At 71.8% G+C, this 54303-nt stretch carries 60 protein-coding genes, 1 tRNA gene and 2 pseudogenes (1 of these 63 only partly in view); 30 read left to right on the forward strand and 33 right to left on the reverse strand.

Features of this window, described 5'->3' with window-relative positions:
- The 5 genes from ACZ4XX_RS29270 to ACZ4XX_RS29290 all read right to left on the reverse strand — a co-directional run.
- On the reverse strand, positions 1-1550 hold a 1550-nt coding region (locus ACZ4XX_RS29270), incomplete at its 3' end, for a hypothetical protein (RefSeq protein WP_468510865.1).
- A gap of 77 nt (positions 1551-1627) precedes the next feature.
- A tRNA-OTHER gene (locus ACZ4XX_RS29275) sits at positions 1628-1708 on the reverse strand.
- A 227-nt stretch (positions 1709-1935) separates the two neighbouring features.
- Positions 1936-2406, reverse strand: a complete 471-nt coding sequence (locus ACZ4XX_RS29280; protein ID WP_468510866.1) for a DUF5958 family protein — start codon at positions 2404-2406, stop codon at positions 1936-1938.
- 48 nt (positions 2407-2454) lie between these two features.
- Positions 2455-2826 (reverse strand): fic family toxin-antitoxin system, toxin component, encoded by a 372-nt coding sequence (locus ACZ4XX_RS29285; protein WP_468510867.1) that lies wholly within the window; start codon positions 2824-2826, stop codon positions 2455-2457.
- 13 nt (positions 2827-2839) lie between these two features.
- Complete coding sequence (locus tag ACZ4XX_RS29290) at positions 2840-3061, reverse strand: hypothetical protein (RefSeq protein ID WP_055602124.1); 222 nt, start codon at positions 3059-3061, stop codon at positions 2840-2842.
- 228 nt (positions 3062-3289) lie between these two features.
- On the opposite strand from ACZ4XX_RS29290, the gene ACZ4XX_RS29295 reads away from it, so the two are divergent.
- Both ACZ4XX_RS29295 and ACZ4XX_RS29300 read left to right on the forward strand, forming a co-directional pair.
- Entirely contained in the window at positions 3290-3628 is a 339-nt protein-coding gene (locus ACZ4XX_RS29295; protein ID WP_468510868.1) for a thioredoxin family protein, read from the forward strand.
- Positions 3629-3967: 339 nt separating this feature from the next.
- Positions 3968-4537 (forward strand): HutD/Ves family protein, encoded by a 570-nt coding sequence (locus ACZ4XX_RS29300; protein ID WP_468510869.1) that lies wholly within the window; start codon positions 3968-3970, stop codon positions 4535-4537.
- Between the two features lie 189 nt (positions 4538-4726).
- On the opposite strand, the gene ACZ4XX_RS29305 is transcribed toward ACZ4XX_RS29300, so the two are convergent.
- A complete protein-coding gene (locus ACZ4XX_RS29305; protein WP_468510870.1) occupies positions 4727-5098 on the reverse strand; it encodes a DUF7677 family protein in 372 nt (123 codons plus the stop codon).
- Between the two features lie 289 nt (positions 5099-5387).
- On the opposite strand from ACZ4XX_RS29305, the gene ACZ4XX_RS29310 reads away from it, so the two are divergent.
- Positions 5388-5768 (forward strand): FKBP-type peptidyl-prolyl cis-trans isomerase, encoded by a 381-nt coding sequence (locus ACZ4XX_RS29310; RefSeq protein WP_468510871.1) that lies wholly within the window; start codon positions 5388-5390, stop codon positions 5766-5768.
- 234 nt (positions 5769-6002) lie between these two features.
- Positions 6003-6338, forward strand: coding sequence for a hypothetical protein (locus ACZ4XX_RS29315; protein WP_468510872.1), 336 nt, complete (start codon positions 6003-6005; stop codon positions 6336-6338).
- 278 nt (positions 6339-6616) lie between these two features.
- Here the strand turns inward: ACZ4XX_RS29315 and ACZ4XX_RS29320 are convergent, their stop codons facing one another.
- Together ACZ4XX_RS29320 and ACZ4XX_RS29325 are read right to left on the reverse strand one after the other, a co-directional pair.
- Positions 6617-6931 (reverse strand): hypothetical protein, encoded by a 315-nt coding sequence (locus ACZ4XX_RS29320; protein WP_468510873.1) that lies wholly within the window; start codon positions 6929-6931, stop codon positions 6617-6619.
- Positions 6932-7134: 203 nt separating this feature from the next.
- Positions 7135-7617, reverse strand: a complete 483-nt coding sequence (locus ACZ4XX_RS29325) for a DedA family protein (RefSeq protein WP_468510874.1) — start codon at positions 7615-7617, stop codon at positions 7135-7137.
- Positions 7618-8374: 757 nt separating this feature from the next.
- On the opposite strand from ACZ4XX_RS29325, the gene ACZ4XX_RS29330 reads away from it, so the two are divergent.
- A complete protein-coding gene (locus ACZ4XX_RS29330; protein ID WP_468510927.1) occupies positions 8375-9034 on the forward strand; it encodes an NAD-dependent epimerase/dehydratase family protein in 660 nt (219 codons plus the stop codon).
- A gap of 94 nt (positions 9035-9128) precedes the next feature.
- Here the strand turns inward: ACZ4XX_RS29330 and ACZ4XX_RS29335 are convergent, their stop codons facing one another.
- Positions 9129-9716 carry an Imm21 family immunity protein gene (locus ACZ4XX_RS29335; RefSeq protein WP_468510875.1) on the reverse strand — a complete coding sequence of 196 codons (588 nt, stop codon included), beginning with the start codon at positions 9714-9716 and terminating at the stop codon, positions 9129-9131.
- A gap of 410 nt (positions 9717-10126) precedes the next feature.
- On the opposite strand from ACZ4XX_RS29335, the gene ACZ4XX_RS29340 reads away from it, so the two are divergent.
- A complete protein-coding gene (locus ACZ4XX_RS29340; RefSeq protein ID WP_468510876.1) occupies positions 10127-10732 on the forward strand; it encodes a hypothetical protein in 606 nt (201 codons plus the stop codon).
- Positions 10733-10851: 119 nt separating this feature from the next.
- Here the strand turns inward: ACZ4XX_RS29340 and ACZ4XX_RS29345 are convergent, their stop codons facing one another.
- Positions 10852-11253, reverse strand: a complete 402-nt coding sequence (locus ACZ4XX_RS29345) for a MerR family transcriptional regulator (RefSeq protein WP_468510877.1) — start codon at positions 11251-11253, stop codon at positions 10852-10854.
- Positions 11254-11319: 66 nt separating this feature from the next.
- Between ACZ4XX_RS29345 and ACZ4XX_RS29350 the strand changes: the two genes are divergently transcribed.
- Positions 11320-12465: an alkene reductase gene (locus tag ACZ4XX_RS29350; protein WP_468510878.1), complete on the forward strand. Its 1146-nt coding sequence runs from the start codon at positions 11320-11322 to the stop codon at positions 12463-12465.
- 45 nt (positions 12466-12510) lie between these two features.
- Here the strand turns inward: ACZ4XX_RS29350 and ACZ4XX_RS29355 are convergent, their stop codons facing one another.
- Entirely contained in the window at positions 12511-12741 is a 231-nt protein-coding gene (locus tag ACZ4XX_RS29355) for a hypothetical protein (protein WP_468510879.1), read from the reverse strand.
- Positions 12742-12923: 182 nt separating this feature from the next.
- Between ACZ4XX_RS29355 and ACZ4XX_RS29360 the strand changes: the two genes are divergently transcribed.
- On the forward strand, positions 12924-13334 hold the full coding sequence (locus tag ACZ4XX_RS29360) for a RidA family protein (protein WP_468510880.1): 411 nt from the start codon (positions 12924-12926) through the stop codon (positions 13332-13334).
- A 91-nt stretch (positions 13335-13425) separates the two neighbouring features.
- Here ACZ4XX_RS29360 and ACZ4XX_RS29365 read toward each other — a convergent pair whose 3' ends face one another.
- Both ACZ4XX_RS29365 and ACZ4XX_RS29370 read right to left on the reverse strand, forming a co-directional pair.
- Positions 13426-13863, reverse strand: a complete 438-nt coding sequence (locus tag ACZ4XX_RS29365) for an SRPBCC family protein (RefSeq protein ID WP_468510881.1) — start codon at positions 13861-13863, stop codon at positions 13426-13428.
- A gap of 125 nt (positions 13864-13988) precedes the next feature.
- The gene (locus ACZ4XX_RS29370; RefSeq protein WP_468510882.1) at positions 13989-15005 is read right to left on the reverse strand and encodes an aldo/keto reductase; all 1017 of its coding nucleotides are present in this window, start codon (positions 15003-15005) and stop codon (positions 13989-13991) included.
- A gap of 138 nt (positions 15006-15143) precedes the next feature.
- Between ACZ4XX_RS29370 and ACZ4XX_RS29375 the strand changes: the two genes are divergently transcribed.
- The 3 genes from ACZ4XX_RS29375 (at position 15144) to ACZ4XX_RS29385 (ending at position 18603) form a co-directional block, all read left to right on the forward strand.
- Positions 15144-16046, forward strand: a complete 903-nt coding sequence (locus ACZ4XX_RS29375) for a LysR substrate-binding domain-containing protein (protein WP_468510883.1) — start codon at positions 15144-15146, stop codon at positions 16044-16046.
- 269 nt (positions 16047-16315) lie between these two features.
- Complete coding sequence (locus ACZ4XX_RS29380; protein WP_468510884.1) at positions 16316-18001, forward strand: serine/threonine-protein kinase; 1686 nt, start codon at positions 16316-16318, stop codon at positions 17999-18001.
- Complete coding sequence (locus ACZ4XX_RS29385; protein ID WP_468510885.1) at positions 17998-18603, forward strand: hypothetical protein; 606 nt, start codon at positions 17998-18000, stop codon at positions 18601-18603. Before ACZ4XX_RS29380 ends, ACZ4XX_RS29385 begins: the two co-directional genes overlap by 4 nt.
- A 90-nt stretch (positions 18604-18693) precedes the next feature.
- On the opposite strand, the gene ACZ4XX_RS29390 is transcribed toward ACZ4XX_RS29385, so the two are convergent.
- Positions 18694-19416 (reverse strand): dienelactone hydrolase family protein, encoded by a 723-nt coding sequence (locus tag ACZ4XX_RS29390; protein ID WP_468510886.1) that lies wholly within the window; start codon positions 19414-19416, stop codon positions 18694-18696.
- Between the two features lie 387 nt (positions 19417-19803).
- On the opposite strand from ACZ4XX_RS29390, the gene ACZ4XX_RS29395 reads away from it, so the two are divergent.
- A complete protein-coding gene (locus tag ACZ4XX_RS29395; RefSeq protein ID WP_468510887.1) occupies positions 19804-20247 on the forward strand; it encodes a DUF6325 family protein in 444 nt (147 codons plus the stop codon).
- Positions 20248-20286: 39 nt separating this feature from the next.
- Positions 20287-20577, forward strand: a complete 291-nt coding sequence (locus ACZ4XX_RS29400) for an SHOCT domain-containing protein (RefSeq protein ID WP_468510888.1) — start codon at positions 20287-20289, stop codon at positions 20575-20577.
- Positions 20578-20644: 67 nt separating this feature from the next.
- Here the strand turns inward: ACZ4XX_RS29400 and ACZ4XX_RS29405 are convergent.
- The 4 genes and pseudogenes from ACZ4XX_RS29405 to ligA form a co-directional block, all read right to left on the reverse strand.
- A pseudogene (locus ACZ4XX_RS29405) lies at positions 20645-20809 on the reverse strand (MerR family transcriptional regulator); the annotation flags it as partial.
- A gap of 10 nt (positions 20810-20819) precedes the next feature.
- Entirely contained in the window at positions 20820-21536 is a 717-nt protein-coding gene (locus ACZ4XX_RS29410; protein ID WP_468510889.1) for an esterase/lipase family protein, read from the reverse strand.
- 226 nt (positions 21537-21762) lie between these two features.
- A complete protein-coding gene (locus tag ACZ4XX_RS29415; protein WP_468510890.1) occupies positions 21763-22371 on the reverse strand; it encodes a TIGR03086 family metal-binding protein in 609 nt (202 codons plus the stop codon).
- A gap of 337 nt (positions 22372-22708) precedes the next feature.
- Positions 22709-24790, reverse strand: coding sequence for an NAD-dependent DNA ligase LigA (gene ligA, locus ACZ4XX_RS29420; protein WP_468510891.1), 2082 nt, complete (start codon positions 24788-24790; stop codon positions 22709-22711).
- A gap of 418 nt (positions 24791-25208) precedes the next feature.
- Here ligA and ACZ4XX_RS29425 point away from each other — a divergent pair, with 418 nt between their 5' ends.
- On the forward strand, positions 25209-25901 hold the full coding sequence (locus tag ACZ4XX_RS29425) for a D-Ala-D-Ala carboxypeptidase family metallohydrolase (protein WP_468510892.1): 693 nt from the start codon (positions 25209-25211) through the stop codon (positions 25899-25901).
- Between the two features lie 340 nt (positions 25902-26241).
- Here ACZ4XX_RS29425 and ACZ4XX_RS29430 read toward each other — a convergent pair whose 3' ends face one another.
- From ACZ4XX_RS29430 to ACZ4XX_RS29455, 6 genes are all read right to left on the reverse strand, one after another.
- Complete coding sequence (locus ACZ4XX_RS29430) at positions 26242-27312, reverse strand: pyridoxal-phosphate dependent enzyme (RefSeq protein WP_468510893.1); 1071 nt, start codon at positions 27310-27312, stop codon at positions 26242-26244.
- The gene (locus tag ACZ4XX_RS29435) at positions 27233-28333 is read right to left on the reverse strand and encodes a GHMP family kinase ATP-binding protein (protein WP_468510894.1); all 1101 of its coding nucleotides are present in this window, start codon (positions 28331-28333) and stop codon (positions 27233-27235) included. Before ACZ4XX_RS29435 ends, ACZ4XX_RS29430 begins: the two co-directional genes overlap by 80 nt.
- Positions 28330-29127, reverse strand: a complete 798-nt coding sequence (locus ACZ4XX_RS29440; RefSeq protein ID WP_468510928.1) for a Rossmann-like domain-containing protein — start codon at positions 29125-29127, stop codon at positions 28330-28332. Before ACZ4XX_RS29440 ends, ACZ4XX_RS29435 begins: the two co-directional genes overlap by 4 nt.
- Positions 29128-29284: 157 nt before the next feature.
- On the reverse strand, positions 29285-30082 hold the full coding sequence (locus ACZ4XX_RS29445; protein ID WP_468510895.1) for an ABC transporter ATP-binding protein: 798 nt from the start codon (positions 30080-30082) through the stop codon (positions 29285-29287).
- On the reverse strand, positions 30079-31284 hold the full coding sequence (locus ACZ4XX_RS29450) for a FecCD family ABC transporter permease (protein WP_468510896.1): 1206 nt from the start codon (positions 31282-31284) through the stop codon (positions 30079-30081). Before ACZ4XX_RS29450 ends, ACZ4XX_RS29445 begins: the two co-directional genes overlap by 4 nt.
- A 103-nt stretch (positions 31285-31387) precedes the next feature.
- Entirely contained in the window at positions 31388-32425 is a 1038-nt protein-coding gene (locus ACZ4XX_RS29455) for an ABC transporter substrate-binding protein (RefSeq protein ID WP_468510897.1), read from the reverse strand.
- A gap of 153 nt (positions 32426-32578) precedes the next feature.
- Between ACZ4XX_RS29455 and ACZ4XX_RS29460 the strand changes: the two genes are divergently transcribed.
- The gene (locus ACZ4XX_RS29460) at positions 32579-33931 is read left to right on the forward strand and encodes an MFS transporter (protein ID WP_468510898.1); all 1353 of its coding nucleotides are present in this window, start codon (positions 32579-32581) and stop codon (positions 33929-33931) included.
- 182 nt (positions 33932-34113) lie between these two features.
- Here ACZ4XX_RS29460 and ACZ4XX_RS29465 read toward each other — a convergent pair whose 3' ends face one another.
- Entirely contained in the window at positions 34114-34560 is a 447-nt protein-coding gene (locus tag ACZ4XX_RS29465) for an anthrone oxygenase family protein (protein WP_468510899.1), read from the reverse strand.
- A 91-nt stretch (positions 34561-34651) separates the two neighbouring features.
- Between ACZ4XX_RS29465 and ACZ4XX_RS29470 the strand changes: the two genes are divergently transcribed.
- Positions 34652-35230: a TetR/AcrR family transcriptional regulator gene (locus tag ACZ4XX_RS29470; RefSeq protein ID WP_468510900.1), complete on the forward strand. Its 579-nt coding sequence runs from the start codon at positions 34652-34654 to the stop codon at positions 35228-35230.
- A gap of 333 nt (positions 35231-35563) precedes the next feature.
- Positions 35564-35962 carry a VOC family protein gene (locus ACZ4XX_RS29475; protein ID WP_468510901.1) on the forward strand — a complete coding sequence of 133 codons (399 nt, stop codon included), beginning with the start codon at positions 35564-35566 and terminating at the stop codon, positions 35960-35962.
- A gap of 146 nt (positions 35963-36108) precedes the next feature.
- On the opposite strand, the gene ACZ4XX_RS29480 is transcribed toward ACZ4XX_RS29475, so the two are convergent.
- The 6 genes from ACZ4XX_RS29480 to ACZ4XX_RS29505 form a co-directional block, all read right to left on the reverse strand.
- Positions 36109-37470: a carotenoid oxygenase family protein gene (locus tag ACZ4XX_RS29480; protein WP_468510902.1), complete on the reverse strand. Its 1362-nt coding sequence runs from the start codon at positions 37468-37470 to the stop codon at positions 36109-36111.
- A gap of 212 nt (positions 37471-37682) precedes the next feature.
- On the reverse strand, positions 37683-38123 hold the full coding sequence (locus tag ACZ4XX_RS29485) for an SRPBCC family protein (protein ID WP_468510903.1): 441 nt from the start codon (positions 38121-38123) through the stop codon (positions 37683-37685).
- A gap of 130 nt (positions 38124-38253) precedes the next feature.
- Complete coding sequence (locus ACZ4XX_RS29490; protein ID WP_468510904.1) at positions 38254-39711, reverse strand: MFS transporter; 1458 nt, start codon at positions 39709-39711, stop codon at positions 38254-38256.
- 158 nt (positions 39712-39869) lie between these two features.
- Entirely contained in the window at positions 39870-40448 is a 579-nt protein-coding gene (locus tag ACZ4XX_RS29495) for a TetR/AcrR family transcriptional regulator (protein WP_468510905.1), read from the reverse strand.
- Positions 40449-40563: 115 nt separating this feature from the next.
- Positions 40564-41802, reverse strand: a complete 1239-nt coding sequence (locus tag ACZ4XX_RS29500) for an ATP-binding protein (RefSeq protein ID WP_468510929.1) — start codon at positions 41800-41802, stop codon at positions 40564-40566.
- Between the two features lie 116 nt (positions 41803-41918).
- Positions 41919-42578: a response regulator transcription factor gene (locus ACZ4XX_RS29505; protein WP_389040225.1), complete on the reverse strand. Its 660-nt coding sequence runs from the start codon at positions 42576-42578 to the stop codon at positions 41919-41921.
- A gap of 89 nt (positions 42579-42667) precedes the next feature.
- On the opposite strand from ACZ4XX_RS29505, the gene ACZ4XX_RS29510 reads away from it, so the two are divergent.
- The 9 genes and pseudogenes from ACZ4XX_RS29510 to ACZ4XX_RS29550 all read left to right on the forward strand — a co-directional run bounded on the left by ACZ4XX_RS29510 (position 42668) and on the right by ACZ4XX_RS29550 (position 48656).
- Entirely contained in the window at positions 42668-43183 is a 516-nt protein-coding gene (locus ACZ4XX_RS29510) for a hypothetical protein (protein WP_468510906.1), read from the forward strand.
- On the forward strand, positions 43180-44274 hold the full coding sequence (locus tag ACZ4XX_RS29515) for a peptidoglycan-binding protein (protein WP_468510907.1): 1095 nt from the start codon (positions 43180-43182) through the stop codon (positions 44272-44274). Before ACZ4XX_RS29510 ends, ACZ4XX_RS29515 begins: the two co-directional genes overlap by 4 nt.
- Positions 44271-45158: an ABC transporter ATP-binding protein gene (locus ACZ4XX_RS29520; protein ID WP_468510908.1), complete on the forward strand. Its 888-nt coding sequence runs from the start codon at positions 44271-44273 to the stop codon at positions 45156-45158. The genes ACZ4XX_RS29515 and ACZ4XX_RS29520 overlap by 4 nt, the downstream gene beginning before the upstream one ends.
- Positions 45158-46360, forward strand: a complete 1203-nt coding sequence (locus tag ACZ4XX_RS29525) for an ABC transporter permease (RefSeq protein ID WP_468510909.1) — start codon at positions 45158-45160, stop codon at positions 46358-46360. Before ACZ4XX_RS29520 ends, ACZ4XX_RS29525 begins: the two co-directional genes overlap by 1 nt.
- 85 nt (positions 46361-46445) lie before the next feature.
- Positions 46446-46694: pseudogene (locus ACZ4XX_RS29530) on the forward strand (class I SAM-dependent methyltransferase); the annotation flags it as partial.
- Positions 46695-46702: 8 nt separating this feature from the next.
- On the forward strand, positions 46703-47632 hold the full coding sequence (locus ACZ4XX_RS29535; protein WP_468510910.1) for an ADP-ribosylglycohydrolase family protein: 930 nt from the start codon (positions 46703-46705) through the stop codon (positions 47630-47632).
- Positions 47619-48020 carry a hypothetical protein gene (locus ACZ4XX_RS29540; protein ID WP_468510911.1) on the forward strand — a complete coding sequence of 134 codons (402 nt, stop codon included), beginning with the start codon at positions 47619-47621 and terminating at the stop codon, positions 48018-48020. The genes ACZ4XX_RS29535 and ACZ4XX_RS29540 overlap by 14 nt, the downstream gene beginning before the upstream one ends.
- Positions 48021-48150: 130 nt before the next feature.
- Positions 48151-48411, forward strand: coding sequence for a hypothetical protein (locus tag ACZ4XX_RS29545; RefSeq protein ID WP_468510912.1), 261 nt, complete (start codon positions 48151-48153; stop codon positions 48409-48411).
- Positions 48412-48458: 47 nt separating this feature from the next.
- A complete protein-coding gene (locus ACZ4XX_RS29550) occupies positions 48459-48656 on the forward strand; it encodes a hypothetical protein (RefSeq protein ID WP_266972740.1) in 198 nt (65 codons plus the stop codon).
- Between the two features lie 7 nt (positions 48657-48663).
- Here ACZ4XX_RS29550 and ACZ4XX_RS29555 read toward each other — a convergent pair whose 3' ends face one another.
- Entirely contained in the window at positions 48664-49428 is a 765-nt protein-coding gene (locus tag ACZ4XX_RS29555) for a GntR family transcriptional regulator (protein ID WP_468510913.1), read from the reverse strand.
- Positions 49429-49463: 35 nt separating this feature from the next.
- Positions 49464-50231, reverse strand: a complete 768-nt coding sequence (locus tag ACZ4XX_RS29560) for a GntR family transcriptional regulator (protein ID WP_468510914.1) — start codon at positions 50229-50231, stop codon at positions 49464-49466.
- Between the two features lie 180 nt (positions 50232-50411).
- On the opposite strand from ACZ4XX_RS29560, the gene ACZ4XX_RS29565 reads away from it, so the two are divergent.
- The 4 genes in view from ACZ4XX_RS29565 to ACZ4XX_RS29580 are tightly spaced (at most 9 nt apart) and all read left to right on the forward strand, a layout consistent with a single transcriptional unit that may run on beyond the window.
- Positions 50412-51671, forward strand: a complete 1260-nt coding sequence (locus ACZ4XX_RS29565; RefSeq protein ID WP_468510915.1) for an extracellular solute-binding protein — start codon at positions 50412-50414, stop codon at positions 51669-51671.
- Positions 51668-52591: a carbohydrate ABC transporter permease gene (locus tag ACZ4XX_RS29570; protein ID WP_468510916.1), complete on the forward strand. Its 924-nt coding sequence runs from the start codon at positions 51668-51670 to the stop codon at positions 52589-52591. Before ACZ4XX_RS29565 ends, ACZ4XX_RS29570 begins: the two co-directional genes overlap by 4 nt.
- Positions 52588-53421, forward strand: a complete 834-nt coding sequence (locus ACZ4XX_RS29575; RefSeq protein ID WP_468510917.1) for a carbohydrate ABC transporter permease — start codon at positions 52588-52590, stop codon at positions 53419-53421. The genes ACZ4XX_RS29570 and ACZ4XX_RS29575 overlap by 4 nt, the downstream gene beginning before the upstream one ends.
- A gap of 9 nt (positions 53422-53430) precedes the next feature.
- A protein-coding gene (locus ACZ4XX_RS29580; RefSeq protein WP_468510918.1) for a beta-N-acetylhexosaminidase crosses the window boundary here: on the forward strand, positions 53431-54303 show its 5' portion. 627 nt of this gene lie beyond the right edge of the window; only the first 873 of its 1500 coding nucleotides appear in the window; the start codon lies at positions 53431-53433; its stop codon lies beyond the right edge, outside the window.

A 54303-nucleotide genomic window follows, 5' to 3' on the forward strand; every position in this document is an offset into this window, starting at 1 on the left:
TGGGGTGTTGCCTTTGTTGGTCTGTTCTCGTTGCGTTTTTTTTTTTTGGTCTGTTTCGTCCTCTCCCGGGGGGGGGGGGGGGGGGGGGACCCCCCCCCCCCCCCCCCCCCCACGGTCGCCCGGCCTGGAGGATCCGGCCGGCCGGCAGTTTCCACTGTCGCAGCGCGGGCGAGCAGTCGTTCCATCGTCTCCACCGGCAGTGCGGGATGCGCTGCTGCGGCGTGGACGACCCTGGGGTCGGAGTTGGCCAGCAGGCCTTCGATGACGTCCGGCGGCGAGGCCGGGTGCACCGCGATCCGGCGGAGCGTCCTGCTCGCGGATCCGGTGTCGATGGCCATCCGGCGGAGCAGCTGGGCGGGGCAGCCGGGGTTCTGAGCGAGGGCGCTGTACACGGGTGGTCCGTGGCGGTCGGCCATGTCGGTGAGTTGTCGGTCGGTGAGCCCTGGGTTCGGTGCGATCGTGCGGGCGACGCCGATGTCCCGGTCTGCGGCGAGGCGGTCGGCGAGCGTCGCGGGAAGGTCCGGGCGGGCGGCGGCGAGGGCGCGCATCTGGGCCACGCGGCTCGTGGCCAGTGCCTGGAGTTCGGCTTCGGTCGCGGTCAGAATCCGCGGCAGCGGCCCGGCAGGGAGCCGTCGGCGGCCCGCGAGCGCGGTGAGGTGGGAGAGCGGTACCGACGCGTTCTCCGCGGCAGCCCGGCGGACGCCGGGATCGGGGTCCTCTGCAAGCTGGAGGATCAGCTGTTCACCGATGCCGGGGTTGCGGGCGAGGGTCGCCCGTACGAGGGGCGCTGGATGGGTGGCCAGGCGGGCGTGGAAGGCGGCCGGAAGGTCGGTCCGCTCCGCGATCTCAGCCGGTGTCCAGTGCTCCTCGGCATCGAGGAATTCCTCGAGCCCGGCGGTCGGCACGGCCGGGCTGGCGGCGGCGGCCAGCCGTATCCTGCGGATGCCCGGGGAATGGTCGGAGCAGCGTTCGGCGCGACGGTGGCATGCTCCACAGCGCGTGGGTGCCGGGCTGACGCCGTCGGCCAGGAGCGCGGCGAGCAGTGCGGGCGGGGTGTGGTCGTTGAGCGCGAGGCGCTCCCGTACCACGACGTGGGGATGGTGGGCGAGTTCCACTGCGAGGTCGTACGGCAGTTCGGACGACTCGGCCGCTGCCTCGGCGACGTACGGGTCGGGGTCCCGGGCAAGGGCGGCGAGGACGTCGCGTGGCAGGCCGGTGGCGGAGGAGGCCAGCCTGCCCCGGACTTCGGGGTCGTGGTGCACGGCCAGTTCTCGCACCACCTCGGCCGGTGCGATCCCGGCCTGGGCTGCGGCCAGCAGGAAGGAGGAGTCGTGCCGCGGCACCTCGGTCCAGGGGATCTTGCTGCGCGCGATCAGGGACTCGACATCGACGTCGTCGTGGGCCAGCAGGATGCGCACCTGGCGCTCGGACACGTCATCGCGATACGTCAGAGCGAGACGGACGTCTTCGTCGCCGGTCGTCGCCAGCAGTTCGAACAGTCGCTCCGGGAGGGCCGGGTTGGCCGCGATCCCCTCCATGACGTCCTGCACCGGATCTCCCCCGCACGCATCTGAATCCTCCGTCGCCCTCGTAGCCCGGGTGCGACGCCGAGCCCGACCGGGGAAGCAGTCCTCGCCGGGATTCGAACCCGGGTTTCCGGCTCCGGCGAACCGGCGACCGGTGTCCTCGGCCGCTGGACGACGAAGACCGCGTCGGCAGCGTACGAGCTGGAGCAGGTGCACCGCACCGCGATTTCGATGTCAGCACCCGGTGGGCGGACATCCCGCGGAACCGCCCGGCCGGCGCGGCCTCGGCTCCTGCTGCCTGCAGGAGCATTCGACGACGGCGTGCACGGCTTCGGATCGAGCAGCTGAGCCGTGGGACGCAGTCTGCGCGAGCCGGTTCACGTCTGCTCCGGGAGCCGTGTGCGGGCGATCAGCCCGCGTCGGACAGGCTGTGCCACCAGTGACCGCATCCGTCGGAACAGAACCGCTCACGGCGCCGTGCGTCGGCGATCGCGAGTACGGAGATCAGGAGGCGGAACGCCTTGTGGCGTTCGTCGAGGGGCCTGAGGCCGGCGATCTTCCCGAGCTGTTCATCGATCCGGCCTCGGGTGATGAGCACCGCAGGCGTGTGTGTCGGGCGCAGGCCGGCACGGTCGACGCTCTCGGGTCCGTCTTCGGCGACTGCGCGGGCCTGGATGCAGTGATGCACCAGGAATCGCAGAGTCTGGGCCTGCTCCTCCGGGGCGAGGTCACCGAACCATGCGATGCCTTGGGACATCGGGCGCAGCTCCTGCGCGAGTTCGTTGAGGATGACGTCGCGTTCGTTCACGACCGGCTCCCGCGGGACCGGCGGCGCTTCGCGAGCTGCCGGCTGCGCGTCGAGAACGATGTCCACGGCCACGCGCGTTCCCGGAGTCGCCCTGCCCAGGGTCTGGAAGAAGCCATTGGGTCAGCGAACCCATTCCTTGAGGATGTCGGCAACCTGCCGGACGTCGACCCGGCCCTCGGCCACCCGCTCGACGAGGTCGATCGCCTCTTCGGCCGTCACGTCGACCGGGTACCCGCAGGCGTGGAGGTAGGCAGCCGCGACGACCACGCCGTACAGCTCGTTGGAGTGCTCCAGGGTGGGGACGCGGACGAGCTGTTCCAACAGTGCGGCCGCCCGGTGGTGCGGGCGCTCGTAGACCGGGACGTCCATGACGCGGAAGGCGTGACGGGCGCGGGCGGCTTCGAGGGCGCCCCAGTCGGAGATCTCCGGGTCGCCGGGGATCTCCTGCTGGGCGATGTCGAGCAGCCAGGAGAGATCGACGGTGAGAATCATGCGCAGGCCGGGCTCAGGCCGCGTCGGCGCCGGCGGGGCGACCGAAGTGCTTCGCGAAGGCCTGGCCGTGCTGGGTGACGAAGGACCGGGCGCCTTCGACGAACCGCGCGCGGGTCAGATCGGCGTCCAGGACCCGGCCCGCGTAGTCCTCGGCGGGCACGTGCTTCTCGGCTGCGACACGCTCCAGCGCCTCGTACGCCTCGTCGCTGATCTCGATCCTGATTTCCCGCGCCATGGGTACCACGGTAGCGGCCGCAGGCCCGCAGCGGCAGGGGAAGCCTCGCAACCGTCCGAGAACCCGGAGGCAGTGGCCCCGGCCGAGCCTCCGTCGGGCCCGGAGCCCGGAGCTCCGGGCTCCGGGCTCCAGGCTCCGGGCTCCGGGCTCCGGGCTCCGGGCTCCGGGCTCCGGGCTCCGCGGGGGATGATGGGGGCGGAAAGACGGAACACGAGATCAGGAGCTTCGATGGCGAAGCGGGTTCACCAGCCCCGTGAGGACGCGGAGTTCGACTTCATCCTCAAGATGAGCGCAGGCCCGGTCCTCGCGTACTTCACCGGGACATGGCCCAAGGCCATCGAGCCCTGCCGGGCGATGGACCTCGTCGTCGGGGGCATCGCCGACGACTACGCGGGCCGCCTCACGGCCGTCCGGGCCGACATCACACGCTGTCCGCTGGCGACCGAGCGGTACGGGATCACCGGAGCCGCCTCCTACGTCCTGCTGAAGGACTGTGAACCGGTGGCGCACGGTATGGGGCCTTCGACCACCGCCGAGCTGCGGGAGCTCCTCGACAGCCACCTCTGACACCCGGCACCCGACACCCGGCCCGACACGGTTGACCCGGCTCGCCGACCTCGGCCGCGAAGCAGCGCTTGTCTCCCAGAAGCCCACTCAGGTCAGGAGCATCGCAGTTCCCCTCATCGCTCACCGCCCCTTTACCACGCCTTGGAGCCCCGCCTCGGAGCCCCAGCTCGCGCGCCGGGCAGGCGAGCTGGGGCCGCGTACACTGCGTTGGCGTGCCCCGACGCCGACGGCTGACCCACGTGGACACGTCGTCACTCTCCGCCGAAGGCCCCGCCGCTGGGCCGTGTCGCCGCTCAGGGGTTTCCGTACTCGTACCGCACGCAGCCCAGGAGCCCGCCCATGCACCACTTCGATGTCGAGACGCTGACGCCGGGCCGGTGGCGCAACGGCGGCGGCGCGACCAGGGAGATCGCCTCCCGACCCGTGGGCGCCGAGGATTTCGGATGGCGCGCGAGCGTCGCCGACATCGACCGGGACGGGCCGTTCTCGGCGTTCGCCGGGGTCGACCGGACACTCACCCTCCTTGCGGGCGACGGTGTCCTGCTGACGTCTCCCGGTGTGTTCGAGCGGCTTCCTGCACGGCCGGGCGAGCCGGTTGTGTTCTCCGGTGACCTCGCGCTCTCCGCCGAACTCACCGGAGACGGCTGCCGGGTGCTGAACATCATGGTGCGGCGCGCGCACTGGACGGCTCGGGTGGAGCGGGTTGCCGGGGAGGTCGTGCCACCGTCCGGGCGCGCCGGGGTGTTCTACGTCCTGCGCGGCCGGTGGCAGACGGGCGAGAACGGGCATGCCCTGGCGCCCGGCCAGGGCGTGTGGTGGGACGAAGACGACAGCGCGCCGGCGAAGGGGATCGCACCGCTTTCGCCCGACGCCGTGGCTTTGTGGGCGGATCTCACCCCGATGGGGTGACAGGATGCCGGCCCGTCAGTCGTTCGGCGCCGTCGTCGATGACCTCCACGCCGGAGGTCCGCGCTTGCACCCTGCCAGACGTACCGGGTCCGCACGGTGGGCGGCCGACGGCGCCTCCGACCGGATGATGCTCGTGGGCCAGGCGGACGCGGGCCCGAGGTCCGACGACATCTACATCTGCCGGCCTGTTCAGGGGCCGTGGAGTTCGGTCTCCCAAGCCTGGAACGGAGGATCGGCCTGGTAGCTCTGGTCACAGTGGGCGCGGATCCACTGCGCGGCACGGTACTGAGCGTCCCCTTCGTTCAGTACCGTGCCGTTCGCGTCGACCTGAAGCACATTGCAGTAGATCGCGAAGACCTGCTCCAGCGGTGAGCCGAACTGAAAGAGAGCCGGACGGTAGTCGATGCCGTCGAGCAGATCGACGTCGACGGTGCCATTCGCCAAGTAGAAGGCGAAGAACCGAAGTGAAGCGCGCACGTCGACAGGTAGATGTCCCATCGACACATCATGCACGGTGTTCACGCTGGACCTGACGTGATTCTTGCCCGGGTGGCCGTTCACGGCAGGCGTCTACTCCGGCGACGACCGCGGCCGAGGCCGAGGCCCAGGTGCGCTGGTTTCCGAGGGTGAGTCCGCACCGGCTCAGGCCGAGTTCGAACTGGCCCCGGCCCCGGCGCTTGACCGTGACAGGCCTTCAGGAATGGGCTGATCGGCTCAGCGCGGTGCGCGGTGGGAATCGCCGTACTCCAGGGATTCGGCATCCTCGGTAACGTGGCCATCCACCGCATGGAGCGACCATGCACCCGGCCGGTCCGCACCCGGGCCTCCGGCGGAGAGTAGCGAGGCCGCAATGAGTGAACTGACGAAGCCCGAGATCGACCGTCCCGCAGGTGAGCCTCCCGCCGAGCTGACCATCCGGGACCTCATCATCGGGGACGGGGCCGAGGCGAAGCCCGGCAACGTCGTCCAGGTTCACTACGTCGGAGTCACCTTCGAGTCCGGAAAAGAGTTCGACGCCTCCTGGGACCATGGCCGGCCCTTCAAGTTCGCCGTGGGCGGCGGCAAAGTCATCAAGGGCTGGGATCGAGGGATCAGGGGAATGAAGGCCGGCGGACGACGCGAGATCGTCATTCCTCCGCGCCTCGCCTACGGCAAGCAGTCGCCCTCACCGCTCATCCCGGCCGGCTCCACGCTCGTCTTCGTCGTCGACCTCCTCACCGTCACAGCTTGAGACAAGCATCTCCTGCCGCCCATCCCCTCCCCGGACCCGATGCCGGACAGCAGCCGCTCGGCGCCGCCAGGCATGGGAGCGGTCAAGCTGCCGGTGGAGGCGGAGCTGAACGGTGAAGCTGGATTCCACGAGTGCGGGCGCCGCCCTGCTGCTGCCGTCCAGCAGTCGACCACGGTCAACGCATCACGGACAAAAGGCCGGGAGCGAACGTGCCGCATGTGGCACGCTTGCCGGATGGCAGAGAGCGACGCGGAACGCGCGGTGGAAGGCTGGATCTGGAACGAGAACGTCCAGCCGTTCCTGACTCTCCTGGCGCGTTTCGCCGGGTACGACTTCGACGACACTGATTGGCAGGCGGTCGAACTCGGCCTTGAGACCACCGATGATGAACGCCCGGATCGCTGGTACAGCTATCCGCTCCTCGGTTCAGACCAGCGACTCGACGTGCGCCTTGCGCAGGCCACGGGTGGCGATGAGGTCTCTGTGCGCGTGGCGGGAACTCTCGACCCTGAGCTCCTGCTGAGGGCGGACACTCTGATCGCGGCCTTCGCCACCAGGGTCGTGGCGTGAGGCGAGCACGCGCCACAGCCGTCACGGCCGGGTGGGAATCCGGGTCCGGAGGAGACGGTCCGGCACCGTCCGCAGTCTGAGCAGCCGCGTCCCGCCCACCGCATGCGGCGGCTCAACCACACGACCGGACGCCGCCCGCTCGGTCGATCACAATCGACCGCAGCCAGCCTCTCGCCTCACTTGGTCGCCGATTGAACGGTACGAGGGTGTGGGGCGCCCGAGGGCATGACCGGGCCCCGTCGACCGTCAGGTCGGCGGAGGCCCGGTGAACGTGAAGCTCAGCAGGTGGTCAACTGATCGGCCCTCACGTCGAACTCGACGCAGCCTTCACGTGACTCGACTCCCCATGGAGTGACGGAGATCCTGACCGCGTTCGTGGTGCCCGAACTGCCGACGCCGTCGAGGACGTCGCAGAGGATTCGTACCTCGACGGGATAGCTGGAGTCGGGGTGCAGATCCTCGCCGCCGAAGCGCGACCACTTGTCGATGAAGGTCCACTGCCTGTGGTGGGCGTCTGTGAAACGGACCTCGACGACGCCGGGCTGGGGTTCGTCATCGACCCATCGGACAGCTTCACACCGCAGAAAGACCATGGGCACACTCTGCCACCTGGGCCCCGCAGCCGGCACCGGGTTCAGGCCGCCGGCAGCGGGGGCCCGAACGGGAACCCCCTCGGCTCCGGTGGGGTCCCGTTCCGGGGCGCGCCCTCGTCCCTCGTCCTACAGATCCCGTCCGAGAAGAGCCGAGCCCGCGTGTGCATCGTTCCCGTCGAGGCATTTGCCCTCATGGACAGGGGTCACGACTCCTCGGCCTCGGAGTCGGCGGAGACCGGGACCGCTCTTCTTCTGCGGTACACCACGACCCCGCACACCGCGAGGAGGAGCGCTGCCACGGCGGACACCCCGAGAGCCGTCTGCTCGGCGAAGAGCCTTCCCAGCACTTCGAGCGCCCCGAGCCCCGCGGTCGCGTAGATCACCGCCCAGGCCGCTCCGCCCACGAACAGGGCGGGGAGGTAGCGAGACAACGGCATGCGCATGCTGCCCGCAAGAAAGTTGGCTGCGGTCTGGAAGCCGACGGTCAGGAACGAGACGGCAACCACCGGCGCGCCCCACCGCTGGATCGCCCGCTCTGCGCGCACGAACTTCGCCGAAGAGATCCGCCCCGCGAACCTGCTGCGCCGGGCACCGGCGCCGGCGAGCCACCCGACGGCGAACGTCCCTCCGGCGCGAAGCAGGACGATGACATAGAGGGCACCGGCCGTGAGCGCGATCTTATCCACGGCGCCTCGTCCCGGGCGCCGGGACGAGCCCCGCGCCCCACGTCACTCGCGCGGGGCGTCCCGCTTCGCCGGACGCACGAAGTGCACGAGCTCGCTCGCTGTCTCTCACCTGCGTCCTGCCTCTGCCCGTTCCGTCTTCTGGGTCCCGCCTGAGGCGCCGGAACCCGAGCCCGCGCGCCCGGATCTGCATGTCAGGCAAGGTCACCCTAACCTAAGGCCCAGGTGGCGGATACGGTGCCACCGGGCCACCCGAGGAACGACAGGCGCTGTCGCGGTCACCGACTCCGGCCAGACCCTCCACAGCGTAGGCCGCTGCGGGCGCGTCAAGGGCCTCGCCCTGGACTATCGCCGCCGCCCTCGCCGGTTCCCCAGGGGTGTGCCTGCGCTTGCTCGACCTGCATGGCCATGGGTGCCACCGCGTGAACGCTCCAGCTCGGCGAGGTAGACGTGGCGTAGGCGTGTCGCAGAGCGGCCTCGGCGAAGCCCGCCGACAGAGCAGGAGCAGACGCCAGGCACACGTCGCCGCAGCTCCCCCGTCGCCGCCGACAAGCTCCTGTACGCGCTCCGGCAACCGTGCCATGATCCACCCGCGGAGGTGCCGCCGTGTGCCGCGAAACCTTCGGCGATCCGGCGTGGCCGCTCGGCCGACCGACCGCGATGCCGTCTACTCGTCGTGGCCCTGCGCGGCTGCCGTGGCGCCCGCGGTCGCTGCCGCACGTCTCCGTACCAGTCATCCAAGAGAGGCCACGCGTTGAAGGTGATCCTGTTCGGGGCGTCCGGCATGGTCGGCCAAGGTGTGCTGCGCGCCTGCCTGGAGGACCCCGCAGTGACCGAGGTCCTCGCCGTCGGCCGCCGGCCGCTGGGTCGCACCGCACCCAAGCTCCGCGAGGTGCTCCACTCCGACTTCACCGACCTCACCCCGGTCGCGGACGACCTGGCCGGGGCCGACGCGTGTTTCTACTGCCTGGGCGTCTCCGCGGCCGGGCGCGACGCCGCCGAGTACGAGACCGTCACCTACACCTACACGCTGGCAGCCGCCCAGGTGGTCGCCGCCGGCAACCCCGGTCTGACGTTCGTCTACGTCTCCGGAGAAGGCACCGACAGCACCGAACAGGGCCGCTCGGCCTGGGCCCGCGTGAAGGGCCGCACCGAGAACGCCCTCCTGGCGATGGACATGCACGCCTACGCCTTCCGGCCGGGATGGATCCAGCCCGTCCACGGCGAGACATCGAGCACGCGCTGGTACCGGGTGATGTACCGCCTCACCTCATGGCTCTACCCGGTGGTCCGCCGCGTGGCCCCGCGCTACGTGACCAGCACCGAGCAGGTGGGCCGCGCGATGCTCGCCGCCACCCGCCTCCACGGCGCCGAGCCCCACGTCCTCCGGACCCCCGAGATCAACCGGCTCGCTGCCTGAACCATCCGGGCGAGGGCGTACGCCGTGCGATGCTCGGCATCGCCCATCCGCATGCGCGCCACGACTGACCGCACGCGACCGGAACACGGTCCGTTCAGGATTCGGTGGGCAGGAGCTGGACCAGGCCGACCCCGTTCTCCTCGCCCACATCGGTCTGCGTGGCGCGGACCCTCCAGCGGCCGGCGGGCAGCGGGACCGATGCCACGGCGGGCATCCCGCCGTTGGGATACTCGATGCCCACGTCAGAACCGGCTTCGGCAGAGTCCATGAGCACCGCCGGACCGTCCGAGACCCAGGTGCCGCACTCCTCCCACTGTGTGGCCGGGTCTGCGAGGACAGCGTCTGCCGCGGCGCGCAGTCCCGCCTCGGTTTCAGCGGCGAGCCACCGCAGGAACGCTCGGTGCTGGGGCAGATAACAGCTGGTCGCCGGCTCGTCCCCCAGTACGAGTGCCTGCGCACCGTTCTCGTCGATGGGGATCGCACCGGCCAGATCGTCCACCGCGCAGGCCCGGTCGTAGTCGTCCGGAGCGGTGGCGTCTCCCGCCGTAAGACCGCTGCTCTCGGTGCACCCGCCCCAGGAGGCCAGGGCGGAGACGGGAACGACGATCAGAGGGCCGCCCATCGACTCCACCCATACAGGGGAGGGGGAGGCATCGTCTGCGGCGGATGAAGAGGTGATCATGCAGTCAGTGTGCCCCGCCCGCTGACAACGCCCACGCGCTCATCGGAACCCGGCGCGGAGAGAGACTGCTCGACCGTTCCCCGGTGCCGAGCGGCGTCGCGGGGGGCCTCGGACGTCACCGCGGGGTTGCCCCGTACGACGGTACGCACGGCCTCGGGGTCACGTCCGTCGGCCACCGCGATCTGTCCGGTCCAGTACCCGCGGAGGTCGGGCGGCGCCGGGGCGGTCGTCCCTTCTCGCGGTCCTCCGTGTGGGCCTGCCTCCCCGAGGACGCGTCGGCGCGCCTCGTGTGTCGCACGTTTGCCCGTGAGGCGCAGTGGAAGAGTTGAATCCGACGACCGGCCGGCCGCGTCGCGGCGGTCCGGGCGGCCGGACCTCCTCGACGCCACGACTCGAACGGGAGTCATCTGTTGCGCTTCTACGCCCAGACACCCACACGTCGGAACCTCCAGGTGCTCGCGGACCTGATCGCCGTGGCCCTGATCGCCGTCGCGGTGTGGGCGGCCCTCGTCGTCCGCGAGACGATCATGCTGCTGGCTGAACCGGGTCGCCGGGTGGAGAGTTCCGGTGACCGCCTCTCCGAGGAGCTCGGCAAGGCGGGAGAAGCGGCGTCGGACGTGCCCTTCATCGGTGGCGTCCTCCAGAAGCCCCTCCAGGCCGCGGCCGACGCCGGCTCCGGATTCTCCGACGCGGGAGTGTCGCTCCAGGAGACCGTCAGCCAGGTCGCCAACGTGGTCACGACGGCCCTCATCGTCCTTCCGGTGTTCTTCGTCCTGCTGCTGTGGCTCCCGCCGCGCCTCCTCTGGATCCGGCGCAGCAGCACCCTGCGCCGTCTCGCCGAGGCTCCCGGAGGCGCCGATCTGCTCGCCCTGCGCGCCCTCACCGGTCCGCCGGGCGCACTCGCCAGACTGACGGCACCGCCGGGCGGCTGGGCCGACGCCTGGCGTCATGGGGACCGGGGGGCGATCGCCGACCTCAGCGCGGTCACGCTCAAGCACGTGGGGCTACGACCGTGAGCAGCAGCCGCGGGACTTCGGGGCGGGTGCCCCTGCCGGTGACGGTGGCGGTGGCGGTGGCGGTGGCGGTGGCGGTGGCGGTGACCGTCACGAGATCGACCGTGGTGACGGTGAGCGCTTCACACGGCGGCGGTCGATGCCTCAGCGGGGAGGGCCGGCAGGACAGACGAGGACGCGGTCGAGATGACCTCGTCGAGGACGTCGCGTGAGCGGATCAGGTCCGCGATCGTGCGGTCGATGCGTGCGCGTTCCGCGAGGAGCTCCTCGACCAGCCTCGGTGTCGCGATCTCGCTCGGCGCGCCGTCCGCGTCCCGCATGCAGGGCAGCAGCCGCGCGATCTTCTTACTGCTGAGCCCCGCGGCGTACAGCGCCTGGATGCGGATGACCCGGTCGACCGCCCATTCGCCGAAGTCGCGCTGCCCTCCGGACGTTCGCTCGGACGACAGGAGACCCTGCGCCTCGTAGTACCGCAGCGACCTGTCGCTCACCCCGCTGCGCCGAGCGAGCTCACCGATCCGCATTCCCCACCCCTGTCGGCCGTTCTCCGCCTTGCACGTGACACCGGTGTCAACTTTTACCGTACGGGCATGACGAACGCACCGGTGGCATCCCGCCTCTTCGACTCCGCCCTCCTCGGCCCGCTGGAGCTTCCCAACCGCCTGGTCATGGCGCCGATGACCCGTAACCGCGCCACGGCCGACGGCGTCCCGCTGCCCCTCATGGCCACCTACTACGCCCAGCGTGCCTCGGCCGGCCTGATCATCGCCGAGGCCTCCACGCCGAACGCCGTCGGCCAGACCTACCCGAACATCACCGCGATCCACGACGACGCCCACGTGGCCGGATGGCGGCAGGTCACCGACGCGGTGCACGCCGCCGGTGGGCGGATGTTCCTTCAGCTGCAGCACGGCGGCCGGGTCGGGCATCCCGACACCAGCGGACTCACGCCCGTCGCTCCCTCGGCGATCCCTCTGCCCGAGGCGATCCACACGGCGAGCGGGCTCCGTACCGCCGTCACCCCGCGGGAGATGACCGACGAGGAGATCCGCGCCACCTTCGTCGACTTCGCCGCTGCGGCCCGTAAGGCCGTCGACGCCGGCTTCGCCGGTGTCGAGGTGCACGCCGCCAACGGCTACCTGCTGCACCAGTTCCTCGCCAAGGGCACCAACCACCGCACCGACGCGTACGGCGGCTCGGTCGCCCACCGCATCCGCTTCACCGTCGAAGTGGTCCGGGCGGTCGCCGACGCGATCGGCCCCGACCGGGTGGGCGTGCGCCTCGCACCGGGCCTGTCCGTCAACGGCATCGAGGAAGGCGACACCGAGGACATCTACCCCGCTCTCGTCGCCGCCCTCAACGACGTCGGTCCCGCATATCTGCACATCGTGTTCGCCGACCCGGACCAGCCGCTCTTCCACGACATCCGCAAGGCCTGGCGGGGCACCCTGGTCGCCAACCCCGTACTCGGCTGGGGCCGCCCCCTCCCCGCCGACGGCGGCCGGCACGCCGCCGAACGCCTCCTCGCCGCCGGAGCCGATCTCATCTCCCTTGGCCGCCCCTTCCTCGCCAACCCCGACCTCGTCGAACGACTGCGGACCGGCGCCCCCGTCAACCCCGTCCGCGAGGAAGGCCTGATGTACACGGGCGGCGAGAACGGCTACACCGACTACCCCACCCTTCCGCGCATCACGGCGACCGTCGCCTCGCCGCGTGCGCACGCGGATCGCCGGTAGGTCGCGCTCCCCGTTCCTCTCGGCAAGGAACTCACCGATTCCGGGTCAGGCGACGACCTCCCGGCGCCCGGATGCCTTCCGGGTCTTCACTCCCCCGACCACGAGTGCCAGCCCCACCCCGACGATGCCGAGGTAGGCGACGGACGGAAGGTCGACGACCTTGTGCAGCCAGCCCCACTCCGTACCGAAGAGGGTCCGCGAAGCGAAGCTGACAAGCCCCTGGGCTCCTGCGACGTAGCCGATGCTTTCGACGGTGTATCCGATGGTTGTTCGCACGGATCAACCCTCTCGCGGCCGTGCCGCAAGATCGTCCTCCGCAGGGCCGAGAACGCCGTAGGCCAAAGGATGCAGCACGGGGCTGAGTCGGTTGCGTGGGCTGCGGAAAAGGAGAGGCGGCGGCGACGGGTCGTTGGCAGGATGTCCGCGCTCTGCACCCACTGGGAAAGGAACCGCCGACCGTGGCTCGTGCCATCACTCTGATCCGCTCCGCCGCACTCTCCGACGTCGCCGAGTACGCGTACGCCGCCACCGCACCCGCCGAGTCCCGCCTGATCTTCCTGGCCGGGGCGTGTCCGCTGAACGACGACGGCTCGACGGCGGCGGTCGGGGACTACGCGGGCCAGGCGTCGAAGGCCGTTGAGAACATGCGGGTCGCTCTCGCCGCCGCCGGCGCGTCGCTCCAGGACGTCATCAGCACACGGGTCCTCGTCGCATCGTCCCGGCAGGCGGATCTGGTAGCCGCCTGGCAGGTCGTCCGGAACGCGTTCGGTGACCACGACGTACCGAGCACCTTGATGGGTGTCACCGTGCTCGGTTACGACGACCAGCTCGTCGAGATCGAGGCCGTCGCCGCCGTACTGGATCAGTAGGACCCGTTGTTCTGCCATCAGTAGGACCCGTTGTCCCGCGATCAGTGGGACCCGTTGTCCTGCCGTCGCTGCGGTCATGGGCCGCCGGCCGTCACGAGGTGTGCCGGGCGCCTCGTGAGGTGACCGTCCCGTGCAGCGCGGCCAGGCCGTCCCGGTAGATGCCGTGGAAGAGGGCGACGGCCTCGTCGTCGCCGACGCCGTCCGGTGTGAAGGTGCCGGTCCACTCCACGCGGGCCGTCGCCTGGTCCGGTCCGGCGTGGACGCTGAGCGTGGAGAGGTATCCGGTGACGGGGAACGGGGCCTGGAGGATGGAGTAGCTGTAGCTGCGGGCCTTGTCGTCGAAGGCCTCGAGTCGTTCGACGATCACGCCTCCGTCCTCGTTGCTGAGGGTGCGGACGCGGCCTCCCTCCTCCAGACGGCTGGTGGGGATGTAGGGCAGCCATTCCGGGAGCGAGTCGAAGCCGCCGATGAGCTGCCAGACGCTGTCCGGGGACGCGGGGATGTCGATGGTCGCGGTCGTGGTGGCCACGGGGTCTCCTTGGGTTCGGTGGGGGGCGAAGATCAGAAGATCTCGGCGGATGCCCGGGGGTATCCGGGGGACCTGGGATACCGGGGGATATCCGGGACAGGCCTGTCGGGCGGTGGGGAGGAAGGTCAGGCGGTGGGTGCCGGCGCGGGGGCGTCACCCGCGATGAGACCTTCGGCGCGGAGTTCGGTCCAGAACGCGGAGGGGATGGTCTCCTTCAGCGCGGCGACGTCCTCCGCGATGCGGCTGGGCTTCGTGGCGCCCGGGATCGCGGCGACCGTCGCCGGGTGCGCGAGGGAGAACTGCAGGGCGGCGGCCTTGATGCCGACGCCGTGGCGACCGGCGACGGCCTTGATCTGCTCGACCTTGTCGATGACGGCCGCGGGTGCCTTCTGGTACTCGAAGTGGGTGCCCCCGGCGAGGATCCCCGAGCTGTAGGGGCCGCCGACGACGATGTCGACTCCCTGTTCCGCGGCGGCGGGGAGCAGGCGCTGCAGGGCGCGGTCGTGGTCGAGGAGCGTGTAGCGGCCGGCGAGGAGGAACGCGTCGGGCTTCGGCTCGTCGAGGTCGAGGGTGAGTTCCAGAGGCTCTACGCGGTTGACTCCGAGGCCCCAGGCCTTGATGACGCCCTCGTCGCGGAGCTGCTGGAGGACGCGGAAGGCGCCGGTGCGGGCGGTCTCGTACGCGGCCAGCCACGCGTCCCCGTAGAAGTCCTGCGCGACGTCGTGCACCCACACGATGTCGAGGCGGTCGGTCCTGAGTCGCTTCAGGCTGTCCTCGATGGAGCGCAGCGTGGCCTCGGCGCTGTAGTCGTTGACCATCTTGTGAGGGCGTCCGTGCTCGAAGAGGCCGCCCTTCTCGCCCAGGTCGCGGGCGGCCGGGTCCTCGACCTCGTCGAGGACGAGTCGGCCGACCTTGGTGCTGAGGACGAACTCGTCGCGGGGGTGCTGGGCGAGGACCTCGCCCAGGCGGATCTCCGAGAGGCCCGCGCCGTAGAAGGGGGCGGTGTCGAAGTAGCGGATGCCCTGGGTCCAAGCGGCTTCGACGGTGGCCGCGGCCTCGTCGTCGGGGATGGCGCGGAACATGTTGCCGAGGGGGGCGGTGCCGAAGCCGAGGGCGCCGGGGAGGAGGGCTGCGATGGTCATGAAAGATCCTTTTGACTTGGAATGCGAAAGATCGTCGGTGATCGACTGATCCGTCGGCCTTGTGCTTCCGAGGTTAGGATCCGTACATGAGACTGTCCAAGACTTACTCGGGCTCACTTCAGTCCTTCGAGGTCACACGTGCTTGACCTGCGACAACTCCGCTATTTCGTGGCCGTCGCCGAGACGGAACACGTCGGACGGGCAGCCGAACGGCTCCACATCTCCCAGTCGCCGCTCAGCCGGCAGATCGCCCAGCTCGAGAAGAACCTGGGCCTCGCCCTCTTCGAGCGCAGCCAGCAGCGCATCCGGCTGACCTCGGACGGCCACGTCTTCCTGACCGAGGCCCGCGCCCTGCTGCGGCACGCGGACCGGCTGGAGAACCTCGGCCGACGGCTCGGCCGGGGCGAGGAGGGCGGGCTGTGCATCGGATACGTCGCCGACGCCATGCACACGGGCGTGCTGCCGACGGCCCTGCGCACCCTGCGCGAGGAGCGCCCGGGCATCCACGTGGCCCTGTACGACCAGGAGTCCGCCGACCAGTTCGAGGGGCTGCGCCAGCGGAGCCTGGACATCGCGCTCGTCCGTACGCCCCCGCCCGAGGACGATCCCGACCTGGACGCCGCACCGCTGCTGCGGGACCCGCTGTTGCTCACGCTGCCCGAGGACCATCCCCTCGCGGATCGGGAGGAGGTGACGCCCAGGGATCTGGAGGGTCAGCCGTGGATCGCGGTGGGCGACTCCCACGCCCCGGGATGGCGTGACGCGTTCGTCGCCTCGTGCACCGCGTCCGGCTTCACGCCGGACATCCGCCTCGACGCCGCCGACGCCCTCACCGCGCTCGGCCTGGTCGCCTCCGGCCTCGGCCTCGCGCTCGTCCAGCAGAGCATGGTGCGCGGCTCGACCGACGGCATCGCCGTACGGGAACTCCCCTGGTACGACGGATCGGTGCTGCTGTGGGCGGCATGGCACCGGGTCGATCTCCGGCCGGTGGTGGCATCCTTCCGCGCCACGGTCCTGGCGGGGAAGGCGCAGCCCGAGTGAGCCGGGGTTCCTGGCGGGAAGCGGCCGTCGGGGCTGCCGCGCCTGCAGGTGCCCCGGGCGACGCAGGTGGTGGCCCCTAGGTTCTGTCGTCACACTCCCGCCTGTCCCGCTCCTCGGGCGACGACGGGAGCGTGGCGACAGGACCGAGCTCCCTCCGTAGGCCCGGTTCGGCAGCGGGTCCGATTGCCCTCTTCCCCGGGGAACCGGCCGTGGCCAGAATCTGTCCATGTGAGGGGAAACGGTCGGCCATGGCGTCGAGGGGGATGAGCATGGGCGCTTGGGTGGTGCCGGGGTACGCCGAGATCCGGGAGTTGGGTTCCGGTGCGAGCGGGCGCGTGGTGCTTGCCACGCACGACGGGACCGGTTTGCCGGTCGCCGTGAAGTATCTGAGTGAGCGGTTCCGTTCGGACGAGGCGTTCGTGCGGGGGTTCCGTTCCGAAGCCCGGCTGCTCGGGGCGCTGGACAGTCCGTATGTCGTCGGGCTCTACGAGTACGTCGAGGCGCCGCGGGGCGCCGCGATCGTGATGGAGCTCGTCGACGGCGTCGCACTGCGCGCCCTCATCGCGCGCGAGGGGTCGACAGGCCCCGAGGCCGCGCTCGTCGTGCTCAAGGGCTCGCTCCTTGGCCTCGCCGCCGCTCACCGTGCGGGCGTCGTGCACCGCGACTACAAGCCCGAGAACGTCCTGGTCGCCGCCGACGGGTCGTCCAAGCTCGTCGACTTCGGGATCGCGGCCGGCCGGGGCGCCACACCGGGGGTCGCCGGAACGCCCGCCTACATGGCGCCCGAGCAGTGGAACGGGGCTCCCGCCTCACCGGCGGCCGACGTCTACGCGGCGACCGCGACCTTCTTCGAGTGCCTGACCGGCCGCAAGCCGTTCTCCGGCGACAACTTCGCGGAACTCGCCCTGCACCACCTGGACACGCCGGTTCCCGACGGTCAGGCGCCGGAGCCCCTGCGCCCGTTGATCCGGCGAGGTCTGGCCAAGGCGCCGCACGAACGGCCGGAGAACGCGGCCGCGTTCGTGACCGAGCTGGAAGCGGTCGCCCGGGCCGCCTACGGGCCGGACTGGGAAGAGCGCGGCCGGGGGCGACTGGCGGCCCTGGCCGCGCTGCTGCCCCTGCTGTTCCCTTCCTCAGGTGGCGCATCGGAGGGCACGACCGCGCTCGCCACCACGACCTTGCCGGCCCCGCCGCCGCGCCCCCGGTGGCGTCTGCCCCGCGGGGTTCCGGCGGGTGCGGCCGCACTCGTCCTGGCACTGCTGCTCGCCCTCGCCGCGCGGGCCGGCGGCGAGAAGACGAACGACGACAAGGCCGCCGAGGCCTTCGCGACGACGAGCACCGGGCCGGGTACGTCCGCGCCCGGGCCCGGCACCACTCCGCCGTCGCCGTCGGCCTCACCGTCGTCGACGGGCCCTGAACTCTCCCCGTCGGCAACCACGCCGGCGCCCTCCACGTCCGGGAGCACCGGGCCGAGCACCACCTCCGCCGGGCCTCCCACCGACGTCACGACGACGGCGCCGACCGTGACCTCTCCCCCGACGCCCACGTCCGGCTCGACATCGGCCACCGCGACCACGTCCCCGCCCACCCCGACCGTCACCTCCACGACCACGACGCCCGCTCCGACTCCCGTCGCCGTGACGGCGGTCTCCGTCACGAGCCTGCGCCAGACGGGGCCGACCACTGCCGCGGGCACCGTCGAGGTCACGACGGACGGAACGGGGCCGGTGACGATCCAGATCGAGTGGTTCACCGGGGACGAGAAGGGAGTGCCGGGCGCGCCCGACGGCTCCGAGACCTACCAGCGCGAGGGAGCCACCCGGTACACCCTCACGCTCGCCCACGACGTCCGGGGCGCCGGATGCTACTGGGGGCTGCGCGCCACCACGTACCCCGCCGCCTCGAACGGCGGTTCCCTGCAGCAGATCTTCATCCGGCGGTGCACGATCTCATGAACGACGACGACTACAGCGCCACCGAACTCGGCAGCCACTGGTTCGAGCGACCGACGCCGGAGGCGACACCCGACCGGGTGGAAGGCGAAGTGCTGCGGTTCGGGCCCGGCGTGACGGCAGCGGCCCTCCGGCGGGCGGAGAACACTCCCACGGTGGTCGAGATCTGGCACGGCACGCTCCCCGGCGTCCCCGCGCCCCGCCGTGCCCGATCCCGATGGCCGTGGCGCTACGCGTTCGCCGCCGTCGTACTCGTCGCCGTCCTGCTCTTCCTCGCCTGGCGGCAGTACGGGCCCGGCGTCGCGGTCCGGGACGTCACCGTCAGCGCGCCGGGGACCGGGCTGGGCTGCGACGGCACGGCCCGCGTGGTGGGCCTGGTGCGCACGGACGGGCGACCGGGCACTCTCACGTACCGCTGGGAACGCAGTGACGGTACCCGGTCCGGGGTTCTCACCGAGAAGGTGGCCCGCGGACAGAAGGAAGCGAGCCTCCGTCTCCTGTGGACCTTCCACGGGCCCGGAACGCACCAGGCCGTGGCGCGGCTCGTGATCACCTCCCCCGGCACCCACTCGTCGGCCGCGACGTTCACGTACGACTGCGGCTGACTCGGCCGAGGATCGCTTCGTCGCTGGCCGGGTCGGCCCGGCCGGCATCGGGGAAGGCCTCGGCCCCCCTCCATGCCGGCCGGCCCGGCGTCACTTCAGGTGTCGGTCCAGGAACCGGCACCCGTCCTCCAGCTCGAACCACGGGGTGCCCGTGTGCCCGCCGAGATTGGCGTGCAGCGTCTTCTCCTTGCTGCCGAAGGACTCGAAGAGGTCCAGGGCCCGTTCCCGGGGGTTTCCCTCGTCGTCCCACTGCAGCAGGAACAACAACGGAATGGTGACCTGCCGGGCCTCCTCGCGCTGGGCACGGGGCACGAACCCCCCGGCGAAGAAGCCGGCGGCCGCGATACGGGGCTCGGCCACCGCCAGCCGGATGCCGAGGGCGGTCCATCCCCCGGAGTACCCGACCCGGCCACCGATCTCGGGCAGCTCGAGCACCGCGTCCAGAGTGGTCTGCCAATCCGGGACCGCGTTCTCGACCAGAGGGCCGATGAGGGACTCGAAGATCTCGTCGACCGGCTCACCGGCCTGCATCGCCCGCCGGAGCTCGGCACGGACCTGCTCGTCGGCGTCGGAACGGGGACGGTCGCCGCATCCGGCGGCGTCGATGGTGGCCACCGCGTAGCCGCGCGACGCGGTGTACCTGGCCCGGGCCACCAGCCGGGGGTCCGCCTTGGGCAGGCCGTTGTTGTGGGACATGAGGACCAGCGGGGCCGGCGCGGAGCCAGGCGTCCACAGGGTGCCGGGGATCTCGCCGAGGGTGAATGCGCGCTCGAGGACGCCGTCGTCGAGGCGTTGTTCGGAGGTGAAGTGCACGGTCGTGCCTTTCGGGAGGGCTCTGGAACGGCGCTCCCGGACGACCTATCGCCCGACCGTGACCCCGGAGGGGAGCACCCATGTCGAAACTGCGTTCACGGGTACCACCTCCTCGTTCTCTCGCACGGCCTCCGCCAGGCTAGCAACGGTCGTCGTGGTCCGCCAACGGGTTTTCACGGAGGTTCCTGGGCCAGGTCCTGTCGTCAATCTCCCGTCGTCGCCCGAAGAGCGGCCTCGCGGCGTCAGGCAGGCGGGAATGTGACGACAGGACCTGGTGGCCGAGGCCGGTTCCCGTCGCGACGAGGTGCCTTCGTACCGACATGCGCGGGGACCCGCCCGGTGTTGCAATGGATCCACTGAGAGAGCCACGACACCAGGGGTTACGCCGTGAACGACGAAGCCGAAGAACTGGGACCGATCGACTATCTGATCGTGGAGTTCCCGGGCAACCGAATGACCGGCGAGGGCCTGCCCCTCCTGGTCGATCTCGTGGACCGTGGCCTCATCCGCATCCTCGACCTGACCTTTGTCAGGAAGGAGGAGGACGGATCGGTGAGCGGCCTGGAGATCGCCGACCTCACCGGAGACGGCGAGCTCGACCTGGCCGTCTTCGAGGGCGTGTCCTCGGGACTCATCGGTCAGGACGACCTCGAAGAGGCCGCGAGCGCGCTCCAGCCTGGCAGTTCCGCCGGCGTCCTGGTCTACGAGAACCGCTGGGCCGCGCCCTTCGCGGCGGCTCTGAACCGCGGCGGAGCCCAGGTGGTCGCCTCCGGACGCATCCCGGTACCGGCCCTCCTGGCCGCGCTCGACAGCACGGACGACGCTCGTTGAGCGCCGGCCGACGTCAGTAGAGGAAAGAAGGGAACCTCCATGCCAGGCCTCCTCCGCGGCGTCGCGCGTACGGCCGTCGTCGCCGGAACCGCAACCGCCGTGTCGAACCGGGTGAGCCGCCGCCAGCAGGGCCGGTGGGCTGCGCAGCAGGAACCGCAGTACGCAGCCCCGCCGCCACCGCCGCCTGCGGCCGCACCCGCGCCCGCCCCGGCGGGCCCCGACATGACGAGCAAGATCGATCAGCTGAAGCAGCTCGGCGAGCTCAGGGACCAGGGCGTGCTCACGGACAGTGAGTTCGAGGAACAGAAGCGCAGGATCCTCCAGGCCTAGCTCGTCGACGCACGGCACCGCCCGCACCGGAAGTGAGGTGCGGGCGGTGCCGTGTTCCTCGGAGGGCCCGCCGTGGCCACCTGCCGGATGCGAGGTCGTCGTCGAGGCTTCACCCGCCCTCTGCTCGGCCTCCGGTCCCACCCTCGTCCACACCTACCGACATCGCACGGCGCACCTGTTCCTCCAGGTACGCGTCCGGGCGGGGCCGGTACGCCTCGAACAGGCCGTCGGCGACTCACCGCTCAGGAACGCAGGAACGCCCGGACGCCCTGGGAGACGGTGTCGTCGCCGAGGAGGTCGTTATGGGCCAGGCAGCCCGCGGCGTTGTTCGTCGCACCGGTCAGGGGCACGCTGCTGTCGGGGTTGATGACCTCGTCGCAGGCGGACCACCAGGTGGCGTACCGCACCGTTCCGGGCGTCTCGTCGCCCGACGCGAGACCCTTCTGGACGTACGAGCCGGGAGTCATGTCGCGGCACGCCTGGTCCCACAGCGCACACGCCCATGCGGTGCTCGTGCCGTGGTTGGGACCGGCGAGGGAGACCCAGTGGGCGACCGAGGCCTGACCTGCCGGGTCGTACTTCGCGTACCAGCGGGTGACGAGACTGCCGAAGGAGTGCGCGAGGAGGTCGACTCGACTCGCGCCGGTCCTGCGCTTCACGCCCTCGATGTACGCGGCGAGTTCGCCGGACAGCACCTCGTTCACCGACCGGTGTGTGTCGTAGCCGAAGGAGAACAGTTCACCGTCCGTGTATCCGTCGGCCTTGAAGTCCTCGCGCAGGCCGCCCCAGACGCCGGGGTCGGCGTTGTAGCCGTGGACGAACACGACCGGCGTGCGGGCGGCCGCGCTCCTGACGGGCTCCTGGGCGCGGACCGCGGCGGTGGGGACGAGCAGGGACACGACGGTGGCGAGCATCGCAACGGCGAACCTGGCGGCGATCCGGGAACCGGGCTTCAACACACTTCCCCCTACGACGTGTTACGCACGAGTAGTCAGGAGCATGGTGGGGCCTCCGGGCATGGAAGAACAGCCCTCGTACGCCGGGAGATCCCGCGGCGCGCTCCGCCACGCGCGCGCCGGGTGCCCGGGCCCGCGGGGCGGCCGAGGCGTTCGGCTCGGAGGCGGACCTCCGCCCTCGGCGGCGACCGCGGGCAGGCTCTTCAGCCGCACACCTGCCGCCCCCACCTCACCGGCTGCGGTCCGCCGGTGGCGTCCAGCTCGGGTCTCGGCCGCTCAGGCCCACCGCCCGGTCCAACAGCGGCGCGTCGTCCGGAACGGGCACCACAGCCCCGAAGATGCCTCCGCCGCGGGTCTCGTCCTCCGCGGCCGCAAGCAGGAACGCGTGCGCGGCCCCCAGAGCGGTCTCGTCGGGGACGTACTCCTGGCCGGTGGCCCGGGCAAGGTCCCATCCGTGGATCACCAGTTCGTCGACGACCACCCCGGCCGCGATCTCGCCGGGCAGGTCCACGCTGCCCGCACGGGTCATGCCCGTCCAGGCGGACGGATCCCTCCACGCCTCGGCCAGTTCGTCCAGCACCTGCGGCAGCACCTCACGCCAGTCGGCCGGCAGGGTGGGCACGGCTGTGCCGGGGGCCGTGTCCGTCGTGGGCCCCAGGTCCTTGCGGGCCGCGTCGCGGAAGGCGATGACGAGTCCGGTGAGGTGGCCCAGGAGGTTCCGGACCGCGTAGTCGGGGCAGGGCGTCGGGTCGGCGAGCCTCACGTCGGGGACGGCCGCCGCGAGACGGGCCACGATGCGGGTCTGTGGCCCGAGGTCGAATGTCGTCGATTCGGTCATCTGCCGCTCCTTGGGCGCATGGGTGGTGAAGGGTGGACCGAGTGCGGCCCGCGAACTCATCGGTCGTTGCGCTCCCGACATGAGCGATGGCCGCGGAGGGTCCCGAGCGCGACGGCGACGCACGGTGGTGGCCTTGATGTGCGGACTCCCCGGCTTCGGCACGGCGCTTCATCGTCGCCCCGCAGCGGCCCCGGGGCGCGGCGAACCGCCGCGCCCCGCACTCATCAGCTCATCGGGCCGCAGGTCATCAGCCCCTCTTCCCCTCTTCCCCTCTTCCCCTCAGCCCCTCAGCCCCTCAGCCTCTTCCCCTCAGCCTCTTCCCCTCAGCCTCTTCCCCTCAGCTCAGAAAGTCGGCGACCCGTTCGGCGAACGCCTCCGGGGTGAGGACTTCCACGCCGAGTTCGGCGGCCTTGACCGCCTTGGAGCTCGGCTTGCCGTTCGCCGACGGGGCTGCCACGAGTATCGAGGTCTTCGCGCTGACGCTGCTGCCCGCACGGCCGCCGGCCTTCTCGATCAGAGCGTTCATCTCGGAACGGCCGAAGCCGTCCAGCGGGCCCGCCATCTTTCCGGTGACCACGACGACCTTGCCCTCCAGCGGGCCGCCGCCCTGGGCCGCCGACGGGTCCTCGGGCTCGGTCATGGTGACACCGGCCGCCACCAGCTTGTCGATCACGTGGGCCAGCGCCGCCACCTGCTCGACGACGACCGGGGCCTTCTCCGGGCCGATCCCCTCCACGTCCTGCATCTCGGTGGCGTCGGCCTGCCGGATCGCGTCCATGGTGCGGAAGTGCCGGGCGATGCGGCGGGACATGCTGCGTCCGGTGCCGAGCACGCCCAGGGCGCAGAAGACGCGGTTGAGAGGACGGTCCTTCGCGGCCGCGATCTGCTCGGCGAGCTTCGCACCCCGCTTCGCGCTGCCGGAGGCGGCCGTCAGCTGCTCGACGGTCAGCGTGAAGAGGTCCGCGACGTCGCGGACGTCACCCGACTCCACGAGAGCCGCCACGTACGTCTTGCCGAGGCCGTCGATGTCGAGCATCTCGCGCCCTGCGGCGTACTCGATCAGGGCCGGCAGAGCGCACGCCGTGCCCTTCGCGCAGCGCCACCGCTCCTGCGCCGTGCTGATCTCGCCGCCGCAGCGCGGGCATGCCTCGGGCAGGGGCACCGGCGTCGCTCCGGCCGGGCGGAGCGGGACGACCGCCGCCTGGACGCGAGGAATGATGTCGCCCGCCTTGTACACCGTCACGGTGTCGCCGATGTGGAGGTCGCGACGGCGGATGTCCGCGGGGTTGTGCAGGGTGGCCCGGGTGACCGTCGATCCGTCGATCTCGACCGCTGTGAGGATCGCGGTGGGGGCGAGGACGCCGGTGCGCCCGACCTCCCACACGACGTCCTCGAGCACCGTCTGCCGCTCGATCGCGGGCAGCTTGACCGCGATGGCCCAGTGCGGGAAACGGGAACCGGTTCCGGCCGCCTCCTGCTCGGCGGTGTCGTTCAGCTTGATGACCAGGCCGTCGATCCCGACGGGCAGCTCCGTACGCATCGCGGCGACGGCGTCGGCCTGCGCCTGGGCGGCGGCCAGGTCGGAGACGACGAGCAGGCCGGCCGGGGAGGCCGCGGTCGTCTGCACACCGGCGTCGGCCACCGCCGCCAAGGCCTCGGCGTGGGTCGCTCCCGCCGACAGGAACGGAACACCGTCCAGCTCCACCACCCCGTACGCCCAGAACGTCATCCGGAGCCGGTACGGGCGGCCCTTCGCCCTCAGCGTGCCCGCCGTGCCGTTGCGGGGGTTGACGAAGACCTGCGCGCCATGGGCGGTGCGGACCTCGTTCGCCGTCTCGAACTGCTCCTGGGTGAAGGCGACCTCGCCCCGGACCTCGACGGTGACCGGCTCGGCGAGCTGCTCGGGCAGGCCGTCGATCTGACCGATCACATGGCTGACGTCCTCGCCGTGCCTGCCCTCGCCACGGGTGATGACCTGTACCAGGCGGCCGTCGCGGTAGCGGGCGGCCACGGCCGCTCCGTCGATCTTCGGCTCGACGGTGAAACCACCGGCCGGGGCGCGGCCGAGGCGGCGCTCGACGGAGGCGCCCCAGGCCGCCAGTCCCGGGGCGTCGAAGACGTTGTCCAGGCTCAGCAGTCGGGTGGTGTGCGCGACATCGCCGGCGGGGGCGACTCCGTCCGCCACCAGGCCGGTGGGGCTGTCCGGGGAGACCTCCGCGGGGTGCTGCTCCTCCCAGGCCAGGACGGCGATCCGAAGGCGGTCGTACGACGTGTCGTCCATCGCGCTGTCGCCGTCCGCGTAGTAGGACTGCGAGGCCGCGCGGAGGTTTTGGAGAGCGGCCTCGTACGCGGCGCGGTCGGACACGGTGGGCTGGTCGGGCAGGCTGGACAGCGCCTCGTCGGCGGGAATCGTCGTCATGAGGAGATCCTCTCGCGAGGGTCTGACAATGGCCGGTGAGCCCGTGGGACGGCGTCGGGCGGCGGGGACACTCGCCGTGGGGGCGGCTGCCGGCGTCTTTGTCGCCGGTCACGGTCGTGGGACTCCTGCGGGCGCGGCGCGGGCGGGCGTCCTGTTCTCCCTCCAGGAGCTACTGCTGCACGTGGAGCCGCGGTGGCCGCGGGGGTCACGACGGGGGCGGGGGCTCGTTCATCCGGGCGCCATTGGCTCGACAAATGACGCCTGCTCCGGCGTGGTTGACGCGCGTCGACCGGGGCGTCAGTCTCGGGGGGACCCTCACCCCTGGGTCACCTCGTACTCATGAGGCCATGGAGGATCGATGCCCCGACGCCCCTTGCGTTCCCTACCGCTCCGCCTGCTCCTTTCGTTTGTCATGATCATGACCGCATCCTTGGGTGGGGTGGTCGCCACCGCCGGCACGGCCCAGGCCGACGGCTGCTACACCTGGTCACGCACCCTCTCCCAGGGCGCCTCCGGCGCCGACGTCACCGCGCTGCAGATCCGTGTGGCCGGATATCCCGGCTACGGCGGGGTACTCGCGATCGACGGCGCTTACGGCCCCGGAACGGCAGCCGCCGTCAAGCGCTTCCAGGCCGCCTACGGACTGGCCGCCGACGGTGTCGCGGGACCTGCGACGTTCAGCAGGATCTACGCCCTCCAGGACGACGACTGCACCCCCGTCCACTTCTCCTACGCCGAGCTCAACAACTGCAACACCACCTGGGCGGGCGGCGCAGTGAGCGCGGCCACCGCCAAGTCCAACGCCCTGCGCACGATGTGGAAGCTGGAGGCCCTGCGACACGCCCTCGGCGACCAGAGCATCCGCGTCACCAGCGGCTTCCGCAGCCAGGCATGCAACGACGCGGTCGGCGGCGCCGCCTCGAGCCGCCATCTCTACGGAGACGCGGCCGACCTCGGCGCCGGACCCCACTCCCTGTGCCGACTGGCCCAGCAGGCCCGTAACCACGGCTTCAACGGGATCCTCGGCCCCGGCTACCCCGGCCACGGCGACCACACCCACCTCGACCACAGGTCCGGCCGCTTCTGGTCGGCGTCCAGCTGCGGCATCTGACCACGCGACGGCGGCGCACCACCCCGCACTCGGGCGTCCCAAGGGCCTGGTCGAGGCCGTCGCCGTCGGCGAGGTCGTCCGGGCCGGGTAGTGGACGAAGCGGTGGGCCTCGGTGAGGTTGTGCTCAGCGATCGCGGTGGCGGCGCGCAGATGCGTGCGCGCCGTCACCGGATCGCCGTCCCACACGCGCTCGGCGAGCGTGCCCTCGCGGCACTCGATCGCGGCGCGTTCGCGCCGGGTCGGATGAGGTCGCCGGTCAGCTCACGCCGGCGCCGCCCCTGGCCGTCCAGGGTGCGCAGCCCCACGGGCAGGTTCCTGGGCCGGGGCCGGGGCCGGGGGGTTACGCGGTGAGCGGTGGGGTCGGGGTGCGGTTCCACGGCATCCGCGACCAGGGAAGGGCGAGTTCGGCCTGGTCGGCGATGTCCCGGGGAGCGAGGTGGGCGAGGGGCGCCGCTTCGTGGTGGCGGCTGTAGACGGAGTCGAGGTAGCGGTGGCCGGTGTCGGGGGCGATGAAGAGGACGGTGCGATCGGGGGCGCGGTCGTGTTCGTGCCGGGCGGCGAGGTAGGCCGCGCCGGTCGACAGGCCCGCGAAGACGGCGTGGCGGCGCAGCAGGTCGACGGCGCCCGACAGGGCGGCGTCGAACGAGACCCAGTGCAGGGTGTCGTACAGCTCGTGGGACACGTTCCCGAAGGGGATGGAGCTCCCGATGCCCGCGATGATGATCTCGGGGTCGGAGGTGTGCTGGGCGCCGAAGGTGAGGCTGCCGTAGGGCTGGACGCCGACGAGTTCGACGTCGGTCGGGGCGGCGCCGGTACGGCAGCCGGGTGGGCGGTCGTTCGGGGCATCGCCCGGCACATGGCCCGAGGCGTCACGCAGATAGCGGGCGAGGGCACCGGTGGAGGCGCCCGAGCCCACTCCGCCGACGACGGTGAGCCGCTCCGTGCCCGTTTCCTCGCGGATGCGGTCGGCGACGGCCTGATAGCCGAGGTAGTGGATGTCGTCGTGGTACTGCCGCATCCAGTGGTACTCGGGGTGCGCCGCCAGGATCTCGTGGATCCGTTCGACGCGTCGCTTCTGGTCGAGTTTCAGGTCGTCGCAGGGTTCCATCTGTTCGAGCGTGGCGCCGAGTACGGCGAGCTGGGTGCGCAGCGTCCTGTCGACCGTCGTGGAGCCGACGACGTGGCAGTGCATGCCGTGCCGGTGACAGGCCAGGGCGAGGGCGTGCGCGTAGATCCCGCTGGAGCTGTCGAGCAGGGTGTCGCCGCGCCGTACGACTCCGGTGTCGAGGAGGTGGCGTACGGCGGCGAGCGCGGAGACCACCTTCATCGTCTCAAAACGCAGGCAGACGAGACGGTCGTCGAGACGTATCAGGTCGGGCCGGCCGATCGCCTCGGCGATGTGCTGGTCCATCGAGCGACTCCTTGGTGGTGAACGTGCGGGTGGTGGGGATGCCGTGGGTGTTCAGGGCGTGACGGCAGGCGCGTACGCGGTGGCGCAGGTCCCCGGGCGCGGCCGGGTCGAACAGGACGCCTGCCACGGCGCCGCTGTGCGCGATCTGCACCCCCGCCGCTCCGGAGCGCCGGGCGATCGCGGTCAGCGACTCGAACTCAGGGTGGTTCAGAGCTTGTTGGCCGATCCGTGCACTGGCCGTCGCGACCTGCCCCAGGAGTCGTACGTCCCCCGCGGCGATCGCCCGGCGCAGGGCGGCGCGCAGCCGCTCGTACTCCTGGACGTCGGCGTCGGTGGCCTCCCGTACGGGCAGGGCGAGGGTGTCGACGGGTGCTCCCCCGCCGAGGACGCAGCCCACCACGACCAGGGGCGGGAGGGCCCGACCCAGGACGTCCAGGGTCCGGCCCTCCCGCTGGGCGAAGAGGACCGGGCGGGCGTCGAGCATCAGCGGATCGCTGGCCCGTTCCGCCCGGACGGCGAGGCGGGCGACGGTGTCGGGGGCGAGGTGGAGCCCGTACGAGTCGGCCACCGCGCGGACCGTCGCGATCACGTCGCTGGTGGAGCTGCCCATGCCCAGGCCCACCGGTACGTCACCGGTGAGCCTCAACTGCCCGCCGCTGGGCGGGAGTCCGGCCAGTCGCGCGCACTCCGTCACGGCGAGGACCGCAGCACGTGCGGCCTTCCCACGGTCGGCGGGGGCGACCGTGAGCGCTTCGGGCGGTGTGCCGGGCCGCCGGACGAAATCGGCCCGGCTGCCGGGGACGGGCAGGGGGAGGGTGACGAGGCCCGCGCACCTGCGTCCGTCGGCGTCGAGGAAGACGCCCTGGAGGAGTTCGCCGTGGTGACAGGGGGCGTGTCCGGTACCGGTGGGCAGGTCGAGCCCAACGGGGGCGGTACCGGTGGGCAGGTCGAGCCCAACGGGGGCGGTACCGGTGGTCGAGGCGCTCCGCGGGGCGCGGTCCCGGTGTGTGGCGGGGGTCATGCGCCGTCCACCGTGCGGTAGCGGTACAGGACGGTCTCCTCGGCGCTGAACTGGGAGAAGGGGAACGGCTCCGCCGACAGGGCGGTCACTCCCGAGCCGAGGAAGGCACGGGCGACGGCGCTGCCGCTCTGCGCGTACACGATCAGCGGGATGCCACGGTGGCGGCAGCGGTCCAGGATCGTGTCGAAGGATCCGTTGCTCAGGGTCATGCCCGTGGCGACGACCGCGTCGGCGCGGTCGAGCACCTCGTGCATGTCGTCGGTGACAGGGTCGCCCCACTGCGTCGTCCTGAGGTTGAAGTCGCAGGGCAGGGGTTCGCCGCCGCGCTCACGGATCGCCGCGACCAGCGGATTGACCACACCGATGAGGCCCACCTTCGCGCCCTCCTCGATGTCGAGCAGACCGGCGATGGCCGCGTCGCGGGCCTTCGCGCGGATCTCCGGAGCGCCGCTCGGGAGGCCGACCGGCTCGGCGTCCCCTTCCTCGGCGGCGACCCGGTGCGGTCGCGTGTGGGCGAGGTAGGCGTCGAGGGCGGCGATCCGCAGGGGGCGCGGGGCCTCACGCAGCAGCACGTCGAGCGGCGTGCCGGAGTAGTCGTGGCAGATCGTCGGGGTGAGTTCACCGGCCTCGAACGCGCAGCCGCCGAAGGTGCCGCCGACGCGGACCAGGACGTACTGGTTGAGGTACGTGGTGTCGCCGCCGGCCAGGCGGGTTCCGTGGTGGATCCAGAAGACGCTGGTCGCGACGAGTTCGGCGGGGAGCGGGCCGTGTTCGCCGGCCAGGGCGGCCGCGATGAGCTTGTCGACGGAGACAGACGGGGAGAGGGAGGCGGGGTCGGGGACAAGGACGGCGACGGGGACGGAAAGGGTGGCGGGGAGAGGAGCGCTGGACTCGGGCTCGGTGGGCGTGGAGGCGGAGGCTGAGGTGGAGGTGGTCAAGGTCGTGTCCTCTTCAGAGAGTGGGGCGCGGCGTCGGGACGGGCGCGCCGAGGGAACGGCGGTAGGTGACGGTCGGGTGCCCCAGGGCGTCGGTGGTGAGTTCGGCGTCGACCTCGAACACCTCGGCGAGTCGATCGGCCGTCAGGACGGCCTCGGGGGTGCCTGCCGCGACCAGTCGGCCCTGGTGCAGGAGCAGGAGCCGGTCGCAGTACCGGGCAGCGAGCGACAGGTCGTGCAGGGCGACCAGGACGGTCCGGTCTGCGCCGGTCAGGAGCTCCATCAGCTCGAGCTGGTGCTTGACGTCGAGATGGTTGGTGGGTTCGTCGAGCAGCAGGGCGTACGGCTGCTGTGCCAGCGCGCGGGCGATGTGGGCGCGCTGACGCTCGCCGCCCGACAGGGCCTTCCAGGGGCGGTCGGCGAGCGCGGCGAGGCCGACGACCTCCAGGGCCGCGGTGATCACCGCCCGGTCGGTGGCGTCCGCTCCGCGCCAGCGGTCCCGGAACGGGGTGCGGCCGAGGCCGACGACCTCGGCGACCCGCAGATCGCTGTCGGCGCCCGAGTCCTGTGCGACGAAGGCGACATGGCGGGCGATCCTGCGCGCGCTCCACTCCCCCACCGACGTCCCGTCGTAACGGACCGAACCCGCGTCGGGGGCTCGGAGCCCGGCCAGGCAGCGCAGCAGGGAGGACTTGCCCGAGCCGTTCGGGCCGAGGAGGCCGACGGTCTCGCCGGAGGCGATGCTCGCGCTGACCTCACGTACCACCGGTGTGCCCGCCACCGACCAGCTCAGGTTCTCGGCGGTGATCCTCACAGTTCCCCCCTCCTGCGCAGGACGAGGAGGAAGAGGGGTACACCGAGGAGTGCGGTGATCACGCCGACGGGGACCTCGCGGGGTGCGAAGGCGATGCGTGCGAGCGCGTCCGTCCACACGAGGAACACCGCGCCGGCCAATGCCGCGTACGGCAACAGCACCCGGTGCAGCGGTCCGACGAGGAACCGCACCCCGTGGGGCACGATCAGCCCGACGAAGCCGATGGCGCCGACGGTGGCCACGGCGACCGCGGTCAGCGCGGCCGTCACCACGAGCAGCAGCATCCTGGTGTGCCGCACACCGATGCCGAGGGAGGCGGCGGTGTCGGTGCCGAAGGCGAGCCCGTCGAGGGCGCTCGAGCACAGCCACGCCACGATCAGGCCCAGCGGGGTGACGATCGCGCAGACCACGACGGTGTTCCAGCGGGCCGGTGCCATCGACCCCAGCAGCCAGTGCGTGACGGCCCGCGTCGTGTCCGCGTCCGCCGATGCCATGAGGATCAGCGAGGTCAGCGCGGTGAGCAGCTGTCCGACGACCACGCCGGTGAGCACGATGCGGACGGAGTCGAGGCCGGTGCGCCTCAACAGGAGGAGCAGCAGCGCGAAGGAGAGCAACGCGCCGGCGAGCGCGCCGCCGGTGACCCCGAGGGTGCTCGCGCCGATTCCGAGGACGACGACGGCGACGGCGCCGGTCGACGCGCCGGAGGAGACGCCGAGCAGGTAGGGGTCGGCGAGTGCGTTGCGGGTGACCGCCTGGAGCACCGTGCCGCACACGGCGAGCGAGGCACCGACGAGCGCGGCCATCAGGACCCGCGGCAGCCGCAGGTCCCAGATGAGCGAGTCCATCAGCGGGGGCAGCGGCGCGACGTCCAGGCCGAGATGGGTGGCGAGGACGCGGCCCAGGTCGGTCCAGCCGGTGTCGGCGGTGCCGATGCGGACGGCCGCGGCGATCGATCCCACGAGGGCGGCCGTGGAGAGGAGCAGCAGGAGGGGGCGGGCGCCGACGGCGCGGGGGCCTCCGGGAGGCGGCCCTCCGGTGCGAGGGTCCCCGGTGCGGGGACCTCCGGGCCCGGAGGTGACGGTCTCCGCCGAACGGCCGCGTCCGCGGGCCGTCGGGAGCAGGAGGTCGGCCGCTGCCAGTCCTCCCGGCGAGCCGTCGGGCGGCTCGGCAAAGGGCGGCTCGGCTGACGCCCGCGCGGGCATGGGCGAGGGCTTTCGGGCCGGCCGGCCGGCCGGGGTGCCCGTAACCCCTGTCTCGGGCCGGCCGACCGACACCCCTCCCGAGGCCGTCCCCGGAGTCCGGTGGTCAGCGGGCATGCCCGAGGTCCTTCATGCCCTGCGCGAGCAGTCCGAGGGCGTGCACGGAGCGGACCGAGGGGTCGAGTTCGATGCCCGGCACCTCGAGGATCCTGTCCTCGCGGACGGCGGCCAGCCGTGAGATCACCGGGTGCGCCTTCATCATGGCGCGCTTCTCGGCGGCGCTGTCGCCGGGGCGGCCCCGCTCGGACAGGTCGCCGATCACGATGAAGTCCGGGTCGCGTCGGGCGACCTCCTCCCAGGAGACCTCGGGCCAGTCCTCCTGGACGTCGTCGAAGGCGTTCTCGGCGCCCACGATCCGGCTCATCTCGCTGGGGAGGCCGGTCCCGCCCGCCACGTACGGCATGCCGTTGAAGACGGAGTAGAGGTAGACGACGGTCGGCCGGTCCGCGCCCCGCCGCACCTTCGAGGCGTTCGCGCCCGCCCTGGCGACCGCGGCGCGCTGGTCCGCCGCGAGCTTGCCGGCACGGTCCTCGGCGCCGAAGAGCCTGCCCAGGTTCTCGTAGTCGGAGAAGAGCAGTTCGAAGGGGGTCCGGCCGGGCGGGTTGTGCTGCGGGCAGTCCACGGCGCTGACGAAGGTGGGGACCTTCAGGGCGTCCAGTTCCTCGCGGGTGCCTGCGCGGTCCTCGGTGTAGAGGTCGGCGGAGCCCGCGACGACGAAGTCGGGGGTGGCGGCGCGCAGTTGCTCGCCGGTGGCGATCTTCGGGGCGATGACGGGGATCTTCGCGTACGCGGCTTCGTACGGGGCGGGGATCTTGGTCTTGAGGTTGGCCGTGCCGGCCATCCGGTCCTGGAGTCCGAGTTCGAGCAGGGTCTCGGTCGAGCTCTGGTCCAGGGCGACGGTCCGCCGCGGCGGCTCGGCGAGCGACACCTGGCGGCCGCAGCTGGTGACGGAGGCCGACCGCGCCGCGCCGGGTGCGGCGCCGGGCTCGGTGTCCGCAGCGGACCCGCCTCCGCCTGCGGTCGAACAGCCCGCGGTGGCGAGGGCGAGGGTCAGGGCGATGCCGATACGGGCGGGGTGGCGCATGGGTTCTCCGGTCTGGGAGGGGCGGGCATGGGTGTTGTCGTGCACCGGGCAGGAGTGCCGCGTTCGAAGGGTACTGTAATGGCAATCATTTTCATTAATGACCCCGGGGGCGGTTCGACGGACCGCTCCCCCACCTCCGAGGAGCAGCACGCCGTGGCCACCACACCCGCACCCACCACGACCAAGTCCCCGTCCCCACCCCCGCGTTCGGTGCTTCGGGACCCCGCCTTCCTCCGCCTGTGGGCGGGCACCACCGCATCCGGCCTCGCGACCTGGGCCCTGCCCTTCGTCCTCGGGCTCGCCGTACTGCACCGCGATCTCGGTGCCGCGGGACTCGGCCTCGTCCTCGCCGCCCGCACCGCCGGATTCCTCGCCGCCGTCACCGTCGGCGGCGTACTGGCCGACCGGCACTCCCGCCGCGCGGTCGTCCTCTGGTCCGCACTCGCGGCGGCCGCCGCCGCGCCCCTGCTCGCCGTCGGCCTCGGGCGGTCACTCCTGCTGATGACGTTCGCCGCGGCTCTCGCAGGCGCCGGGCAGGGCGCCTGCCGCCCGGCGTTCCAGGCGCTCACGGCGGAGACCGTCGAACCGGGACGACGCCAGCAGGCCAACGCCGCCATGACGATGGCCGTACGCGGCTCCACACTCGCCGGGCCCACCCTGACCGCGCTGCTCGCGGCCTTCCTCGACGTCCGTACGCTGCTGCTCGCCATCGGCGCGCTGTGGCTGGTCGCCGCGCTCGCCCCGGGCAAGGGGGGCGTCGTCGCAGCGGCGACGGAGGTGGATCCGGGCGCGGAGGCGTGTGCCGAGCAGGGCTCGGCGGAGGCGGCGGGGACCACGGAGGCGACCGCCGCATCCGTCCCGGGGCCGTCCCCGCGTGCCGGGTTCCGCGCCGAATTCCTGGAAGGCATACGGGAGGCACGCCGCCACCCGTGGTTCCTCGCCGGTCTCGCCGGTCTCGTCGCCGTCATCGCGCTCGGCTACTCGGCCACCAGCGTCGCGCTGCCGCTGATCAGCCGGGACCGCTACGGCACCGAGTGGGTTCTCGCCGCGGCGATGACCGCGTACACCGTGGGGGCGCTCGGCGGCGCCCTCGTCATCGCCCGCCTGCGGCCCCGCTCCCAGGGCTGGGCCGCGTTCGCCGGGCTCGGCGCGTACGGTGTCGCGCCGTTGAGTCTGATGCTGCCGGTGCACCCGGTCGTGGTCGTCGCCGCGTACGCCGTCGCCGGGATCGGCATCGAGCTGTTCAACGTGCCCTGGTTCACCGCCACCCAGCGGGAGGTCGCGCCGGACAAGCTGGCCCGGGTCTCGTCACTGGACTTCCTGGTGTCCTACGGCCTTGCTCCCATCGGCCTCGCCCTGATCGCACCCGCCATCGACCACTTCGGAGTGACGCCGGTCCTCGCCGTGTGCGCCGCAACCTGCTTCCTCGTACCGGCCGCAGCGGCGCTCGTGCCCACGGCCCGCCATTTCGCACGTACGGCTCCGACAGAGACGCGGAGCGGGTGACGGCCCGGCCGGCCTTGCGGCCGGGTGGGTGACCGACCGACCTTCCGGTGTCCGTCCGGGGCCGTGCAAGGCGGCCCCGGATGTCATTCGATGGGGTGATCCGGGGGTGACCGACTGAGGATCAGCGGGACCGCAGAGGAGCCGCTGGGCGCGCCGCACCGGCGCGGTGTCGGCCCGCGGGTTCAGACGAGGGCGGCGACCAGCAGGGCGAAGGCGGCGATGATGACGGCGACGCGGACGTAGTGGAAGCGGTCCCAGCGGTTCTGCTGCTCCTTCCAGTCCGCGGGTCGGTTGTCGGGCGTCCACGTCTTGCCCCGGTTGTTGATCGGGACGAGCAGCAGGAGCGACATGATCACGCTGACGATCAACAGCGCGCCGGCGGTGACGACGAGTCCGGCGCCGCCTCGGCTCCAGCCGGCGACGGCCCAGACCGCGACGAGGACGAGTGAGCCGATGTACCAGACCGGCATCACGGCACCGAGCATCCGGCCCCCGTGTGCGCGGCCGAGTATGCCGCTCTCCTCCGGAAGGGCTTTGAGGATCGGGTTGATGACGAACGCGACGGAGAACTCGACCCCCACCATCAGGCCGACGACCACCGTCGTGAAGACCTCGAGTGCGTTGAGCATGGTGACCCCTCTCAGGATCTAGCGTTGCTAGCTGATGTGACAACGCTAGCGCTACTGCCGCTCGAATGTCTAGCAATGCTAGAATCGTGTCATGTCGGTACAGCAACGCAAGGAACGCGAACGGGCGGACCGCGAGCGCCTCATCGTGGCCACGGCCCGTGAACTCGCCGAGCAGCAGGGCTGGGACGCGGTCACGACCCGTCGGCTCGCCGAGCGCATCGAGTACAGCCAGCCCGTCCTCTACAGCCACTTCCGTGGCAAGCGCGAGATCATCGGCGCCGTCGCCCTCCAGGGCGCCTCCGAGATGGCTGCGGCGCTGCGGGCCGCGACCTCCGCCGCGGACGCCCCTCGCACCCGGGTCGCCGCCCTCGCCCGCACCTACCTCGACTTCGCCGAGCGCAACCCGGCGGTCTACGACGCCATGTTCCAGCTCGACGGCGGTCTGGCCTTCGCACAGGAGGACACCCCGGAGCCGCTGAAGGACGCGTTCGCGGCCCTGCTGGAAAGCCTCGGCGAGGTCGCCGGGGACGGCATCCACCCGGGACTGTTCACCGAGACGTTCTGGGCCGCCCTGCACGGCCTGGCCACTCTGACCCGGGCGGGACGACTGCCGCCTCAGCACACCGAGTGGAGGGTGGAACTGCTGGTGGACCGGCTCGCCGTCGCCTGACGCACCGTCCCTGCGGGCAGGGGACCGAGGCGTTCAGGCCCGCCGCCCCGCCTCCGGCAATCGCGTCCGGTCCCCTCGCGGGGTTCTGGCCGACACCCCTCTCCGCGTCGGACCGACCCGCCCTATAGCGTGCGCTCGGTCTGACAGGACGGCTCCGAGTCAGACGGGCAGCGGCCGCCGTTCGGGTCGAGCTCCGCGAGCAGCCGCCTCGCGGCCGTCGTCGCGCCGTCGGTGCCGCGTCGTCGGTGCCGCGCCCTCCGTACGTCGATAGCAGCACCCGCACTCCTTCAATTAGGACGGGAACTGGCCTACATGGACGCCAGACTGCTCTGCATGACGACGACATTCCGGGGCCTCGCCACCATCCGCTATCACGCCGACGACCTGGCGGCCGCCCGTGCCTGGTACTCCGAAGTGCTCGGCATCGAGCCGTACTTCGAGCGCCCCGAGTACATCGAGTTCCGCCTCGGCGACTACCGCCAGGAGCTCGGCATCTCCCGAACCCCCTCCGCCCCCGCCGGAGTCGTCGCCTACTGGCACGTCGACGACGTCGACGCCGAGATGGCCAGACTGCTGGGCCTCGGCGCGAAGGAGCACGAACCGCTGCGCGACTACGGCGACTTCCGCGCCGGAGCCGTACTCGATCCGTTCGGCAATGTCCTCGGCATCATGCGCAACCCGCACTACCTGGAGGTGCTGGGGGATCACGACCGGGCGGCCGCCGGCAGCTGACGACCTGACGCCACCCGCTCCCCCGCCTCGCCCCCGGGACGGGACAGGCGCCGGACGGCCGTGAGGATCGGCCGTCCGGCGCCCGCCCCGTTCGGGGTGCGCAGGACGTCGGATGCTTCGCCGGGGCGCCTGCCCTGCACGGCGTGTCAGTTCTCGCCGTCACCGAAGACGGTGTCGGGGATCCATGAGCCGTGGATGCCCGCGGTGACACGGCGGGGCAGGTGGACCGTCGCGATCCGGTCCAGGCCCGAGGCGTCCATGACCAGGAGCTGCGAGGCATCCTGCTTGAGGTCGGAGACCACCGTGAGCAGGTAGCCGTCGTCCTCCCGGGTGGCCCCTGCGGCCGGCACGAAGACCGCCTCGCTCGGCAGCCTCGCGTCACCGACCTCATGGAGACGGCGTGCACCCGTCGTACGGTCGTACTTGACGATCCCGTAGCCGCCGAGGCCGTTCTGGTCGGGGAAGGACACCGCGTACTGGTAGCGGTGCTCCGATCCGAGGAAGTCCTCGTTGAAGGTGGGGAACTCCACCGCCAGGTCGTCGACGACCTGCTCGTCGACGCTGCCGGTCGCCAGGTCGATCACCCAACGCCGTATGAAGGAGCGGGTGTTGGGCTCCGTACCGCGCCCGGGGGCGCCGACCCACCAGTTCCAGGAGAGCCGGAATCCCTCGCGGTCGACGGTGGGGCCCTCGAGGACGATCCGGCCCCTGTCGTCCTCGTAGGCGTTGGCGGCGTGCAGCATGCTGCCGGGCTCGATGGGGAACCAGCGGATGTGCGCCGCGCCGTCCGCACCCCTGGGCATGACGCCGATCCGGGCCGGCTGGGCGTCGTTCCAGGCATAGGGGATGCCGGAGTGCTCGCTCGGGTCGAAGGCCACCGAGCCCTCGACGAAGACGACGTGGTGGCGGGTGAGGGCGAAGTCGTGCTTCAGGGAGGCCGTGGCCCCGGCCACCTCGACGCCTCGGGTGATGGTGCCCCTCGGGTCGGCGACGTAGTACACGAGGTGCGGAGGGAAGGGCGAGGAGCCGAAGAAGTGCAGTTCCCCCGTGACCGGGTCGGTCTTGGGGTGCGCGGTCATCGCGGTGCGCAGCGTGCCCCCGAAGTCGTAGGGACCGACGGTGTCCAGATCCCGGGTCAGTTCGAACGGGACGTTGGCCTCGCACAGGGCGAGGAGTCGTCCGCCGTGCTCGATGACGTGCGTGCCGGCGGTGCTGGCGGTCAGGTCGGGACCGTTCTCGGTCATGTACGGGGCGCCCTCCAGCGCGGGAGTGTGCACCCAGCGGTTGCGGTACCACTCCGCCCGGCCGTCCTGGAGCCGGACGCCGTGGACCATGCCGCTGCCCTTGAACCAGTGGGCGGGCGTGACACCGGGCTTCGGGTTGTGGCTGTTGCGGACCAGCCGGCCGGACAGCTCCGGGGGCAGGCTGCCCTCGATGGTCAGCCCCGTCGCGCTGATCTCGTCGACGGCGGGCGCGTAGTGGCCGGTCAGGAAGGGCTTGCTGGTCATGTCTGGAACCTCGCTTCTCGGTGTGTCCGGTCTCGGTCTCGACGTGCGGTGCAGTGCGGTGCGGTGCGGTGCTGTCCGGCGCCGGCCTCGACGTGCGGGGCAGTGCGATGCGGGGCAGTGCAGCGCAGTGCGGTGCTGTCCGGCGCGGTATGGACCGCGGTGGAGTGGGGCGCGGTGCGGTGGGAGCGGGGAGGCGCAGGGCTGCGGGGGTCTCAGATGCCGCGTTCCGCACGGTCCTTCAGGGAGGTCAGCCAGCTCCGCAGGGACTGGTCGAGGGCATGGCCGAGTTCCTCGGTCGCGGCATCGACGGGTGCACCGCTCCACGACTCCTCGGTACGGACGGTGACCCGGTCGCCGGTCCGCTCGAAGGTCCACACGTGGATGCCGGTGATGCCGTTGGCAGGGCCGCCCCACACGATCCGCTCGCCGGGGACGAGTTCGGTGACCGTGGAGGTGATGTCCAGGCCGTGGGTCTTCCAGGTGAAGGAAGCCCCTTCCTGCAGGGGGCCGTTGAGGGCGGCCTCGTCGACGTCCGTGTTCCAGGTGGCCCAGGCGTCGATGTCGGTGTGGAGCTGCCACACCCTCTCGATCGGGGCGTCGATCACGGTGGCCAGGCGGGCGATGACGGGGGCGTTCTCGTCGATGGTGTACATGGGGTGTTCCTTCTCTCGTGGTGGGTCGTGCGTGGGGAACGGGGCTACCGCTGGGGAAGCGGGGCCGCCGCCGGGAAGCGGGACTGCTGCTGGGAAACGGGGCTACTGCTGGGATCGGGGCTTGTCGCGGTCAGGAGGTGTGTGTCAGAGGTAGGGACAGAGGGCGGCGGCCCGCTCGGCGGGCGAGCATCAGGGCCAGGGCTGCCGTGACCGCGAGGACCGCGGCCGAGAGGGCGAAGGCGGTGCGATAGCCGGCGGTGAGCGCCTCCACGTGCGGTCGGCCGGCGTTCTCCGCGTGGGCCGTGACGGAGCCGGCCAGGGAGGTCAGCACGGCGAGCCCGATGGCTCCGCCGATCTGGCGCGTGGTGTTCACGAGGCCCCCCGCCAGACCCGCGTCGGTGCGCGGGACTCCCTCGACGGAGAGGGCGGTGAGCTGGACGAAGGCGACGCTCAGGCCGAGCCCGATCAGCAGGCTCGGGCCCAGGACGTCGGCGGCGTAGCTGCCGTCGGTACCGACCCGTGCGAGCCACAGCAGCCCGCCCGCCTCGACGAGCAGCGCCCCCGTCACGGTCGCCGTGGCACCGATCGACCGGGCGATGCGGGGCGCCAGGGCCGAACCGAGCATGATCGCTCCGGCCGGCGGCAGCTGACCCAGGCCCGTCACCCAGGGGCTGGAGCCGAGTACCTGCTGCTGGTAGAGGGGCAGGAAGAAGAAGAGGGCGATCCATACCGACCCGAGCAGTGCCATGAGCGCGTTCCCGGCCCCGACCCTGGCTTCGGTGAACAGCCGTGGCGGCAGGAGGGGGTGGGGAGCCCGTCGCTCGATCAGGGCGAACACGACGAGGAGTACGGCGGCGAGGGCAAGGGCTCCCAGCACCTGGGCGTCCGCCCAGCCGGAGCGGCGGGCCCCGGTCAGTCCCCAGACCAGGGCGGTGAGTGCGAGTGACACGCTCGCGGTACCCGGCAGGTCGAACCGCCCTCGCTTCGGCGGTTCGGTGCCGGGCCGCGGCAGCGCGGGCACGGCGACGGCCACTCCACCCAGGACCAGCAGCGCCCCTCCGGCCACCGCGTGGAAGATCCACGGCCAGCCCCACGCCTGCGTCAGGGCACCGCCGAGGAGGACGCCGGCCGCGCCTCCCGCTCCGGAGACCGCGCCCCAGACCCCCAGCGCTCTCCCTCGCCCCTGACCGGGCGGGAACGATTCCATCAGAAGCGCCAGGGCCGCCGGGGCGACGGCCGCCGCCCCGAGGCCCTGCGCGGCACGCGCGGCGATCAGCACCTCCGGCGTGTGCGCGAGGCCGGCCGCCAGTGACGCCGCCCCGAAGAGTCCGAGTCCCGCGAGCAGGACCCGCCGGCCTCCCAGGAGGTCCGCGGCGCGGCCGCCGGCCAGGAGCAGAGCCCCGAAGGCGAGCCCGTAGGCGTTCACGACCCAGGTCGTGCCGCTCTCGGACAGGCCGGCTCCGGCTCGGATCTGAGGCAGGGCCACGTTCACGATCGACGTCGCGAGCATGATGGTGAACTGCGCGCCCGACAGTGCCGCCAGCGCAGCCCGGGGGCGGCGGGTGATGGTTCCGGACTTCTTCCGCACGACAGGCTCCCGCTTCGATGATCTCAATGTGTGGTCAACCACTCACACCTGTTCCCGAAAAACAGGCGGGGCCGCCACGCCCCGCCGATCACTCCCCGCGCACCCGCCTGCCCGCCCTCCCGCCATCGAAGCGGGAATCGGGTCAGGGGGCCAGGGGGTCAGTAGTGCCTGATGCCCGCCGAAAGCGTCCGGCTCCAGGGGGCGTCCACCTCTCCGGCCCCCATCGACACGATGAGGTGACACAGGGCCCCCAGCGCGAAGAACTCCTGGACCTGCCGCTCACTGCCGCCCGAGGCGCCACGCACGTACTCCACCAGCCGGGCATAGCCCTGCCGCACGGCCTCGCGCACCGCCGGCTCGGAGGTCGAGGCCGCCTGCGCCTGGAGCTGCACGAGCATCAGGTCGCCGTCACCCTCGCTGCCGCTGATCAGCCTGGCGTACGAGTCCCCCATGGCCGAGAGCACGATTTCCGGAGTGCTGCCCTGCGCCTCGGCCGCGGCCCGTTCGAAGCTGGCCCGCACCTGGACGAAGCTGTGCTCCACGACGGCGACGAACAGGGATTCCTTGTTCGGGAACAGCCGGTAGACGTACGCCTGGGAGATGCCCGCGGCCTTGGCGACCTCGGTCGTCGTGGTGCCGAAGTAACCGCGGGCGGCGAAGGCGCCGATGGCGGTACGCAGCACCGTCGCACGGCGCTCCTCGGCGGTGGACAACTGGCGTGGACGCTCTGACTTCATGTGAGTACTTAACCACTCACACTTTGTCGAAGTCAACCGTCGCCGAACCCTGAACCCCGAACCCCGAGCGCCGAACCCTCAAACCCGACCGCTGTCGGCCGGACGTCGCGCGTCCTCACCTCTCCCCACCGAACCGCACCCGTACCGTGAGGCCGCCGCCCTCCGGATTCGGGAACGCCTCCGCCGTCGCGCCGTGGGCCCGGGCGATCGACTCGACGATCGAGAGGCCGAGGCCCACGCCCTCGTCCGGGGCGTGGGTGCGTTCCGTCAGACGGCGGAAGGGCTCGAAGAGCAGCGGGACCGTCTCGGGCGGGACCTCGGGTCCGGTGTTCGCCACCTCGATGCCTCCCGGACCCGTACGGACCTCGACCCTGCCGCCGGGGACGTTGTGGCGTACACCGTTCACGACCAGGTTGTGCACCAGACGGTCGAGCAGCACCGCGTCGCCGTCGACCGTCAGGGGCCGGGCCCGCACCGACACCGTCACCTCGTGTTCCGCGGCCTCGGCCGCCAGCGCGTCCGCAGCCTGCCGGGCCACCTCGTGCACGGCCACCGGACGCCGCTCCCGAAGTCCCTGGTCCGACGCGGCGAGCAGGAGGAGGCCCTCGATGATCCGTTCGCTGTCGTCCGCGACCTCGATGAGCTTCGCCCGGATGCGGGTGACGCGCTCCGGCGACGGTTCCCCCGCGAGCCCGATCTCGGCTGCCGCGCGCTGCACGGCCACGGGCGTACGCAGCTCGTGGGCGGCGTTCGCCGCGAACCGCTGCTGGGCGGAGACCAGCCCCTCCATCCGGCCGAGCATCCCGTCGAAGGTGTCGGCGAGCCGCTTCAGTTCGCCCGGCGGCCCGTCGAGCGCGATCCTCTCGTGCAGGTTCTCGCCCGACAGCCGGCGGGCCGTCTCCGTGATCACGGCCACCGGCCGGAGCACCCGGCCGGCCATCCACCACGCGAGCACGACGGAGAGAACCGCGTACGCGAGGATCACGATCAGCGACACCGTCAGAAGGCGCTCGAGCGCCGCCGACTCCGCCGCGCCGCTCACCGACCTCGTGATGGCGAGCACCTCGCCGGGGAGCTCGGTCGCGCCGCTCGGGGCCGGGCTCGCGGGTACCGGGCTCACCGGTGGGGCAGTGCCCGGAAACGGACTGGCCGGAGCGGCACTGGTGATCGCGGTCGGATGGGCGCTGGGCAGCTCCTCCAGCCGCCGCGCCGGTACGGTCCCGGTGACGGCCAGGCTGATCGACGAGTACAGGCCCTCCTTGACGAGGAAGTACACGACCCCCGTCAGCAAGGCGCCCGCGAGCAGCAGGAGCCCGCCGTACAGGCCGGTCAGCCGGGCCCGCTCCCCCGTCACGACCTGCTTCACGACCCGCTTCACGGCGTGCCCCATGCTGTTCTTCCCGACGTGCTGCTCCACGTGCTTCCCGACGTGCTCCATGGCGTTCTTCCCGACGTGCCTCTCGACGTGCTTCACGACCCGATCCGGTAGCCCGACCCGGGGACCGTCTCCACCACCGGCGGCTCGCCCAGCTTCGCGCGCAGTTTGCTCAGCGTGACCCGTACCGCGTTCGTGCGGTAGCTGGTGTGCTCCTCCCAGACCTGCTCGATCAGGTCCTCGCCGCTGACCACCGCCCCCTCGGCCCGCAGCAGGGCCTCCAGGACCGCGAACTCCTTCCGGGACAGCTGCAGATGGCGGCCGTCCCGGCTGGCCTGGCGGCGGGCGGTGTCCAGCACGATCCCGGCCCGCTCCAGGACGGGCGGCAGGGCGGGGCGGGCACGCCGGCCGAGCGCCAGCACACGGGCGAGCAACTCGTCGTACGCGAAGGGCTTGGCCAGGTAGTCGTCGGCGCCGAGGCCGAGGCCCTCGACCCGGTCCCGTACCGTGCCCGCCGCCGTCAGCATCAGCACCCGGGTCATCAGCCGCTGTTCGACCACGCGGCGGCAGACGTCGTCGCCGTGCATCCCGGGCAGGTCCCGGTCCAGGACGAGCACGTCGTACTCCCCCAGCTGCAGTTTCCGCAGTGCTTCGAGGCCGTCGGCCGCGATGTCCACGGCCAGCGCGTCGCGGCGCAGCCCTTCGGCGATCATCTCGGCGAGAAACGCCTCGTCCTCCACCACCAGTACGCGCATGGCTCCTGTGTATCCGAAGGCGACCTTTCGCCGGTGTAAACGAAACCGCTGAGAGAAACGAAACACCCCTTCGCGGCACGCTCCACGCCATGACGATTCGACGGATCACCCGGGCCGCGGCCGCCACCTCCCTGGCCGCCGCCCTCACCCTGCTCTCCACCGCCTGCTCGGGATCGGGCTCGGACTCGGCGGGCTCCGGCAGCGGGCAGAAGGACGGGAACGTGAGTGACGAGGGGAAGAAGGCCGACCAGGCCTTCGAGCACCGCAAGTGCCTGCGCGAGCAGGGTCTCGACGTGCCCGAGCCGAAGCCGGGCGAGCAGGGCGTCGGGCTGACGATCGGCGGTGACGGCATGTCGAAGGAGAAGATGGAGAAGGCGTTCAAGGCCTGCCAGGACAAGGCCGGCGGCGCCGGATTCGGCAAGGAGCCGACACAGGCCGACAAGGACGAGGCGCTCGCATACGCGAAGTGCATGCGGGAGAACGGCTTCAACATGCCCGACCCGAAGTTCGACGGCGGGGCGCAGGCGGCCATGCCGATACCCCAGGGCGCGGAGAAGCAGAAGTTCGACAAGGCCGCCAAGGCGTGCGAGAGCGTGGCCCGATGAGCGGCCGCGAGCGGCCGATGGCCCGGCGCCGCCTCGTGCTCGCCCTCGCGGCGATCGTCGCCGTCGCGGGCGGCGGCGCGGCGGTCACCGCGGTGTCCGCGCCCGACAGGGCGGCGGACGGGCCCGGCGGAGCCGCCGATTCGAAGGGTCTGCCGAGCGCGACCGCTCCCGTCACCCGCGGCGACCTCAGCAACAGCTCCCAGCAGGACGGCACCCTCGGCCACCTCGGCGAACGGAAGATCAACGCGGGTCCGGCCGGAGTCCTGACCTGGGTCGCGGCGACCGGCTCGGTCGTCGAACGGGACGAGCGGCTGTACGAGGTCGAGGGCGGCCCGGTCCGTCTGATGTACGGAGCCGAGCCCATGTACCGGACGCTCAAGACCGGCGACAAGGGCAAGGACGTGCGCCAGCTGGAGGAGAACCTCGCCGCCCTCGGGTACATCGGCTTCGACGTCGACGAGGAGTACACGGCGAAGACGGCCGCAGCCGTGAAGCGGTGGCAGAAGTCCCACGAACTGAAACGGACCGGCACCGTCGGCCCTGATCAGATCGCCTTCGCGGGCAGCGCGGTACGGGTGAGGGAGGCGGGTTCCGCGCCCGGCGACCGGATCGCGCCGGGCGGGCCGGTGCTCACCGTGACCGGCTCCGAGCGGGTCGTACGCTTCGAGATCCCCGTGTCGGAGGCGGAGTCGGCGAAGGCCGGGACACGGGTGAAGGTCCGACTGCCCGACGGTACGGAGCTTCCGGGGAGGGTGTCGGCCGTCGGGAAGACCGCGTCGGCGGGCGACGACCCGCAGGACCGTACGCCGAAGATACCCGTCACCGTCTCCTTCGACCGACCGGAGAAGGTCAAGGGCATCGACCAGTCCCCGGTCACCGTCGACCTCACCGGCGAGACGCGCCGGGACGTCCTGACCGTACCGGTGAACGCGCTGCTCGCCCTCCCCGGCGGCGGCTTCGGCGTCCAGGTCGTCGAGAACGGGACGGCCCGGGACCTGGAGGTCCGGCTCGGCATGTTCGGGCAGGGCCGGGTCGAGATCAGCGGCGAGGGGCTGCGCGAGGGCATGAAGGTCGGGGTGCCGTCCGCATGACGACCTCGGCCATGACCACGAGCTCGACCCCGACGCCCGGCGGGACGCCGACGCCGGTCGTACGCCTCCGCGGAGTCACCAAGGAGTACGCGGGCGGTGTGCGTGCCCTCGACAGCGTCGATCTCACCATCGGCGAAGGGGAGCTGCTCGGCATCGTCGGGCCGTCCGGATCGGGCAAGTCGACGCTGCTGCACATCATCGGCACCCTGGACCGGCCGAGCGCCGGCACGGTCGAGATCGCCGGGCACGACATCGCCTCCCTGACGGACCGGAGGCTGTCGGCCCTGCGCGCCCGCCGTATCGGCTTCGTCTTCCAGGCCTTCCATCTGGTGCCGGGCGTGGGCGCGCTGGAGAACGTGGCCGAGGGGCTGCTGTACTCCGGGCTCCCCCGCGCACGGCGGCGCAGGATGGCCGCCGAGGCGCTGGCCCGGGTGGGCCTCGCCGACCGGATGAAGCACCGGCCGCACGAGCTGTCGGGCGGGCAGAAGCAGCGCGTCGCCATCGCGCGCGCGGTGGTCGGCGAACCGGCTCTGCTGCTCGCCGACGAGCCGACGGGCGCGCTGGACTCGGCGTCCGGGGAGGCGGTGATGACGCTCCTGCACGAACTCAACGCGGAGGGCGCGACGATCGCGGTCATCACGCACGACACGGAGATCGCGGGGCGGCTGCCACGGCAGGTGCGGATACGGGACGGACGGGTGGTGGCGGATACGTCGCTCGCCCCCGGCGGGGCGGGGGCGGTCGGTGTCCCGGGCGAGGCTGGTACGAGCGGCAGGGCCGGCACGACCGACGGTTCCGACGGATCCGGCCGGTCCGGATCATCCGCCCCGTCCGGGTCACCCGGGTCGCCCGGCCCGTCCGGTGGCGGAAAGGTCGCGGCCTGATGTCCCGTACGAGGAAACTCACGGCCGCGCGGCTCGGCCCGCGGGACGTCCTTCACGTCGGCTCGGCCGGGCTGCGGAGCCGGCCCGTACGCGTGGTGCTCTCGGCCCTCGGCATCGCCATCGGGATCGCCACGATGATCGCAGTCGTCGGCATCTCCGCCTCCAGCCAGGCCCAGTTGCTGCGGCGGCTCGACGCTCTCGGTACGAACATGCTGGTCGCCAAGCCGGGCGAGGGGATGTTCAGCGGGCAGGAGGTCAAGCTGCCGAAGGACGCGGTGGGGATGGTCGGCCGGATCGCCGGAGTGGAGAAGGCCGCCGGGACCGGCGACCTCACGAGCTCCGTGCGCCGTTCCGAGAAGATCCCTGAGGCCGAGACCGGCGGGATCGCGGTGAAGGCGGCGACGGAGGGACTCCTCGACGTCCTCAGGGGCGGGCTCGCGTCCGGCACCTGGCTGAACGCGGCCACGGGCCGCTACCCGTCCGTGGTCCTCGGCCATGTCGCCGCCGAGCGCCTCGGAATCACCGAGCCCGGCCGGCAGGTCTGGATCGACGACCGGTACTTCACGGTCATCGGCATCCTCGATCCGCTGCCGCTCGCGCCCGAGATCGAGCGGTCGGCGCTGGTCGGCTGGGCGGGCGCGGAAGGGCTGCTGGGCTTCGACGGGCATCCGACGACGGTGTACGAGCGGTCCACCGACGCGTCCGTGGAGGACGTGCAGCAACTGCTCGCCCCGACGATCGATCCGCAGAACCCGCAGAACGTGTCGGTCGGCGATCCGTCGTCGGCGCTCAAGGCCAAGGCGGCGACGGAGGGAGCGTTCTCCACACTGCTCCTGGGGCTCGGCGGGATCGCGCTCCTGGTGGGCGGGGTCGGCGTCGCCAACACGATGATCATCTCCGTCCTCGAACGCCGCCACGAGATCGGCCTCCGCCGGTCCCTGGGCGCGACCAGGGGCCAGATCAGGATCCAGTTCGTGACGGAGTCCCTGATGCTGTCCGGCCTCGGCGGCCTGGCGGGCGTGGCGCTCGGCGGGGCGGCGACGGGTGCGTACGCGTCGGCGGGCGGGCTGCCGTGGGTCGTACCGCCGTGGGCGGTGGGCGGCGGCTTCGCGGCGACGCTCGCGATCGGCACGGTGGCGGGTCTGTACCCGGCGGTCAGGGCCTCCCGTCTGTCGCCGACGCTGGCGCTGGCCACGGCTTAGGTCCTCGTCGGCCTCCCGTCGTCACACTCCTGTCGTCGTCCGAAGGGCAGGCGGGAGTGTGACGACAGGACCCTGGCCTGCCCACATGTCCGACGACACCCTGCACGCCGAGCGTGACGACCGACCCGAGGGATCCCGGCGCGTGCGTCTGAGCCGGACGTTCGACGAGGACGCGGAGTCGTACGACCGGGCCCGACCGGGCTACCCGCCGGAGCTGTACGACGACCCGGCGGAGCTCGCCGGCGCCCGCCCCGGCAGTCGGGTGCTGAACTCCTCACCGGAGGGGAGGCCGGCTCGGAAAACGCGATGCCGGGGACGTCGGCCGACTGCGATCATCGTCCGATGACGAACGTGCCTGCCGCCGCCCTCGACTCGTTGCACGGGCTCGCCTTCGGTGACGCCTTCGGTGACCGCTGGTTCGGCATCCTGCGCCGGGAGGGCCCGGCCGCCCTAGAGGCGCGGACGCTGCCCCCGGAGCCGCTGTGGCAGTGGAGCGACGACACCGCCCAGGCGCTCGTTCTCGTCCGGGAGCTCGCCGACGGTGACGGCGGAGTCGACCGGGACCGTCTCGCCATGAGCCTCGCGGCGGCCTACGCCGACGACACGCACCGGGGGTACGGCGCTTCGATGCATGACGTGCTCCGTCGGATCGGCGCGGGCGAGCCCTGGCGTGAGGTGGTCGCCGGCCAGTTCGGCGGACAGGGCTCCTGGGGCAACGGTGCCGCCATGCGCGTCGCCCCGCTCGGTGCGTGGCACGCCGCCGATCTCGACGTGGCCGCCGAGCAGGCGGCCCGCCAGAGCACGGTCTCGCACCACCATCCGGAGGCGGTCGCCGGGGCCGTGGCGGTCGCGCTCGCCGCCGCTCTGGCGACGCTCAGCCGTGGCGGACCCGCTCCGTCACGGCCGGAGTTCCTCCGGGCCGTCGCCGCACGCCTTCCCGAAAGCGACGTGCGCTCCGGTCTGCGCATCGCGGCCCGGATGCCGGAGCGCACCTCGGTGCGGCACGCCGCGGAGGTCCTCGGTTCCGGCTACCGGATGTCCGGGCCCGACACCGTCCCGTATGCGCTGTGGTGTGCGGCGGGGCACCTCGACGACCTGCACGAGGGGCTGTGGTTCACGGTCGCCGGGCGCGGTGACATCGACACCACCTGTGCCATCGCAGGCGGGGTGATCGCCGCGCGAACCGGCGTCGACGCCCTCCCGGCGGCCTGGCACGCGGCCCGCGAACCGCTGCCGCCGGTCGTGCCGTGCCATGCCGATGAACGCCGATGAGCCGGTGCCGCGTGAGGTGAAGCGCCTGGACACGGCTTCGCTGCTCGCGCTGGAGGAGCGGGCTCTGGAGCTCGTGCTCAACCAGCGGCTGGATCCGGTGTGGGTCGAGGCGCACGCGTCGCCCGGCGGTACGCACTTTCTGTGGCCTGCCGTGTGGAACAGCCTGCCCCATCATCCCGAGGTGCCGCGGCAGTTGCGGTGCGAGCTGCTGATCGTGCTGCGCGGCGGGCAGCACGTGATGAGCCTGCTGGACATGCTGCCGGAGGACTTCACGCCGCTGCCGAGGGTGACGTCGCGGGTCGAGGGGATGCGGGTGAGTCGCCTCCTGGACGACTCCCCGACCGTGTGGCAGTGGCTGTCGCGGAAGGGCGCTCCCGGGCCCGCGTAGGCGTGGGGGCTCGTTCGTGCTGCTGCCGGACGGGCCCGCGCAGGCGTCGGGGCTCCGTCGCCGCACTGTTGTCCGGTCCGCACCGGAATTCCACCGCGCCGGCGGGACGGCGGGTGTGATACTTCCCGGCGTGCGCATCATCCCCGACGGCAGTACCCCGCTCTCGCGGGCGGTTCTGGTGGACGCCCTCGAGAACGACGACGGCCTCACCTTCGAGCCGGCGTCTCCGCTCTTCCTCGCCGCGGGCGACCGGCTGCGGTTCGAGGGCGAGGAGCTCGTCGTCCTGCGGGAGGGAGGGGTTCGGCACGACTTCGTCGGCGACTGGCTCTGGCGGTGCCGCGTTCGCCCCACGCGCCGCCCCGGGCGTGCCACAGGAGACGCCCACCTTTAGCCCGTTTTGGGTGATTTCATCCAGTGCTCCGCCTCGTTGATCAGCCCATGAAGCAGCTCGGACGTCGTCGCTGGATCTGGTCCCCCATCACCTCCTGGCAGGCCAGGAGGCTCTCCCGGGTGTCCGGGGTGAGTCTCGACGAGGCGTGGGTCAGGATCCGCCTGACCACGCACCCCGAGGAGTCCCACCTCGCCCTGACCCGTGACGTGCTCACCCGGGTCCTGCTCACCCGGCGCACCGGATGAGCGGTCGTCACCCGACCGTCCCCCACCACGTCCCGCCCCGTCCCGCATCCGTCGCCGGGTCGCCGGGCGGGCCGTCGCCGAGGGCGAGGCGGGAGACGATGCGGTAGCGGTCGCCGCGGTAGAGGGAGCGGACGTACTCGACGGGCCTGCCGTTCGCGTCGGAGGTGATCCGGTCGAAGAGAAGGGCGGGCGACAGGACCGGCACGTCGAGCAGGGCCGCCTCCTCCTCGCTCAGTACGGTCGGCTCGATCGACTGGACCGCGTGGGCTGGCCGGATGCCCCGCCGGTCCCGCAGATGGGCGTAGAAGCCGGCTTCCATGTCGGCGGCGGTGAGCCCGGGGACCAGGTCGGCCGGGACGTGCAGGTGTTCCAGGGCGATCGGGGCGCCGTCGACGCGCCGGAGCCGCGTCACGTGGACGAGTTCCGCCGCCGGGGAGATCGCCAGCCGGCGGCCGATGCGGGCGCCGGCCCGTACGGTGCGGAGTCCGAGGACCGTGCTCGTCCAGTCGTCCCGGCCCCGGGGCGCGCCCGCCGCCCGGTGCTCGGCGACCAGTTCCTGGGTGATCTTGTCCGGTGCCACGAACATGCCGCGGCCGTGTTCCCGTACCAGCAGGCCCGTGGCGACGAGTTCGTCGACCGCCGCCCGCAGGGTGGGCCGGGAGACGCCGAGGGTGGCGCAGAGCGTGCGCTCGGACGGGATGGCGTCGCCGGGGCGGCGGCTCTCGATCACGGTCAGCAGATGCTCCCGTACGCGCTCCCGCTTCAGCTCCATGCCGTCCACTCCCCCGTGCGCCGTTCCGCTGCCGGTCAGTATGCATCCCCCTCCGTCGAAGAGGTCACGAGGCCGTCGCGGGTGAAGTCGAGGCGGGAGACGATGCGGTAGCGGTCGCCCCGGTAGACCGAGTGGACGTACTCGACGGGGCGGCCCGCGGTGTCGAGGGTGAGGCGTTCGATCAGCAGGGCGGGCGAGAGGACGGGGACGTCGAGGAGCGCGGCCTCGTCCTCGCTGACGACGGTCGGCTCGATCGACTGGGTGGCCTCCTGGACGTGGACCCGGTGGTGCTCCCGCAGGTGGTCGTAGAGGTCGCCCGCTTCGAGCTCCTCCGGGGTGAGCGCGGCGCCGACCAGGTCCGCCGGTATGTGCAGGTGCTCGATGGCCATGGGGGAGCCGTCGACCAGGCGGAGGCGGGCGACGTAGAGCAGTCCGGCGGCGGGCGAGAGGCGGAGCCTGCGACCGATGCGGGCACCGGCCCGGACCGTGGCGGATTCCAGGACCGTGCTGGACCAGGTGCCCGACGCGCGGGGCACGGTGAAGGCCGCGTCGTCCGGGGCGAGCCGTTGGGTGATCTTGGCGGGGGCGACGAACATGCCGCGGCCGTGCTCCCTCACCAGCGCGCCGGTCGCGACGAGTTCGTCGACGGCGGCGCGCAGGGTGGGCCGGGAGACGCCGAGGGTGGCGCAGAGGGTGCGCTCGGAGGGAATCGGGTCGCCCGGGCCGCCCGCCTCGATCAGGCCCAGCAGGTGTTCCCGTACCCGCTCCCTCTTCAGCACCCCGCTGGAGGAGCCGTCCTTCATGCCACCCACCCTCATCCCGACTGGTCAACTGGTAAGTCCGATACTAACCGCAGCGGTTGACCTGAGACCCGGTGAACAACCCATGTTTTTCAAGGGATTGACGACTCCCCTCGGTCGTGCCACCTTCTGGTCACACACCTGACCACTTGACCAATTGGTCAACCATTCATCGAGGTGCCCGTGAAGACTCGTCCCCTCGCCGGCTGCGTCGCCCTCGCGGCGGCCGTCGCCCTCACCGCCACGGCCTGTGGCGGATCGGGCGACCCGGCAGCCTCCGGCGGACCGGAGAAGGTCACCGTATGGATCATGAAGGACAGCGTCACCGACGCCTTCCTCGACCGCTTCCGCACCGGCTTCGAGGCGGAGCACAAGGACATCGACCTGGACATCCAGATCCAGGAGTGGGACGGCATCGGCGAGAAGGTCACGGCCGCCCTCGCCAGCAAGGACGCCCCGGACGTCATCGAGGTCGGCAACACCCAGATCGCGCAGTACGCGGCGAGCGGCGGCGTCCGTGACCTCAGCGACAGGACGGCGGAGCTGAACGGCGCGGACTGGCTGCCGGGGCTCGCCGAGCCGGGCCGGGTCGACGGCAAGCAGTACGGCATTCCCTGGTACGCGGCCAACCGGGTCGTGATCTACCACAAGGACCTGTTCGCCCGCGCGGGCGTCACCACGCCCCCGAAGACACAGGCCGAGTGGCTCGGCGTCACCGCGAAGCTCAACCGGGGCAGGACCCAGGGCATCTACCTACCCGGCCAGAACTGGTACACCCTGTCCGGCTTCATCTGGGAGGAGGGCGGCGACCTCGCGGTCAAGGACGGGTCCGCGTGGAAGGGGGCGCTCGACACCGCCCAGGCGCGCGCCGGCATGGACTTCTACCGGCAGCTCCAGGCCCTCGGCAAGGGCCCCAAGGACGCCGACGAGGCCAAGCCCCCGCAGGCGGAGGTCTTCGCCAAGGGCGAGATCGCCCAGATCATCGCCGTACCCGGCGGCGCGAAGATCGTCGAGGAGATCAACCCCGTGCTCAAGGGCAAGCTCGGCTTCTTCCCGATCCCCGGCAAGACCGCGGGGAAGCCCGGCGCGGTCTTCACCGGCGGCTCCGACCTCATCGTGCCGGAGGCGTCGACCCATCCCGAGGCCGCGTACGAGGTGGTCAAGGCGCTGGCGGGCGAGAAGTGGCAGACGGACATGGCCAGGACCATGAGCTACGTGCCCAACCGCACCTCGCTCGCGCACGTGATCCAGGACGACGAGGGGACGGCCGCCATGGCCGCCGGCGCGGCCCGGGGCCGGGCGACGCCGAACTCCCCGCAGTGGGCGGCCGTCGAGGCCACCAACCCGATCAAGCAGTACATGACCGCCGTGCTCACCGGAACCGATCCCGCACAGGCGGCCGCGGCCGCCTCGCAGAGCATCACCAAGACCCTCGGCTCGTGAGCGTCCCCGCCGTACGGCTCCGCGGCCGGGCCGGCCGAGCCGCCTTCTGGCCCTACCTCCTCGTCGCCCCCACCGTCCTCGGGGGTCTGCTCCTCCTCGGGTATCCCTTCGTCCGCAATCTGCTGATCTCCTTCCAGCAGTACGGGATGGGCGAACTCATCCGTGGCGACGCCGCGTTCGTGGGGTTGCGCAACTACCGGACGGTGCTCGCCGACCCCGAGTTCTGGGAGGTCGTCCGGCGCACCTTCTGGTGGACCCTGATCAACGTCGTCCTGATCATGGTGATCGGCACCCTGGTCGCCCTGATGATGCAGCGGCTCGGCCGGCGGATGCGGATCCTGGTGACGACGGGGCTGGTCCTCGCGTGGGCCAGCCCGGTCATCGCCACCACGACGGTGTTCCAGTGGCTCTTCGCCTCCCGCCTCGGGGTGGTCAACTGGGCGCTCGTACAGCTCGGGTTCGAGTCCTTCGAGGGCTACTCGTGGCTGGCGGACGGCCCCGCCGCGTTCACCGTCCTGGTCCTGCTGGTGGTCTGGCAGTCGGTTCCCTTCGCCGCGATCACTCTCCACTCGGCGCTGCTGACCGTCCCCGCCGAGCTGTACGAGTCGGCCCGGCTCGACGGGGCCGGAGGCTGGCGGATCTTCCACTCGGTCACGCTTCCCCTGCTGCGTCCGATCTTCGGTCTCGTCCTCTGTCTGGAGGTCATCTGGGTCTTCCGCTGCTTCGCACAGATCTGGGCGGTGACCAAGGGCGGGCCGGGCGAGGCGACGACCACCCTGCCCGTGTACGCCTACCGGGTCGCCCAGTCGCTGCACCGCTACGACCTCGGGGCGGCCGTGTCCACGCTCACCGTCCTCCTCCTCGTGGCCGTGCTGATCGCCTACTTCCGCCAGATGCTCCGACAGGAGGCCGACCGATGACACCGCGCACCCTGCGCCGCCTCCCCCTGAACACCGCGGCGGCGCTCGTCTTCGTCCTGGCCGTCTTCCCGGTGTACTGGATGGTCCTCACGGCCTTCCGGCCCACCCGCGACATCCAGTCCGAGACCCCACGGTTCCTGCCCGGATCCGTCACCCTGGAGCACTTCCGGAACGCCGTGGCCGCCGACGGGTTCTGGATCTTCTGGCGCAACAGCCTGCTCGTGACCGCCGGCTGCGTCGTGCTCGCCCTCGTGGTGGCGCTGGCCGCGGCGTTCGCCGTCGCCAGGATGAACTGGCGCGGCCGGCGGGGCTTCATCCTCATGGTCTTCATCGCCCAGGTGGCGCCCTGGGAGGCGCTGTTGATCCCGATGTACGTGATCGCCCGGGACGCCGACCTGCTCGACCGGCTCGCGACCCTCAGCCTCATCTACTTCATGGTCACCCTGCCCTTCACCATCGTGACCCTCCGCTCCTTCCTGGCGGCGGTACCGGCCGAACTGGAGGAGGCCGCACAGGTCGACGGATGCACCCGCACCGCCGCGTTCCGCCGGGTGACGCTCCCGCTGCTCGCCCCCGGGCTGCTCGCGACCTCGCTCTTCGGGTTCATCACCGCCTGGAACGAGTTCGCCTTCGCCAACATGCTCATCATCAAGAACCAGGACGACCGGACCCTGCCCGTCTGGCTGTCGTCCTTCTCCAACGTCTTCGGCACCGACTGGGGCGCCACCATGGCCGCCTCCACCCTCTTCGCCCTGCCCGTCCTCGTCCTCTTCCTGGTCCTGCAGGGCCGGGTCGCCGCCGGAATGACCGGCGGAGCCGTGAAGGGATAACGCACCGCGATGCCCCACCCCCGACTCGTTCCCGAACCCACCCACCTCCAGCTCCTGCCCGGCGCGTTCACCTTCGACGACTCGACCGCCCTCAAGGTCTCACCGGGCGCCGAGGGCGCGGCCGGACTGCTGCGCACCCTGCTCGGCCCGGCCACCGGCCTGCCGCTGCCCGCGCGTGCGGACGGCTCCGTCGTCCTGGCGCTCGACCGCGCCCTCACCGGCCTCGGCGAGGAGGGGTACGGCCTCACCATCGGCGCCGAAGGGGTACTGCTGCGGGCCGCCCGCCCGCAGGGACTCCTCGCCGGCGTCCAGACGCTCCGACAACTGCTGCCCGTCGAGGCCCTTCGCGCCGAACCCGTGGCCGGCGTCGCGTGGTCCGTGCCCTGCGCGCAGATCACCGACACCCCCCGTTTCCCCTGGCGCGGCTCCATGCTCGACGTCGCCCGCCGCTTCCGGCCCGTCTCGTATCTCCGGCGCTACGTGGACCTCCTCGCCCTCCACAAGCTCAACGTCCTCCATCTCCACCTCACCGACGACCAGGGCTGGCGCATGCCGGTCGCCGCGCTCCCCCGCCTCACCGAGGTCGGCGGACTGCCGCACGGCGGCGCCTACACCCGTACGGAACTCACGGAACTGGTGGCGTACGCGGCGGAGCGCGGCGTCACCGTCGTGCCGGAGATCGAGATGCCGGGGCATGTCCGGGCCGCGCTCGCCGCCTACCCCGAGCTCGGCAACCACCCGGGCCGTACCTATGACGTCTGGGACCGGTGGGGCGTGTGCGACACGATCCTCGGTGTCCACGACGGAGCGCTCGGCTTCTGCCGCACCGTCCTGGACGAGGTGATGGACGTCTTCCCCTCCTCGTACGTCCACATCGGCGGC

The sequence above is a fragment of the Streptomyces sp. NPDC029956 genome (genome assembly GCF_055574655.1).

Coding starts and splice junctions, on each gene's coding strand:
- ACZ4XX_RS29285 (WP_468510867.1), bottom strand. CDS start 2,826: ATGATTCTCACCGTCGATCTCTCCTGGCTGCTCGACATCGCCCAGCAG.
- ACZ4XX_RS29290 (WP_055602124.1), bottom strand. CDS start 3,061: ATGGCGCGGGAAATCAGGATCGAGATCAGCGACGAGGCGTACGAGGCG.
- ACZ4XX_RS29295 (WP_468510868.1), top strand. CDS start 3,290: ATGGCGAAGCGGGTTCACCAGCCCCGTGAGGACGCGGAGTTCGACTTC.
- ACZ4XX_RS29300 (WP_468510869.1), top strand. CDS start 3,968: ATGCACCACTTCGATGTCGAGACGCTGACGCCGGGCCGGTGGCGCAAC.
- ACZ4XX_RS29310 (WP_468510871.1), top strand. CDS start 5,388: ATGAGTGAACTGACGAAGCCCGAGATCGACCGTCCCGCAGGTGAGCCT.
- ACZ4XX_RS29315 (WP_468510872.1), top strand. CDS start 6,003: ATGGCAGAGAGCGACGCGGAACGCGCGGTGGAAGGCTGGATCTGGAAC.
- ACZ4XX_RS29320 (WP_468510873.1), bottom strand. CDS start 6,931: ATGGTCTTTCTGCGGTGTGAAGCTGTCCGATGGGTCGATGACGAACCC.
- ACZ4XX_RS29335 (WP_468510875.1), bottom strand. CDS start 9,716: ATGATCACCTCTTCATCCGCCGCAGACGATGCCTCCCCCTCCCCTGTA.
- ACZ4XX_RS29345 (WP_468510877.1), bottom strand. CDS start 11,253: ATGCGGATCGGTGAGCTCGCTCGGCGCAGCGGGGTGAGCGACAGGTCG.
- ACZ4XX_RS29350 (WP_468510878.1), top strand. CDS start 11,320: ATGACGAACGCACCGGTGGCATCCCGCCTCTTCGACTCCGCCCTCCTC.
- ACZ4XX_RS29370 (WP_468510882.1), bottom strand. CDS start 15,005: ATGACCATCGCAGCCCTCCTCCCCGGCGCCCTCGGCTTCGGCACCGCC.
- ACZ4XX_RS29380 (WP_468510884.1), top strand. CDS start 16,316: ATGGGCGCTTGGGTGGTGCCGGGGTACGCCGAGATCCGGGAGTTGGGT.
- ACZ4XX_RS29385 (WP_468510885.1), top strand. CDS start 17,998: ATGAACGACGACGACTACAGCGCCACCGAACTCGGCAGCCACTGGTTC.
- ACZ4XX_RS29400 (WP_468510888.1), top strand. CDS start 20,287: ATGCCAGGCCTCCTCCGCGGCGTCGCGCGTACGGCCGTCGTCGCCGGA.
- ACZ4XX_RS29415 (WP_468510890.1), bottom strand. CDS start 22,371: ATGACCGAATCGACGACATTCGACCTCGGGCCACAGACCCGCATCGTG.
- ligA (WP_468510891.1), bottom strand. CDS start 24,790: ATGACGACGATTCCCGCCGACGAGGCGCTGTCCAGCCTGCCCGACCAG.
- ACZ4XX_RS29425 (WP_468510892.1), top strand. CDS start 25,209: ATGACCGCATCCTTGGGTGGGGTGGTCGCCACCGCCGGCACGGCCCAG.
- ACZ4XX_RS29430 (WP_468510893.1), bottom strand. CDS start 27,312: ATGGACCAGCACATCGCCGAGGCGATCGGCCGGCCCGACCTGATACGT.
- ACZ4XX_RS29435 (WP_468510894.1), bottom strand. CDS start 28,333: ATGACCCCCGCCACACACCGGGACCGCGCCCCGCGGAGCGCCTCGACC.
- ACZ4XX_RS29450 (WP_468510896.1), bottom strand. CDS start 31,284: ATGCCCGCGCGGGCGTCAGCCGAGCCGCCCTTTGCCGAGCCGCCCGAC.
- ACZ4XX_RS29455 (WP_468510897.1), bottom strand. CDS start 32,425: ATGCGCCACCCCGCCCGTATCGGCATCGCCCTGACCCTCGCCCTCGCC.
- ACZ4XX_RS29465 (WP_468510899.1), bottom strand. CDS start 34,560: ATGCTCAACGCACTCGAGGTCTTCACGACGGTGGTCGTCGGCCTGATG.
- ACZ4XX_RS29470 (WP_468510900.1), top strand. CDS start 34,652: ATGTCGGTACAGCAACGCAAGGAACGCGAACGGGCGGACCGCGAGCGC.
- ACZ4XX_RS29475 (WP_468510901.1), top strand. CDS start 35,564: ATGACGACGACATTCCGGGGCCTCGCCACCATCCGCTATCACGCCGAC.
- ACZ4XX_RS29480 (WP_468510902.1), bottom strand. CDS start 37,470: ATGACCAGCAAGCCCTTCCTGACCGGCCACTACGCGCCCGCCGTCGAC.
- ACZ4XX_RS29485 (WP_468510903.1), bottom strand. CDS start 38,123: ATGTACACCATCGACGAGAACGCCCCCGTCATCGCCCGCCTGGCCACC.
- ACZ4XX_RS29495 (WP_468510905.1), bottom strand. CDS start 40,448: ATGAAGTCAGAGCGTCCACGCCAGTTGTCCACCGCCGAGGAGCGCCGT.
- ACZ4XX_RS29505 (WP_389040225.1), bottom strand. CDS start 42,578: ATGCGCGTACTGGTGGTGGAGGACGAGGCGTTTCTCGCCGAGATGATC.
- ACZ4XX_RS29510 (WP_468510906.1), top strand. CDS start 42,668: ATGACGATTCGACGGATCACCCGGGCCGCGGCCGCCACCTCCCTGGCC.
- ACZ4XX_RS29515 (WP_468510907.1), top strand. CDS start 43,180: ATGAGCGGCCGCGAGCGGCCGATGGCCCGGCGCCGCCTCGTGCTCGCC.
- ACZ4XX_RS29520 (WP_468510908.1), top strand. CDS start 44,271: ATGACGACCTCGGCCATGACCACGAGCTCGACCCCGACGCCCGGCGGG.
- ACZ4XX_RS29525 (WP_468510909.1), top strand. CDS start 45,158: ATGTCCCGTACGAGGAAACTCACGGCCGCGCGGCTCGGCCCGCGGGAC.
- ACZ4XX_RS29535 (WP_468510910.1), top strand. CDS start 46,703: ATGACGAACGTGCCTGCCGCCGCCCTCGACTCGTTGCACGGGCTCGCC.
- ACZ4XX_RS29540 (WP_468510911.1), top strand. CDS start 47,619: ATGAACGCCGATGAGCCGGTGCCGCGTGAGGTGAAGCGCCTGGACACG.
- ACZ4XX_RS29550 (WP_266972740.1), top strand. CDS start 48,459: ATGAAGCAGCTCGGACGTCGTCGCTGGATCTGGTCCCCCATCACCTCC.
- ACZ4XX_RS29555 (WP_468510913.1), bottom strand. CDS start 49,428: ATGGAGCTGAAGCGGGAGCGCGTACGGGAGCATCTGCTGACCGTGATC.
- ACZ4XX_RS29560 (WP_468510914.1), bottom strand. CDS start 50,231: ATGAAGGACGGCTCCTCCAGCGGGGTGCTGAAGAGGGAGCGGGTACGG.
- ACZ4XX_RS29575 (WP_468510917.1), top strand. CDS start 52,588: ATGACACCGCGCACCCTGCGCCGCCTCCCCCTGAACACCGCGGCGGCG.